The organism is Caldiplasma sukawensis (assembly GCF_052315375.1).
In the GTDB taxonomy this organism is placed as follows: Archaea; Thermoplasmatota; Thermoplasmata; order Thermoplasmatales; family Thermoplasmataceae; genus Cuniculiplasma.
In genome coordinates, this window is sequence record NZ_JBLSDG010000003.1 from 57,672 (window position 1) to 115,342 (window position 57,671).

The window sequence follows — 57,671 nt, forward strand, 5'->3', positions numbered from 1 at the left end:
ACTGGTTGGGATTTCCTCTACCCTTGGATATGAGGTAATAAACGATCAGAAGATAATCAAAAATTTAAGGATTTTTCAAACTTCGCCAGGGAACACAAACGCATCAAAAATCTATTATACAGGGTGTGTTCAGTTTGAGGGAAACTCTCATCACATTTACACATATTATCAAAACGTCTCAAGCATATTTGTTGATCTGAACTGTTCAATTATTGTTGATCCTTACTATTATCATAATAATTATTACGTTGATCTTACAAACATGAGTTCGGGTGGTGGCGGTCTTGCTGATGTTAATGGAACAACTGGCACTGTGAAATGGATTGATAGATTTTCAAATGAAGTTATGACTGAACCAATTGGTATATATGGTATCATATTTATTGGGCTTGGAAACAACACTTTTCAATGCGAGAATATTAGGGGAACCGGAATAAATTACATTGCAGCTGTTAACAGTACAAACGGTAAGATTTTGTGGAAATACTATACTCTTGGGGAGGATATGCCAACACCCGTATTCTATGATGGCTTACTTATTGAAGCAGACGGTTCTGGAAAAGTTTTTTCCCTTAACGCTTTCAACGGTTCCCTTGTCTGGAAAGATACAATATATTCCTTTGTGAGCATGTCCTCTCTCCTCCTTTATGACGGGAATGTTTATTTTGGAGGGGGAAACCCATACTGTTTCTATTCCGTGAATGCAGAAACCGGTAAAATTAACTGGACTTATCTAACAAACGGAACAGGAGGATTAACAGATGCATCCCCTGTATACTCAGATGGGAATATTGTTACAGGCTACACAATCACTTGTCCCAACGGGACCATGAAAAGCTTTACAATTGCATTGAATGCTGTAAATGGAAACCCTAGCTGGATAACATATGACGGAATAGGATGTCAGCCAGAATTTCCTCCAATTGAGGTGCCCCCTCTAACTTCCATAGGAAACATAATATTTACTGAGCCAACATCCATTTGCTGCCTTCTTGCCATAAACGCTTTCAATGGATCAATATTATGGAGACAATACACTGGCCTGGATGATTCAAACGTAAATGTTGTTGGAGGTTTCGTTATAACTGTGACGTATAATGGAACCATGATGATATTCAATATGAACGGAAATCTGGTTTGCAGCAAAAATTTTGGAGTCCCCATGGGTCCAGGAAACGTTATTGTATTCAACAACGCTTTTCTGCTTTTTGGAATGAATGGGGTGATGAAAACAGTAAAATACAATTTCTACAGAGCCATAAAAGTATGCTAAAATAACATTCAAAATATTTTTTTAATAATTTGCAATACAAATTTATGGTAACGCTGGACAGGCAGACTAGGATGAAACTTGAGGCTGAACTTGCATTTGTAAATGAAAGGCTTCTGCAAATCAGGCAAAACAGAGACATACATGGAATAGATGATGAGGAATACAGAACATGGATGAATAAAAGAAATGAAATAATGTCAAAACTTTACTGAAAGAGGGGGAGGGGTTCACTTCCTATGGAAATGAAAATAGTCATACCACCATCTTTGGTCTGCTTACCATGAATCTGTTTCTTTTCCCCCTAACATCTATGTAAACATATTTATTCTGGCCGGAAAACTCTCTCTGTATATATCCAAGACCTATACCCATTCCTAAAACTGGTGAAAGGCTACCGCTTGTGATGATGCCAATTTTATTCCCTTCTTGATCGAAAATTTCAGAACCAGTTCTTGGAATTGCTCCTTTTTCTTCTGCAATAAATCCTCTGAATATTTCAGTAAAGTCAGTTCTCTCAGCAAATTCCTTTCCCATGTAATTCTTTCTGTTTGTTAGTATGAAAGATATACCAGCTTCCCTTGGCGTTCTATCATTGTTAAAATCCTGGCCTGAAAGAAGAAATCCTTTCTCCATTCTCAGTGTGTCCCTTGCCCCAAGACCACACAAACTTCCATCATAATTTTTCAGCTTTTCAGAAAGTTTTTCCCACATTTCAACTATATTTTTGTTTTTACCTATTATCTCAACACCTTTCTCTCCAGTATATCCCGTTCCTGAAACTATTAAATGGTTAATCTCATAAAATCTAAAACTTTCAGGAAATTCAAACCCGAGATCTTCAATAAGTGGTTGGCTTTCAGGCCCCTGCACAGCTATGCATCCGTATTCATCAGATACGTTTTTAATTTCAACGCCTTTTTTGTCAAAGGATTTGACATGATTGTAAATGAGATCTGTAGTTGCTGCATTTGGTATTGAAAGATATTTTTCATCTGAAAATTTGTATATTATTGTATCATCAATCATTTTTCCATCAGAGTTCAAAAATGCTGTGTAAGTACAGCTGTTCTCCTTTGCATTTTCAATATCCGACGGTAAAATGCTGAGTAAAAAGTCTGTTGAGTTATCCCCCTCTATGAAAAGGTCACCCATGTGTGAAACGTCAAAAATTCCAACCTTTTTTCTTACAGACATGTGTTCTTTCAGTATGGATTCATAATAAAGTGGCATATTCCATGAATGAAAATCCACCATCTTCGCTCCATTCATTACATGGTTGTCATAAAGGACCGTTTTCATTTCATGCCACCCTTTCTTTTATCTTTCCTTGGGAAGTATACCCCTCCCTCTCTTTTATCATATTCAAAAAAAACACATGTATCCTTGTATCCTCAGTCAACTCAGGGTGAAATGTCATTCCTATGATATTTCCCTGTCTTACCATCACAGGCCTGTTCCCCTCATATGCAAGTATATCTACATTTTCCCCTGTTGATTTTATCACTGGGGCTCTTATGAATACAGCATTAAAATCACCAATACCATTTACTGAAATGTTTCTCTGAAAAGAATCACCCTGTCTTCCATATCCGTTTCTCTCTATTGAGACATTGAGAAGGCCCATCCCCTGTACTCTCGTATCATTTGTTTCCCTGCTCAGAAGTATTATGCCTGCACATGTTCCCATTACAGGAACCCCTGAACTGGCCAGTTGAATTATCATATCATACAGACCATACTCCTTTGTAAGTTTGTATATTGTTGTACTCTCACCGCCAGGAATCACAATACCATCTGCATTCTTCAGGGTTTCAGTACTCCTCGCCCTGTATGTATTTACATTAAATCCTTTACTTCCTATGGAACTTAACATCTCGAGATGCTCTTCAACATCTCCCTGATAACCTATTACGGCAATATTCACACTGAGGTATGCCATACCAATTTAAAATTGTTCCACTTATTATATTCTAATTTTAAAATGAATAAAAACATTAAGCTTAAACCATTTCATGATTATGGACAAAGTTTATGGATTCATAGGTACAGGTATGATGGGTGTACCAATTTGCCGAAATATTTTGAAAAATGGCCACAATCTTAAAATATACAACAGAACTGAAAACAAAATCCCAGAGGATTTGAAAAAATACAGTGTAAATTCCATAGAATCTTTGGTGGAAAAAAGCGATATAATTTTTATGATTGTTACCGATTCCAAAGCTTCAGGGGAAATAGTGGAAAAAATCTTATCCATTAAAGGAAAGGTTAAAGCAATAATTGATATGAGTACAATTTCCCAGGAACAGTCAATTAAAAACTTTGAGTTCTCTAGAGATAAATCAATAAAATACTGCGACTGTCCTGTAATAGGCAGTGTACCGGCTGCAGAGTCAGGAAAACTCACATGTGTATTCGGCGGTGACAGTGAGATTTTTGAAGAAATAAGAACGGTTCTTCAGTGTTTTTCAGCTCAGCAGATATACATGGGAGAAAACGGAAAAGGGATAGCCATGAAACTTCTTAACAATCTATTAATGGGAACCATTGTGTCAGCAGTAAGCGAAATTGTAAATGCAGGAATGGAATTAAAACTTGATTTTAACAATATGGTAAAGGCATTACAGGGAGGGGGTGCAAGGACAGCTTCACTGGAACTTAAGGGTGAAAACATGAAGAACATGGACTTTACCCCACAGTTTCTTCTTTCTCACCAGTTGAAGGATCTGAGATATGGAAACGAAATGCTTACAAAAAACGGACTAAGCCACGTTTTCTCATCAATATCAGAATCCTTTTACTCTAATATGGAGGCAAATTACGGAAACCTTGATATGAGTGCAATATTCAAATTTTTTAAAGTTATAAACAGCAGATGATGTTTACACATCATCTGAAAAGATCTATGTGCCCATAGGCTTCTCTCTTGCCATAGCAGTATTTTACTTCATTGAAGTTTGATTTAAATTCAGCAACTTCTTTTCTTATTTTTTCAATGTCTGAGTTTTCATTCATTGCTCTTACTATAATCTCTGCAACATGTTTTGCTTCTGATTTTCCCATACCTATTCTTGTTATTTCCTGTGAACCAATCCTTATTCCGCTTGGATCCTGAGAATTTCTATTGTGATCGGCAGGTATCAAATTCTTATTTAGAACAATTCCACATTTTTCAAGTTTTTCAGCAACAAATTTTCCACCACCAAACTTCCTGACGTCAGCAACCAGAGTGTGTGATTCCGTAAATCCCCTTTTTTCTCCAAGTACAGTTACTCCAAGTTCATGTAGTTGCTCAGCCATTGCCTTTGCATTCTCCACAATTGCAGAGGCATAAGACTTCCCGAAATCAATCATCTCAAATATTGTGATACCAAGTGCAGCCATTGTGTTAAGATGATGATTGCTTAAAACTCCAGGAAAAACCCCCCTCTGAACCTTTTTCCAAGTCTTTTCATCAGTATTTCCAACTATTATTCCATGCTGTGGTCCTGGAAAGGTCTTGTGTGTTGAGCCAGTCATTACATCTGCACCCTCTCTCATTGGGTCCTGGAACTTTCCACCGGCAATCAAACCAAGGACATGGGCTCCATCGTACCAGACCTTGCATCCAACCTCCTGAAACACATCTCTAAGCTCCTTAATTGGAGCGGGAAAGAGGAAAACAGACTGACCAAAAAGGCAGACCTTTGGTTTGCTTTCCCTTATTATTTTCTCAGCTCCGGAGGGGTCCACTGTCATTGTCTCCTCATCATAAGGATAGTTAACTATGTTAAGTCCCCTGAAACCAAGCGTACCAAATTTTGCTGCACTGATGTGTCCTCCCCCGGAAAGATCTGGAGCACAAATTGTGTCTCCGGGAGAGAGTAGACCAAATGCAACAGCCTGGTTTGCATTTGTACCTGATATTGGCCTTGGATCAGCCTGTGGAACATTGAAAAGCTCTTTTGCAGCCTCAGTTATTAAAGTTTCAGCCCTATCCACAAATATATTACCCTGATAATATCTCTGTCCTGGAAGCCCCTCTGCATACCTGTTTCCAAAATCTGACAGAAGCATTTCCATGGCCATTGGACTCATAAGATTTTCAGAGGCAATAAGTGGAATTGAATCCTTAAAAAAATCCTCATGATCTTTAACTATCTTTCTTAGTTCCTCCGCCCGGTGAAGGTTATTTTCCATATATTATGATGCATTACCATTATTTTAAGATGTATTTTCTTAAATCTACCTGTCTTTTCTTTTTCTCATCAGTAATATTATAAAGGCGATAACAAGAATCAATGCTGCTGGGAAAAGCACCAATATTATAATGTTTCCTCCTGAGCTGCTGTTAAGCCCAAAATCAAGCGTAAATGTTTCGTTGTGTCCATCAACCGTAATTTGAATCTGTGAATTTTCAACATTGTATATTTTTCCACCAGGATAACACAATACTGTACCTGTGACATGATAAAGAGTGGCATTATATGTACCGTTTTTAACCTTAAGGGAAATGGATTTTAGTTCCGTAATGTCATGGAAAGAGGAAATGTTCACTCCCCATTTCCCGTTTAAAGGTAGGTTTTCTATTTCAAAACTCAAAAGATAAAGACGTTGAAAATTCCATGTATATGATAGATTATTTTTCACATTAACCGTGAGGTTTCCACCACTGTACCATGGATTACTTGACATGATACAGAAAGTGAATGTTCCATTGAAGAACGGAAAGGTTGTATTATTTGCAGTTGTTAATATGACAGGTGTACCATTGGTCTTAACATACCATGGTGTGTTATCAGGGAGCCCCCTTTCCCTGATTGTAATGCAAAATACTTTTCCAACTGAAGCAAAAACTCCCTGATAATCAGCATTCCTGCTAAATGATAATGAATATCTGTTTCCCGATCCTGAATAAACTATTCCTGAGGCAGTCTCACCTGTCTGGACTATGGAATATTTCGATGAAATTGGGTGAAGAGAAAGGGCAACCCATTTATGGGAGGAGAAATAAAGTCCGTAAGAAGTGACGTTTCCAACAGTTCCGTTACCATATTTTCCTAAACCGTCTGTGGGTGGCCCCGTAAGTCCAAACTGGGGTGCCAGTCCTCCGGGCAGGGAGGTGCCAGGAGAAGGTCCGTTAATTTCGTTCTTTCCATTATAAATGTAATTGTAATTCTGGGAGCCTATGATGTAAGCTGCACCCGGCGTGTTGATTTTCTCTACATTGTTATTCACCACAAAATTAATGTACGATCCACATGGAGAGGTGGAATTTTCAAGAACCATGCTCATATTAAATTCATGTGGAAGACTAACCATTTTTCCTATGGGAAAAAGGTATCTGAATGAAGTGATACCAGGATACAGGCCAAAGAAGGGATATGATACCCAGGCAGTGTAGTTCACGAACCAGAAGCCAGATCTGTATTTCAGATATATGACATTTTGTATCCAGTAAAGTGGTGCTCCCAGCTCATTGGCAACCACGGCATTTTCCTGAATTGAGCCGTTGTAACAGTTGTCAACAGATGAAAATGAGCCAGTTCTATTATTGTAGAGATATCCTGTTACATTTATACCCTGGAGTGAAAGATTAAAATCCACACCCCTCAGTGCAGACGGGTTAAAGGAAAAATTCCTTTCAATGAGAAAAAGGGTTAAATTATAAGCGTTTATGGAGCCCCATCCTGTAACAAGGTTATATCCGGGCAACGCTTTAAAAAGGTGGTTGTGTCCACTGTCAACGTTGTAGAATGCAGAGGCAGGAATTCCATATTTATATCCACCAGAGGAGATGAAATGAGAACATTTTTCACTATTATTTGAATAAAATTGTCTGTTTGCCAGTTTATACAAAAAAGGATTGAGGTAACCAACATTACCTTCTCCGAAATCTTTCAGCACAGCATCAATCTCTGCAATTATTCCGGCCATAACAGGAGAGGCTATGCTTGTTCCGTAAAATATGTATGGTGCAGGATTAGACAGATTTACACTCAGGCATACAGCTGTATCATTTGCAATAGCACTTATATCAGGTGTTCCTCGTCCTTTTCCCCCAAGAATTTTATTTGCCTCTGTGGAAAGTTGAAATGCCGGCTCAGGAAAGACAGTTGATATGCCACCTTCGCTTCCAATAGGCCCTAGTTTGCAATCTGAACTGATATACCATGCAGTCTGATTTTCTATTGAAAGATCCTGATACAGCCTCAAGGTTGTTCCACCAACTGCCGTTATTCCAAAGGAATTGTAGGCCATTGCGGCTGGGAAAGAACTGATTGATCCTGAATATTTGGAACTGTTTACATTGTCACATCCGTCTCCAGAGCTAGCCAGGACAGTAATTCCTCTTGCCTGAGCCTCCTGTAAATAATCGTACCACAGAGTATTATTGTTGTCTGATGCACCCCAGGAATTGGTAATGACAGACACATTCTTGAGCTGTGGAACCTTATTGTTTGGATTCAGAATAAATGCAAAGGCACTGTCAATATTTTCACAGGAAGACGTTGGACCATATACATTGAATATGGATGCACCCGGTGCCAGGCTTCCAGCCATCTCTAAGTCAAGGGTATTTTCTTCAAAGGATCCTGTAACATCACATGTGGCACGAATACCAGGATATGGTGCACCGTTGATTGGCACCGCATGGACCTGAGGCATGGGTTCATTCTTTGGAAGCGTTTCATTAAAATAATCGTACACATCCGTGGGATCATAGGGTCCCACATTTGCACCAGTTTTGTTTTGTCCGGACCAGAGTATTGTTGCAATGACTTCATTTTTTGGATAGGTAAAATTGAAGAGAGAAACCTCATCATATGCTACTTGAAGATCACTTCCGTAAATTAGCTGGCCATTACTACAGTCAATAGGGGAGGGATAACCACTCTCCTGTTTTACATTTTTATAAGTTTTGCCTGAGACACCAAGGTTCAGGGAAGCATTAACACTTCTGTCTGTGAAACCCACTGAACCTGAAATGTGTGATGCAATGGATTCAGGCAGTTCCGGATAATTAGTGGAATAGTATTTTTCTGATGGCCCTACAACAAAACTTGTGTTGAATGCCTTACTCATTTCCAATGAAGACCCGCATATCTGAAGAGAGAACATTCCGGAGAACTTTTTAATATGCATATGGGGAAAGTTGGAAAAGTACTGGACAGCCTCACAATAAATATATGATGGGGGTGAAAAATTCTCATCAAATTCTTTCAGGTTTAAAAAATGCCTGTACTGAGCACTCTTTTGGTCAGACAGATTTTGCAGAAGCGAATTAAGTCTGCTCTGATTACTGTAAGAAAACTGGAGAAGAACAGAAACGTTTCCATAATATTGGGAATGATTTCCCGCTAAAATGGATCCCGGTGTAACGGGAAATTTAGAATAGATTCCCTTGGTTTTGAATATTCTCACATCATTTCCTTCAAATTTTTTATCCGTCTTAAGTTCTTCTGAACTTGTCATCAACAATGGAAATATTATTATCAAGAAAAGGAGTATTACAATGAATTTTATGATTGGTCTATTCACACTCAATAATAATAATTTCAATATATATATGTTGCATGAAGCAGAAAGATTTATTCAACACATTTTCCTTACTTTAATATGAAATGCCCTGTATGTGGTTCAGAAAATGTTGAAGAAATAAAAAACTGGGGATTCAACTCCTATCTTGTGAAGAGGATGAGCTGCAATGAATGTGGGGCAAGGTTCAACCATTACAGTGGTGAAAATAAAGAATATACAATACCGAAACCAAAAAAATTTTGAATTATTGAATTTTTAAAGATTTTTTGTTTTTCATTGCCCTATACATGACAAGAAACAGGAATGACAACAGAATCAAACCGAAAACTGTGATTATAAGGAAGGAATTCAGAAGAGGCCCATTGTTCATCAGTGAGTTTACATTCAAGGTATGATGGAAAGCATAGGGGTAAACAAGAGGATATGTTAAAAACACAGAAATTGAAAGTAATGGAATGAAAAATAATTTCTTAATCCTGAATTCTGTCAAAGATGAAAGGGCAACCAGAGAAATTAAGATGGCTGAAATTACTGGAAGAATTGAAAACCCTGCACCATCCATGGAATAGAGGGACACTGAACCGGTGAGGAGTCCTGCAAAAACAACAAGTGCGGTTTTCCATGATGCACCGACATCAAAAAACATGTAAGAAAGGCCCCATGATATGAGAGTTCCGGATACGAGAAACATCCAGGAATAAGGGTCAATTATCCACTGCCCAAAGTTAAAAGAAAGATTTTGTGTGTTAACTCCCCCAGCACCAATTATACCTGATATGACAAAAAGGGCAATAAGTGCAAGGGCAAAGGTGGAAAACCCATATGAATACATGAGAAATCTTTTTGACAAAAACCTGCCTGAATTCATGTATTCTCCATAAACAAAGGCAGCGTTTCTTGCCACAAAGAATATGAGAAATACCATTATTCCCCCGGAATATAGATATGCCACTGGTAGTATTGCCGATGGAAATATAAAATCAGAAGCAACAACCCAGAACGCTGCAAATGTACCTGTTATTTCCCAGATCGGTGTTATGTATTGAATAACGGTGTCAGAACTGTTTTTCCAGTTGAAAATAAGCTGGTATGAACCCATGAATTCTGTCAGAAACAGGGATATAAATACTGAAAATATTGCATAATCAATTAAAAAAACGTATTCAGTCATAAACACCCTCCTTCAAATTACTTTTTTTATTATGGGTTACAGTCTGTCTGTTCCTGTATATTCTCATCATTATGTAGAATGTCAGTGGAATTACAAGCAGGTAGAATGCAATTATGAAATATCCTGGCAATATGATGGCTGTGGATGTTGATTCGGCCTGGGACACTTTCATAACATTGTAAACAATCCATGGCTGTCTTCCAACCTCATCTGTAACCCATCCCAGTTCATAAATTGCATAGGCAATGAATGACAAAGGAATTTCCAGCAACACCAGTAGGCGATTTCTTGTAAAGTCCTTTCTCATTATGAAGTAAAGGAAGAGTATGAAGAAGAAAAGCCCCATGAGAAGGCCACCAACCACCATTATGTCAAAACTGGTATGGACAAAAAGGGGCGGCCATGTGCTTTTTGGAAATGAAGAAAGACCGGGAAGGGTTGTTATACCAGATTCTATCTTTGCAAGAAAAGCCTGAAGGCCAGGTATTTTCAAAGAACCATAAATTATGCCATTGTTCAGATATCCAAAAATATGCTCTGAGAATCCTGTTCCTGTTACAGGGTTCAATTCAATTGCAGCATATTTCTCCGGCTGGTACTTCAGCAGTGAAATGACCTCGTTTCCTCCAGTTATTCCCGCAAGGGCTATTGTTATCATTGATATCCAGGCGGATATCCTGAGAACCAGTGCAGAGGCCTTTTTCTCAATTTCCTCATTGGATCTCAGATATGTGTATGCAAACATTCCTGATGTAAGGACAACACCTGCAAAAATGGTTGTTGTCAGCACATGTTCAAGTTCATCAGCTGTTGATGCAGTGAAGAAAGGGGCAAAAGGTGCAACATTTATGACTTTGCCAGTGGTTTCAAAATAACTTAGGTTGAATCCATTGGGTGTGTTCATCCATGCATTGACCATTGTGATGAACACTGCAGACATTATCACTCCAAGATAGACACCAAGGGACAGGAGAAAATTGCTGTATTTCCATCTGAAAGCGTTTTCATAATAAGCATAAATCATCAAAGTTATGGTTTCCAGGAAAAAGGCTGAAACCTCAGCATAAAAGATATTTATTGCACCGGTTTCAGACACAAGCTTCATGAATCCTGGAAAAAGGTTTACAAGTTCTACTGCCATCACAATTCCGCTTGCAGTTCCAATACCAAATGCAACTATGAACATTTTTTTAACCCTTTTTATCAGATATTCATACACTTCCCTGTTTTTTCTTGCATGAAGAAACTCAAGAATCACAAGAAGCAGTCCAAGGGATACGCTTGTTCCCACAATAATTATGTGGGAACCAATTGTGAATGCAAACAGGAAACGATCAAAGAAACTAATACTCAACGGCATCACCCCTTCTTATTTTTACAAGGCTTGAAAAATTGAAGAACCCTGCCCATAGGAACAGGATTCCAAGGAATTCAGAATAGTAGAGAAGCTCAGGGAAGCTTGCAATGTAAAGTGACCCCGCAATGGAAACTAAAACTGTTCCAGCAATTATCCATACCATTTTCAGATTTCCTGTTTTTTTAAGTGAGTATACGGCAACACCTATCAGTATTGCTGCAGATGGGAACGTGGAAAATGAAGACGAAATGACAACAGGCAGGGGAAGGGCACCATAAACAACTCCGTTCACAAGTATATTTGAGGCGGGAGTGATTATTAATGTTGCAATTACTGCAAGGGACGATAACACTGTATATACTATAAATCCAAGCAACATTTTTTTATTATTCAAAAGTGAAAGTGAACCCAAAGCAAGCAATTCCACCAGAAGTGCCACAGAGAACAGGTAAACTGAAAAAAGTAAAGTTCCCGAAATATTCAGTGCAAACAGAACTTCAAGAAATGCCCCAAGTACAAACAGGAAAAGACCGGAACCCCAGAATTTATAGGAAATTCCTTTCTTGAAGAACACTGTGATGGCAAGAAGGAAACTGGCCATTGTTATGAATATTGTGGAATAAACAAGCAGTTTATTCATAACTGCATATTTCAAAAAGTTATATTAATTATTAAGAATAAAAATACACAAACATGGACAATAATGAGCAAAAATACACACAATAAAAGATATTATAATAGTAATGAATGATTTAGAGTTTTAAATGGGAAGAATCAATGTGAGCATGAAAAACGAAGCAATCCAGAAGCTGGAAGATTTCGCTGATAAAAAAGGGAGGCCGGTAAGCTCAATTGTTATGGAAGCAGTATCACTTTACATGGCACTGGATTCAATAGGTATCAGAAGTGAGGATATAGTACGTATTGGAACACTTATAAGTCTGCTTATTGAAACAGGTTCAGTTCCTGTACCTTCCATACTTCTGGATTTCCTGGTAAAGAATTCTATGAAATACAGTGAGAAGGAAACATTGAAAAAATGGTATGAAAGAGGCCAGATACTTGGTAATATAATTAAAAAATATGCAGAAACACTTGAAGAGCTTATAGATCAGATCCAACAGTACAAAAACATAATGGTGGGGAATTTCATAGACATTCAAAAGGAGGATCATAGGATAAGTGTGAAGATATCAGGAACAGGTTACAGCATTGAATCTGCAAAGGCAACTGTGAGTGGAGTTGAAGGATTTTTTTCCGCATACGGAATTAAAAAAGAGGATGCCCTGATATCCGAGGGTTTCATATGGTATAAGGGCTTGACAAATATTTAATTTTTCAGATTTTCCGATATCTTCCAGTCTGAATTGAATTTTTCCATGAGTATTTTTCTGTGCAAACCTTTTTTGAATATTATCCCAATCTCCCTGTTTCTCTCGAGGCTTGTTCCAGAAAAATTTTGTGAACCTATGAACGCTCTTTTCTTTATGTGAATCATCTTAGCATGAAGGTAAAGTGAATTAGCCGGCATTATCCTTATTTTCACGCCAGAATCCTTCAGGGATAATGCATTCTTTTTGTCCTCACTGCTTATGGTTGATGGCAGTATTAGTCTGACCTTTTTTCCCTTTGATCTCAGGAGTTCAAGTAGGGTGGGATCATCCCCCAGTTCCTCAGTCTCTATGAAAAGTTTTTTTCCTCCTCTCATGAATGAAAACAGTTCTCTCTCCGAATCAGGAGAGATCATGAGAACGTCCCTGTCTTTTGGCCTTATCCTCTCGTTTTCATAATCAGACTCAAACACATTCTCAAGGGCTTTTCTTATCTTTTTTTCATCTCCAATAACGAAATATTCCCTATTTTTTGTAAATGCTGATTCCGTCATGTTTAGAGTTCCTATAAAAAAACTGTGTTCATTCACCATGTACTTTGCATGGTCAAATACATCATGATTGTCAAATCTCATTGGTGCAATTATGACCTTTGCACCAGTGTTTTTTAAAACAGAGATGTCAGGGGTTTCAGAATTGAATGGGTGGCCGTCAATAATTATGCGTACCTTTACCTTTTTTTCAACCTGCTCCTTTATTGTCCTCATAACTTCCTCATCATCTAAGAGGTAAAAGTTCATGTTCAGAAATTCATAGCTTGATTTTATAAAATCAATAACTTTCGTCTTTCCAGCCTCTGGTAAAGAATAAACTTCCACAAATGATAAAATTTAACACTATATTAATCATTTCCATATGAGAGCCTTGGAATCATTGAAAGAAAAAACATGGATAGAGCAGGTTGAAGAACTGATAAACTCTCCATTTTCAGCAGAGGTGAATGACAAGGTTCGGGAATTCAGATCATTCAGGAACAGAAGTTCCGAGGAAATATTTTTTGAACTTGTTTTTTGCATAATAACAGCAAACACCTCGGCAAAGCTGGGTACAAAGATGCAGGAAAGACTTGGGATTGAACCGTTCCTCCATTTTGGAATGGAGGATCTGAGAAATGCACTGCACAAAGAAAGGTGCAGGTTCTACAACACACGTTCAAGATACATATATGAATCAAGAAAGTTACTGGATGAACTCCCTGTAATAATAAACCATCCGGATCCCTGGTATGCAAGGGAGTATCTGATTCAAAATGTAAAGGGGCTTGGTTATAAGGAAGCTTCACACTTTTTGAGAAACACAGGAACATTTTCCTTTGCAATACTTGACAAACACATACTCAGGCTTGTTCTTGGTGAAAAATCAAATTCCTTTTCCCTATCAAAGAAGGAATACATAAAAATAGAAAAAAAATTCAGATTAATTTCTGAAAGTTTTGGCATGGAGCCCGGCATTTTTGATCTCTATGTATGGAAAATTGCCTCCGGGCAGCTTATAAAATAATTTGCTTCACATTTTTCTCATTACGAAAGGCAGTATTCCATCATTGAGATAATATTTAACCTCAACCGGTGTATCCAGTCTTACTGTAAGTTCCTCTTCCTTTTGTTTCCCATCCCTGGATGTGTATGATATTGTTGCATTCTGTCTTGGTTCAAGCTTCTCAGGAAGTTTCAATGTTATTTCTTTTGTCACATCAATATCCATGGATTTGAAATTTTTCCCATCCTTGAACTGAAGAGGAAGAACACCCATACATACAAGGTTACTTCTGTGTATTCTCTCAAAGGATTCTGCAATTACAGCCTTTACACCCAGCAGATATGGACCCTTTGCAGCCCAGTCCCTGCTTGATCCAGAACCGTACTCCTTTCCCGCAATTACTATGCTGCCACCCTTCTCCTTCAATTTCATTGCCACATTGTATATCCAATCCTCTTTTCCAGATTCAGGATCAACTGTCCTTGGGCCCTCCTTGTCAACAAGTAGGTTTTTAATCCTGTTGTTTCCGAATGTTCCCCTCATCATTACTTCATGGTTGCCCCTTCTGGAACCAAAGGAGTTGAAATCCTCTGGATTTACGCCCTTTTCAATAAGATACTGTCCCGCAGGTGAATTTTTCCCTATTGAACCAGCTGGTGAAATATGATCTGTTGTTATTGAGTCTCCAAACACCGCCAGCACTTTAAGTCCTTTCAAAACATTTGAGTATTTTCCCTCATTTTTTGAAAAGTTATCAAAGAAAGGAGGGTTTCTTATGTAGGTACTCTTCTCATCCCATTTGTACAGTACCCCCTCCGGGGTATCTAGTTCGTTCCACAATTCACTGAATTTACCTATTTTTTCATAGTTGGATCTGAAGAGGTCCGAGGTTACATTCTTCCTTATCTCCTCACTTATCTCCTTCTCCTCCGGCCAAAGATCCTTGAGAAAAACTTCCTTTCCATCCTTTCCCTTTCCAATTGGTTCCTTATCCATATCTATGTTAATTGTTCCTGCAATTGCATAGGCAACAACAAGCATTGGTGACATGAGATAGTTTGCCCTGACATTTCTGTGAATCCTGGCCTCAAAATTTCTATTTCCTGAAAGGACAGAAACAGTGTACATATTATTATTGACGATTGCATCTTCTATTTCAGGCCTCAGGGGTCCACTATTTCCAATACATGTGGTACATCCAAATCCAACAACGTTGAATCCAAGAGTGTCCAAATATTTCTGAAGACCGCTTTTATTAAGGTATTCAGACACGACCCTGGAACCTGGTGCCAGACTTGTCTTAACCTTTGGATTCACCTTGAGACCAAGTTCAACTGCCCTTTTTGCAAGAAGACCTGCTCCTATCATTACCCTTGGATTTGATGTGTTTGTGCAGCTTGTAATTGCTGCTATGACCACATCCCCATCCCTTAAGGTCTCCTCCTTACCATCAATATTAATCTTTACTGACTTAAGTGACACCATCTTCTGATTACTCTTGTTTTTCTCAGAGGATCCATTGCTTTCCTCCATGAACTTGAGAAAACTCTTACCAGAATCTTTCAAAAGAACCTTCTGCTGTGGAAGTTTAGGGCCTGCAATGGTGGGTTCGATCATTCCAAGATCAAAATCAATAAGCTCTGAGTATGAGGATTTTACATTTCCAAAGAGACCCTGTTTTTTCATGTACTCCTGTATGAAATCTATTAGTTTACTATCCCTGCCGGTTGTTTCAAGATAAGTTATGGATTCCTCATCAACGGGAAACAGAGCACATGTTGCCCCGTATTCAGGGCACATATTTGACAGCGTTGCCCTGTCGGGTAAAGCCAGATGTTTAATTCCGTCACCAAAAAATTCAACGAATTTCCCAACAACATTGCTCTTTCTCAAAATTTCTGTTAGTGTAAGAACAATGTCTGTTGCAGTGACACCATCCTTCGGTTTTCCATGAACATTTACACCCACAACCTTTGGTGCAAGAAAAGTTACTGGTTGCCCCAGCATTGCAGCTTCTGCCTCAATTCCTCCAACACCCCAGCCAAGGACACCAAGGCCGTTGATCATTGTTGTGTGTGAATCAGTACCAACCAGTGTATCAAAATATGCCATTTTTTCCTCATCATTTATAAAAACTACCTTTGCAAGGTACTCCAGATTCACCTGATGGACTATTCCTGTTGAAGGTGGCACAATCTTCAGCTTCTTCATTGAGCCCTGAGCCCATTTCAAAAATCTGTATCTCTCAATGTTTCTTTGAAATTCTATTTCAGAGTTTTTCCTGAGTGCTTCATTGCTCCCATAAAAATCAACCTGAACCGAGTGATCTATAACAAGATCAACCGGAACCAGTGGTTCTATCTTTTCAGGATTTTCACCCATTTTTTTGAATGCATCTCTCATTGAAGCAATGTCAACAATTGCCGGCACTCCCGTGAAATCTTGCATTAAAACCCTTGAAACAGTAAACGGAATTTCATAGTCCGGATCAGAATCCGGTCTCCATGAAACAAGATTTTCTATATCCTTTTGAGTTACCTTTTCCCCATCAAAATTTCTTATAAGGCTTTCAAGTATAATTTTGAGTGATCTTGGAAAGTCCTTAACTTGTGGATATTTTTTCTCAACCTTTTTCAGAGACACATATTTGTATTTTTTTCCATCAAATGTTATTTCATCAATGAATTCTTCAGTGCTCATATTCAGTAATTCTAATTATACTAATAAGCTTTGAAATATTTTAAATAAAAGAAAAAAGTTTAAGAACGGTTCAAAAGGTAAAAAAATTTCGTATGCTTTTTTACATATATTAAACGAATAACAAAATCATAGCCCTTCCGGTTGGAACTCCAGCACCAGATTTTACTGGTATCATTGAAACAGGTAATAAAATAAGATTATCAGATTTCATAGGTAGAAATTACATAATACTCTATTTTTATCCAAAGGATGAATCCTTTGGTTGCAAGAGAGAGGCATGCGAGTTTAGGGATGAATTCGATGATTTCAAAACACTGGATGCAAAGGTTCTGGGGGTGAGCATAGACAGTGTTGAAAGTCACAGGGAATTTATAAAAAAGAGAAATCTAAATTTCAGTCTTATATCTGATCCGGACGGAAAAATATGGGCTGATTATGATGTTAAGGTAAGGCCAATACAGTATATGAATCAGAGAGTTACATATCTCATAGGTCTTGACGGAAGAATAAAATTCACATATACCTCGGCATTCAATTTCAGAATGCATCCAAAACTTGCCAAGGAGGCATTGTTTGCTCTGAATCAGCATGACGCAGTAGGCAGAGTAATGTCATTTCTTAACAGAGAATATCGTGTTTGAAAAATTTTAATATATATTATGATAACCAATAAAATATAAGATCATTTTCTAAGTTTTCTCGTTCTAATTATGGCAGGTGAGGTAAGTATATTTCCTGTGGATAAAAGTTCATCAATTGATTCTATCCTGATCTGCTCCATTGTGTTCCTCTCCCTTAATGTAAAGGAGCCATTTTCAAGGGTTTCATAATCAACTGTGAGGCAGTAGGGTGTGCCAATTTCATCCTGTCTTGCATATCTCCTTCCTATTGCCCCGCTCTCATCATATGTTGAGAATGGCTCTATGGCCCTGATTTTTTCCATGAATTCCCTTGCTTTTTCAGCAAGCCCATCCTTTTTCTGAAGAGGGAGAACGCATATTCTGTAAGGTGCAACTTCATCAGGGAGGTCAAGGTAATTGTAATCACTTTCTCTCTTTCTAAATGAAGATGTCAGTATGGCCATTATTATTCTTCCTATTCCAGAGGCTGGTTCGATCACCCTTGCAATTTTTCCATCCGCATATTCATAATTTTTACCCGTGTATTTCTGATGCATTTCCAGATCGTATGTTCCTCTATCTGAAATTCCTGTTATTTCAACCCAGTTCCCGTCCATATATGCCTCAAGATCCCAGCAGTCCCTTGAATAATGTGCCAGTTCGTCCTTCCTGTGCTGTCTGAATCTAAGCCTTTCCTTCTTTATTCCAACCCTTGTGGCAAAACCATAAGTAATTTCAAGAAAGAATGCATGATCTGGATTCAGCAATCCGCTTTCGGATGCTTTTAAAAGGTTTGTGTGATGTTCATTCCCGTTTCTGTCAAGAAGTGTAACATCAACGTCGCCCTTAGGCTTGAAGCTGTCATATTTATCATTCTCAAGAAAGACCTCCACCTCTGCCATGTAAAATTCTCTCTCCCTTATCAGGGCCTGCCTTGGAGAGATCTCATTTCTGAAACCTTTCCCCTTCTGGTATACTATCATTGGAAGTTTGTTTCTATTGTAATTGTAAAGATTTTTAAAATTCACAAAAATACCCTGTGCAGTTTCTGGCCTCATATAGAAAGTGCCATCCTGCCCATCTATCTTGAACATGAGGTTGAAATTATAAGCCTTTCCGAACTTTCCACCACATCTGGGGCATTTAATCCCCCTGCTCTCTATTATCAGATCAAATTCTTCAGGTAGTCCGTTTTTCGCCTGCAATCCAATCTCTGAAATCAGATTTTCTGCCTTCTGTTTGGTATGACAGTTTAGGCAAGTTACGGCAACATCTGAAAATCTTTCAACATGTCCTGAAGCCTTCAGCACATCTTCAGGTGTAATGTTGGGAGAATCAAGTTCAATTCCATTAAGGGAGGCATAAATTCCGCTCCATACTGAATACACACGATCCTTCAATAATGAACCAAGTGGAGCATAATCGTTAAGGCCCCCAAAACCACCATATGTTGAGAATGACTGCCAGAAGAATCCCCTTCTCTTTGCAAGTTCAATAACGGTTTCAAGTTCACCCATTAAATACCAATTTGCGTAATTCTTGCATATATAAATATCATTTGAATACGGAAAGAAGATCAATATCAAGGAGTATTCCCTCAAGTCCTTTAACTGTTGAAACAACAGGTACCTGATTGAAATTTCCGTCTCTCATTTTCCTTGCTGCTATTGACAATCTTTCGTTAATGTTCACAACAACAGGTCTGTATATTGCAATTGATCTCGCAGGTATATCCGGTATTTTTATATGATTCTTCTCAATAAAATAGGAAACCACGTTTTTAATCCCCTCCCAGGACCATGGGTCGTCGTCACTTATGGACTGTGCCTCACTCTGCTTTACAGTTCCAACATCAATCTTTTCAAAGAGATCTCTGTCAGTAAGCAAACCTTTGAAATTTCCCTCTCTGTCCAGTATAGGGTAAACAAATATGCCATTAACCCTCATTGATTTGTATATTACAGGGAGAGGGGTCTCTTCCCACACTGGTAGTGTTACTCCTCTTTTAATATCCTTTACAAGAATGTTGCTGTAGTTATTTTCAATGATTTTCAAAAAATCTTGAGGTGTAACTATTCCTGCAACCCTGCCATCTGAGTCCACCACCGCCATGTGTCTTCTGTGTTCCTTAAGCATTATTTTTGCTGCTTCATTGATTGGCATCTCGAGATCACCAACTGGCCCCTTTCTCATTATGAGGGAAGTCTGTGTTTCATTTGGATTTTCAAATATATCTCTTCTAGAGATAATGCCAACAAACCTCCCTGTTCCGTCGGTCACGGGCATTCCAGTTATGTTGTATTTGATCAATGTATCAACGGCAACTGCAACAGAGTTTGGGAGCTTAAATACAACAGGGTCCGAGGTCATTATATCCTTAAGTGATAGAGTCACAATAAATCATAACTGCAGATTACTTAAATCTTTTAATTCATCCTGAGCCATTCACCTTAAAGATTAAGTATTTCATTCAACTTTTATTTTTCATGGATTTTTACCAGTCACTGAAGAGATATCTTATTGAAAACGGTGACTTTATAAGGGACAGCCTTATGATATCTGAAAAGGACCCGATTTTTCTCAAGCTTAAAGAAATAGTTTCTCAAAGATACAGACCTCTGGAAAAAAACATAAGGCCAGAGGGAGAGGTATGGGCAACGGACGGTTCACTACATGTTCGTGAACTGTATAATGGAATGAAGTTTCTCGCCTCAAGGGCAATATCTACAAATGGGAAAAATAGTATTCAGAGGAGTTCATTTGACCTTTTCCATATAGAGAGGGAATATCTTCCAGAGTTCACCAAGCGTATTATGGAAATGAATGAGCACATGGCAGCCGCTGATGTGATAAAAAATGGGGACTTTAAAATCATGATGATGGATGGATCTCTCTCAGGCAGGCTATACTGGCCAAACATAAGAAACGAGAAAATGGATAGACTGAAACCTTTATATTATGAAGAGTTGAAAAATCTTTTAAACGCCGCCCGGGAGAACAGTACAACAATAATATATTTATCAAAAACTTCTGAAACAAGAAAATTTCTCAGGGACATTATCACAGGAGATATTGATTTTCAGAGAGCTATTGAAAAAAGATACATAACAGATCATATGCTTCTCAGATCAGTATGTGAAAGACCCGGTTATACAGTTCCGTTGGAAAGTGACATAATGGAAGGATTTCATGAAAAATATTACACATTTCATATAATACCAGAGATTGGAGATACACCAATGAAGGTAGATTTCATTTCTTTTTCTGAGGATGTTGATGAAAAGATTGTGTGTGGATGGATAATGGAGGGATATTCCTCGCTTTCCGTTCATAACGTATGGCTGGTTGCTGCAGACAGAATGGCAAAAATAACAAGGGATGAAGTTGAAAACATCATAAATCCTTATTTTGACCAGGAAAGTGGTCTCCTATTTTCAGAGACACGGGGTGAGAGGCGTGAAAGATTCAGATACTGAAATAGGCTTTGTTGTTACGGGAAACAGGAGCGATTTTTTTAGATTTATACTTAAGCCAAATCTTGAAATTAAAAAATGGGAGTATGTTTATGTGGAATCTCCGGGGGGACAAATAGTTGGAAGGGTTGAGGAGTTAAGTTCCGTAAGTGATCTAATATCCGAGGGGAGGGATTACAGGAGTGTTGAAGTTTTTGTAAATTCCGGAATATCTGAGCACAGAAGTATCTGTTCTGTAAGGGTGACAGGTACAATTCTAAAAGATGGTGAGACATCCAAGGGAAACAGAAGCTTAATAAGGATTGGAGAGGTAGTTCGAAGGGCCAGTTCCGAAATACTTTCAAAGCTATTTGGTATGGAGAGGGAGAATTCTGTGATTCTTGGAACACTTCCGGATTATGACTCTGTGGAAATCGGCATAAGGATCAACGGGCTCAGAAGACATGTTGCAATAATGGCCCAAACCGGGGCAGGAAAAAGCAACATTGCTGCCGTACTTATGGAGGAACTCCTGAAGAAGGGTGCAAACATGGTGGTTCTTGACCCCCATGCAGATTACGTACACATAAAGTCAGATCCTGAACTGGGGTTGTTTACAAAAATTTTCAGAACTGACAGGAGCACTGGCAGATACGGAAGAGAGACTTCAGCACTGGCTGAAAATTTCACTGTGAGATTTCAGGACCTTGATGAAGAGGATCTTTTTGATATAATGAGAATAGAGGAAGAATGGACAACATTAAGAGAGATTGTAAGAAAAATTATGAGAGGAATGCAGGGGAAGAGGGGCTTTGAAGATTTTATGGAATCCTATGAGAAGCTTAACTCACAGGATAAGGGAAAGATATCTGGCCGAATATCTCTGTTGAAGGCAGTGAGCAGAATATTCTCAAGCAACGGAACGGAGATATCAGAATTTCTAAACCCCGGGCAGTTGTCAATACTTGACCTGTCTGGACTTGATCAGGAAATAATGTCATACTTCTGCCTTAGAATAATTGATCAAATATATGAAAGAAAAGTTTCAAACCAGTATGAGTATCCGGTGATCATATTCATAGAGGAGGCTCACAATTTTGTTGGCAGCACCATGAAGTCAAGATTGTCAGATCTCATAAAGAAAATAGCCTCGGAGGGGAGAAAATTTGGGGTTTTTCTGGTTGTAATAACCCAGAGGCCAAACAAGATAGATCAGGATGTTCTTAGCCAGTGCAATTCACAGATAATACTTAGAATCACTAATCCAATGGATCAGAGGGCAATTGCAGAAAGTTGTGAATCGGTGAGTCAGTCCATTCTGGATGATCTCCCATCACTTAATACTGGTGAGGCTGTACTTGTAGGGGAGTTCACAAAATTCCCTGTGATAGTGAAGGTTAGAAAGAGAAAGACAAGAGAGGGCGGAGGAGACATTGATATGGATGAACTCATAAAAAGATCCAGGGAAGCAAGGGATATGATGTTTGACAGTGGAAAGGTAAAAAATCGTCTTAAGGGGTTGAGTTGAAATGGTTCGTTTTCTCCATCTTTCGGATACACATCTGGGTGCAATGGAATATGGGATACCGGAGAGGGAAAAAGACTATTTTGATACCTTTACGGAAGCCATTAATATAGGAATTGAGGAGGATGTGGACTTCATTATACACACCGGGGATCTTTTTGATACAAACAGACCATCAAACAACGCCTTAATATGTCTCAGGGACAACATGCTGAAAATAAACCAGAGGAGAAAGAAAATGTATGTGATTCCAGGAGATCACGACAGGCCCAGGCTGCGGGATGCCAACTCTGCCAGAATATTTGATTTTCTGGGAATAGAGGCTATGGCCATTGGCGATGAACCACAGACAGTAGATGAAAAAGAGTTTTTCATATATGCAATTGGAAATTACAGGAGATTCAGGAGCGATGAACTTAAGAATCTTTACAGGAGAGGGGCCGAGGAGGCAGAGAGAAAACACAATACAATTCTCATGTCCCATCAGGCCATTTCCCCATTTTTCCCTCCGGAAAACTGTGAAGCTGACAGTTCTGACCTCCCTGCCAATTTCTCATATTTGGCTTTCGGGCACGTTCACCAGTTTCAGCAGAGAAATCTTGCATCTGGCATATTTTCCTATGCAGGGTCAACGGAGATAAAGAGTAGAAATGAAATACCTGGTTTTCTAAGACAGGGAAAAGGTGTTAATATTGTTGACCTGGATGGGGATCAGGCAAGGATTAAAAGAAGGACACTTAAGGAAGTGAGATACCAGGAAGAGTTTTCTGGGCTTCTTGATGAAGTTATATTAAAGCTTGATGAAACGTTGAAAAAAAATTTTGAAAAAAAACCATTACTGCACATTACAGTAAATGAGACCATCAGCAGAAAGACTGTGGAAAATGCCATCTCTCCATACAGGGAGAGTGCAATTATAATGCCACCTATTATAAATTCAAAGGAGGAGGAACCACGCATTTTAAATATTAATGAAGGTGTTAACGCAAGGAATATTTTCAACGAGTTTTTCAAAAATGAAAGGAAGGGCGGAATTGCATATGACCTATACAACTACATCAAAAAAGAGGGTAACAAAAGTGACATAAATGAAATAAGAAAAATAATGGATGGATGGGAAGATGATAATTGAATATGTCTATCTTGAGAATTTTATCTCACACAGAAGGACTGAAATAAGGTTCAGCAACGGTCTTAACATAATAATAGGAAAAAATGGCTCAGGAAAATCATCCATATTTGAAGGTATAAAATTTGCATTTTTCGGTCTTGAGGGGAAGGATCGTGATAAATATATATCATACAATAAAAATCATGCAATTGTAAAAGTAAGGTTTTCTCATTCTTCTGCACTTTATGAAATTGAGAGGCATCTAGAGCTATCAGGAGAAAGTGAAAGGCAAAAGAAAGTGGAACTTCTGGTTAACGGAAAAAAAGTGGCAGAGGGGGCAAAGGAAGTAAATGATTACATTCTGAATGCCTTTTCAATTTCAAGGGATGCATTTTTGAACTCAGTGTTTGTTGAGCAGGGTGACATTGAGAATCTAATAAATCTTGCACCAAAAAACAGGAAGGAGACAATAGATGGCATAATAGGTATTGAAGGCTATTCAAAAGCCTCTGAAATATTGTGGAAACTTTCCAGAGAGGAGAAGGGCAAGACAGAAATAAAAAATAATGTAGTCAATGACCTTGTTAAAATTAAAAAAGATCTTGATGAAAAGGTAGAAAAATTAAACAACTCAAGGGAGAATGAAAAAATACTTTTTAAAAAAGCCATTGAAATTGAAAAAGACTTGAAAAATCTTAAGGAACTCAATCAGAAGAGAATTAAAAAGAAAGAGAGACTTGACAATCTAAACCAACAGAAAAATGAATTGGAGAGAAATCTAAATGATAAAAAAAATAAACTCAATGATATCAAAAAGCAGATTGAAAATCTGTATGATATAAAAACAGAATATGAGAGTCTTAGCAAAAACCCCCTTGTACAGAATTATTTGGATATATCAAATCTTTCATCCACAGTATCATCATTGAAGATGAAAAGCCAGGAAATGGAGAAATTACTCTTAAAAATAGAGAGAAAAAATGAGTTAAAATCCAAGCTTAATCAGATAAATTTCAATGAAAATGATATACAGTCGTGCGAAAACAAAATTTTGGAATTGAGTAAGAATATAAGTATGGCAGAGAACAGGATGAAAGAGTGTTTAGAGGTGAACAAAAACATTCACAAATTTAGAGAAGATCTGCATAATGAGAGAAAAAACAAAACAAAAATAATTGAGAAAATTTTTGAATTAATCCATAAAAAAATAGAAGATCCTGAGGAGATTTCCAATGAAATATCACTCATTGAATCAAACAGAAACAAACTGAGTGAAGAGATTGAAAAACTATCCCTGCAAACAAAAAACATTTCAAAACAAGAGAAGGAAACAATGGAAAAGTTAAGGATGCTTGGAGAGGATAACACATGTCCTCTCTGTGGACAGGAACTTAGTGAAACTCACAGGATTGAGTTGGAAGAGAGAATGAATAAAGATATAGCGGATTTCAAAAATATTATTAATGAAAACAATGAAAAATTGAAAAAAATGAATAGAGATATTGAAAATTTAAATGATTTAATCAAGAGCTTAAAAGGATCAAATTATACCAGGCTATTCGAAATAAATGAGAAAATAAGAAAATTAGAAGAAGATTTGAAAAAAAATGAGGAGAAGTTAGAATCACCTGAAAAAATTTCCAGTGAAATAGAAAATTATAAAATTCAGTTGAAGGAGGAGAACGAGAGAAAAAAAGAACTTAGAAAGATACAGACTCAGCGGGATGAGATAAAGGCAGAACTGATTGCGTTGGAGAGGGAGAATTTGGAGTCAAATTTAAATTCCTGTCAATCTGAAATAAAGGAAATGGAAGGGAAAATTAATAGTTTCAGGGATGAAACAGGAATAATGGTCACAGAGAAGGTTATTGAATCATCTTCTAAGTTAATAAAAGAATTAAAGAAACTTGAAAATGATATGAAAAACTATGAAAAGTACAGTGAGGAAGAAAAAAACACTGTGAATGAATTGAATGAAATTCAGGACAAATTATCAGGCATTCTGAATGAAATGAAAAATGTTGAGCAAGAACTTGAAAAATTCCAGGGTGTTGATACAAATCTTGAATTGAAGGAAAATGAATACAGGGATGTAAAGGGTAAAATTCAGAGTGCTAAAGACATGGCTGAGGAACTAGAAAAAGATATTGAAAAACTTAAAATAGACATAGAGGAGAAGGAGATAATTTTAAATGATATTGAAAGAATTGAAAAATTTGTTTCAGCCATGGAGGAGGTGCAAAGGGCAATTTCACCCGACGGAATACCTGCCAGCCTTAGGATTTACGCCCTCAATACAATAAATATGTACTGCAGAAAGATAATGCTTTCATTCAACATGGGTTTTGAGGACATTTCAATATCAAAGAATTTTGAAATTAAAGTTCTGCAGAACGGAATTCAAAAGGTTATAAAACAGCTGAGCGGAGGGGAGAGAACTGCTGTGGCCATCACAGTGAGGTTGGCAATCGCCAGATATCTCAATACGGAGATGAATTCAGTCCTTATGGATGAACCAACAGTTTATCTTGATGAAGAGAGGAGAAACGATCTTAAGGATATACTGGAAAACGGTATGTATGATATTGGCAACCTTGCATCCCTTTCCCAGATCATAATAATAACACATCACAGGGAACTCGAACTGAGAGCAGCAGTTGTATTTCATATTGATAAAAATGATCAGGGCATATCTATTGTTGAGACTGAATAATCATGCCGGGATTTCCTGGCCTCCTGGTGGTATGACTTTTATACCTCTTCTGAGCCTTGATATAATAATGCCAAGGAACATCAAGGAGATTCCGGCTATACCGTAAACTGTTGGTATTGATGAGGAAAGAACTGATTCAATGATTGTTGTACTTATTGGTACGGAAAATGCAAGCACCGTCACCTTGTTAACACTGCTCGTCTTTATTAAGAAATTCCAGGTGACAAACGCAATTGCACCAGCAAATATGGCCATGTAAAGCAGGTCTGCTGTGAACTGTACATTAAATGTGAGATGAAACCCAAATGGTGAGAGTATAAAGAGGAATATACTGCCTACAAGAAACTGGGTTGCATTAACTGCCAGAGGATCAGATTCCCTTACCTTTCTGTAATATACTGTAAAGCCAGCCCAGAAAAACGCATTGATAACTGTGAGTACAAAACCTAAAAGGGTGAATCCTGAGAAAAGAGGAATTCCATATACAAAAACACCTGCAAATCCAACAGCTATTCCCGCTAGTTCCTTTACATCCGGCTTTTCTTTAACTATCAGGAATGCCAATGGCAATGAAAAAAGTGGCATCGAATAACTGAGCACAGATGATTGTGCAGGAGATACGTAAAGTAATCCTTCAATCCAGAATATTGTTGCCATTGTTGTCATTATTGAAAGTACAAGTATATCTTTGTTAAGGATCAATTTTCTGGCAAAAGCCAGTATGATTAGTCCAGAAAGAAGATACCTTATTGCCATGAAAACCATTGGAGAACTGAAGAGCAAGCCGTCCTTAGCAACAAAGTAAGAAAAATCTGTAACAATGACGTATGGAAAAAGAAATTTAAGTTCTCTCATAAATCGGAGTGGGATGTTTATGTTGGATTAAAACATTTACATAAATTCATTCATAGATTGGGAATTTAAAAAGTACAAAAAAATTTTATCAATGAATATAAAGCAAGGGAAGTTTTTAAAAAAATTTATAGAGCATAATCATACCTGTTATGTAAAGAGAGTGAAATGATGGAGGGCAAGATTAATAAAATATCCTGTGACGTTTTGATCATTGGGGCAGGGGGGGCAGGTATGCGTGCTTCAATATCTGTTAAGGAAGCCGGGTTAAAACCTGTTCTTGTGACGAAGTCACTTCTTGGAAAGGCTCACACAGTTATGGCGGAGGGTGGAATTGCCGCCGCCCTTGGAAACGTTGATCCGGAGGACAACTGGAAAGTTCACTTTGGAGATATAATAGAAGAGGGTGTTTACATATCAAACTGGAGAATGGCAGAAATACTTGCGAAAGAGGCTCCGGAGAGGGTGCTTGAACTGGAAAGGTACGGAGCTCTTTTTGACAGGACTCCAGATGGAAGAATACTTCAGAGGGCATTTGGTGCACATACATACAGAAGACTAGCACACGTTGGAGACAGAACAGGTCTTGAGCTTATAAAAACTCTTGAAGAACAGGTGTTGCACAGAGATATTGAATTTTATGATGAAATGTACATGGTTGATCTCATAAAGAAGGAAAACAGAATTGTTGGAGCAGTTGGAATTAAAATGAATACAGGTGAATTTTACGTATTCACTGCCAAAGCTTTCATTCTTGCCACTGGAGGTTCAGGAAGGGTTTACAAGGTCACATCAAATTCATGGGAATCCACCGGTGACGGTATAGGTATGGCATACAGGGCAGGTGTGATTCTAAAGGACATGGAGATGATTCAGTTTCATCCAACGGGAATGGTCTATCCTCCTGGTGTGAGAGGTCTACTTGTAACTGAGGGTGTCAGGGGAGAAGGTGGCATATTGCTTAATTCCAAGGGAGAAAGGTATATGCTTAAGTACTCCCCACAGAAGAAGGAGCTTGATGCTAGGGATGTGGTTGCAAGAGCAAATTACCGTGAAATAATAGAGGGAAGGGGGACCGAGCACGGAGGAGTCTATCTTGATATAACACACAAGGGTGCCGATTTTATAAAAAAGAAGCTTCCTTCAATGTATCAGCAGTTTTTGGAATTTGCAGGAATAGACATTACAAAGGAAAAGATGGAGGTAGCTCCAACGGTTCATTATATGATGGGTGGAATTGAAGTAGATCCATACACGGAGAAAAGCAATCTTGACAATCTGTTTGCGGCTGGAGAGGTCGCATCCGGTTTGCATGGGGCAAACAGACTGGGAGGGAACTCACTTTCAGATATACTTGTATTTGGAAAGAGGGCTGGTGATGCAGCCTCGGAGTATGCCAAAACAAAACAGGAGGAAGTTCCAGATGATAAGGATATTCAGGCAATCATCGATTATGTTAAATCATTTTTCAGGGAAAATGGAAGAAATCCATACGATCTCATAGACAAACTCACAAGTTGCATGAGCGATAATGTTGGTATTGTAAGGGAGGAGTCAAGGCTCCTTAAGGCCAGAGAGATAATAGGAGAACTGAAGGAGGAATTTAAGGAAGTTGGTACAAAGGGCATGATAAGGTACAATCATGGACTTCTTGGATGCCTTGAATTAAGAAATATGCTTGTTTCATGCGAGGCAATAGTGGAATCTGCCCTGATGAGAAAGGAGAGCAGAGGTGCCCATACAAGATCTGACTACCCGAAGAAAGATCCAAACTGGAGAAAAAACATATTGACACAGATGGATGAGAATGGAAAAATGACTTTCACAACAAAGCCAGTGGAAGAAATGCCAGATGACTACAAGGCATATGTAAAACCGGAGGTATACGAATGATAAAAGAAATAGATCTAAAAATTTTCAGGTTTGACCCTCAGACTGAAAAAGAGGGGAAGTTTGTTGAGTACAAGATACCTTATGTGGATGGGATGGTGGTGCTTGACGCAGTGAGATATGTTCAGGAAAAGATTGATCCCACACTATCCATAAGATGGAATTGTAAGGCAGGAAAATGTGGATCCTGTTCAGCTGAGATAAACGGAAGGCCATCTCTCATGTGCAAAACAAGGGTCGATAAGATAGGTAATAGAATATCTGTGAGCCCAATGGGCGCATTCCCCCTGATAAAGGACCTCGTAACAGATGTGTCCAAAAACTGGGAAATAGCAAAAAAGATTCCAACCTTCACTCCAAAGGAAGGGCTCGAAAAACCATGGCGCATACATCCTGAGGATGTTGAAAGGGCAAAGGAATTCAAGAGATGCATTGAGTGCTTCCTTTGTATGGACGTTTGCCATGTGGTTAGGGAGCATTTTACGCCATATTTTGGCCCAAGGCATATTGTTAAGGCAGCACAGTGGGATATGCATCCTCTGGATGGCCTGGACAGATCTAAATTCCTAAATGATGAGGGTGGTTTGGGATATTGTAATATTACAAAATGTTGCACTGAAGTTTGTCCTGAACACATAAAGATAACTGACAATGCAATAATTCAAGAAAAGGAGAGAAATGTGGACAGAAAGTACGATCCCATTGCAATGGTAATTAAGGGGAGAAGAAAGAAAGAGAAGGTGGTTAATTAATGGCGTTCAGTTCAAAAAATACGGTAGTTAAGGAAAAGGGTGTATTTCCAAGGGAATTCCTGGAGTTAAGATTCTGGTCATTTGTATTACTGGCTTTGATTGCCATCTACCTTATGACAACATTTGCTGTAACAAAGCCTGTTGACGGTCTAACAGATCCATTCTATTCTCCAACAATACTTGTTTTGCCACTGGTGGCAGGTTTCAGGGCAACATGTTATGCATACAGAAAAGATTACCACAGGCACCTTTTCAGGCATCCAGTGGCATGTGGTGTGGTGAATTTTAACAGAGGAAAAAAAGACCTCCCCGGTGAAAAGCTTGGAAGAAAATACTTTGGGGAAACAGGAATATTCAGAATAGAAAATTTGCACAGATGGTTCTGGTACACAGCAGTTGCCATTTTACCCTTCTTCTACTATGATATATATGTGGCTCTCTCCTATCAGGGTACCCTTACCCTTGGAGGACTTCTGCTGATACTCAACACACTCTGGGTGACGCTCTACACATTTTCATGCCATTTCTTCAGGCATGTTACAGGTGGGAACGTGGATTGCTACAGCTGTCCTGTCAACAAGAGAAGTTTCAGAAGAGGCTTCTTCAGGGGAGTTTCAAGGCTGAACGAAGGGCATGAGCATCTTGCGTGGCTAAGCCTGGCATCATTCTTCCTTGTGGATCTTTACATAAGGGGTGTAGCTGCAGGTCTGCACATTAACATACTATTGTTGAGGTTGTGAGACAAATGGCTAAAATAATGAAATCGGCTTACAGATACCCATTCTTTTTTCTTGGGCTTTTGCTCATTGAGATAGGTGGGTTATATTACAAATTTGTATCAGCAGATGTAATGAATACAGCATATTTCGTAATAGTGGGTTTTGTAATCTTCCTGCTGTCACTTGCCATCCCATGAGGGGGGCAAATGTCATTTTTTTTTAAGGACAGACTTTCAATAGGAATCACAGGATCATCCCATGGTGAAGTTGTTGGAGTCATGATTGATGGTCTTCCAGCTGGTGTTAAAGTAGATCATGATGAAATATCTTTGTGGATGGCCAGAAGAGCACCAGGCACCAGTAAATTTGTAACCCAGAGAAAGGAAAAGGATGAGGTTAGAATAAAATCTGGTGTTCTAAATGGAAGAACTGATGGCGGTTCCATTTACATGGAGATAAGCAACGGTGATACAATACAATCACATTATGATGAGATAAAAAAACATCCAAGACCTGGGCATGGTGATTTGAGCCTTTACATAAAATATGGGGAATTTAGAAACTATTCAGGTGGTGGATTTCTCTCAGGGAGGATGACTGCCCCACTTGTGGCTGCAGGTTCACTCCTTTTTCAGTTTTTAAGACAGAATGGTATTGAAATCATGTCCTACATCAAAGAGATGGGAGGTGTGAAATCAAAACGTATCCCAGAGGATGAAAACATAATTTATGAAAGAGAGGCCAGGATGGGTGATGAAGAGTCTGAAACAATGGCAGAATCACTTCTCCTGGAATGTATAAAGAATGGTGATACTGTTGGGGCAATAATTGAAACAATAGTAAAGAATCCAGTTCCAGGAATTGGGGAACCATTCTTTGATTCAATTGAGTCTGTGCTTTCACATCTCCTATTTTCAGTCCCCGGTCTTAAGGGTATTGAATTTGGAAATGGATTCAATCTTGGAAGATCAAGGGGCAAGGATATATTCGATCCGTTCATTTTCAAAGATGGGGGGTTCAGGACAGAAAAAAATGTGAATGGTGGCATCCTTGGTGGAATAGCCTACGGAGATGATATAGTATTCAGGGTGGCAATGAAACCAACCTCATCAATTAGAGATAAGATGAGAACAATAGATGTTGAGACAGGAGAACCATACGATCTTACGGTAAAGGGAAGGCATGATCCTTGCATTGCAATAAGAGCTGTACCAGTTATAAAATCAGTCACTGCCATTGCAATTGCTGACCTTATGCTCGCAGGAAATCTCAGTAAATAAATGGTATTCTGAAGATAATACCAAGGAAGGATATTGCAATGGGTACGGCAAAAACAATTGGCAGTGTCATAAATGCAATCCTTCTTGCCTTTTTTATGGTGTCAAAAACAACATCCATCAAAAGATCGTAGGATTTCTCTGATCCCATCTTAACCCTAACTTTGATGTTTCCCTGGTATGCTGTGCATTCTTCCATGTTATTGATTGCGTTTTTAACTGATTCAACAGCAAGTTCAACAACTTTATCAGTATCCTTTTCTCCCAGAGGGCTCATTGAAAGTGTGCCTGAATTCACAATGTGATTGTCCGTTGTGTATATTGCAACTTTATCAACAATTCCATTTAGCCTATTATAAAGCCCTTTCATTGCATCCTCAGTTATGTTGTTTGAATCTGTGAGGATAACTGCATCCAACTTATCTTCTCTTCTGAATACCAGGGATTGAATACCCATTGGGCCAAGAGATGGAATCCCATCCTTTGTATTTCTTGAGTATCCTGCCACCAGTGGATACATTTTTCTTCTGCATCTCTCCACAAGTTTTTCATATCCATGCAGATACTGTGACATATTTGTTATCTCTCTGGAACCGTATGAAAAATTGTTCTGCCCATCTATCATGGAGAGGTGGCAACCACTCTTCTTTAAAATTTCATCCCGGGCAAAGAGACCCTCTTTTCTTATGACATCATCGAATTTTATTCTATCAGGATTAATTGCAGCAAAACCAAAATCTCCAAAAACAACTCCATCGATTCTCACCCCCCCGGTCTTCACTCCCATAACTCCGGAGCATTTTTCTGAGGATTTCATTCTCTCAACATTATTTAGCATTTCCTTAATCCCATCAGATATGGAGTTAATATCATCATCACCTGAGCAGTTATCACTGTTTGTGGTGGTTGTATGAAAAACCATTGGTTCAATACCAAGTTCCTTCACATTGTTATATAGTCTTTCAGGAAGATTACTGGACCCTGAAGTTCCAAACGGGCCAGGATGAATGTATGGAAATACAAGTGCTACTTTTATATTCCCTTTCCTGGTTTTCAAAAGAATCATATCGCTTTCAGTCTCAGTCTCCTCAGAATAGAATTTTTTGAAAAAATCAACTCCTGCCTGATTAATCTCTCCCGTTCTGTCCACACTTTCAAATAAAAAATAGTTGATGAGATCCCTTGGTTCCTGATCAAATGCAATCCTGAAATTCTCTGTTGTCTTGTCAACAAAGAGAGAAGATAAAAATGAGGCGATAATGCTGTAAATTATGGATTCAGGTATTATACCAATCTTTCCTGAATATATGAACACTGGGATCATCACAATTGAAAAAATTGATGAAAGAAAGATATTGGCACTCTTCCTCTTGGACATATATACATAGAAAACAAGATACCGAAAGAATGATGAGAATGAAATTGAAATGGCAACATTTTGAAAGTGAAAATATGGAAAAACAAGATTGAAAATATGGTATACTGAAAAGAATATAAAGATGTTAAGAACTATAAGAAAAGCCTCTCTTTTTGAGTTCATTTTAGATTTAATTACCCTTGAAGAAAGAAGATCAATAAAGAAGAGTATTGCCGACGGAATCAGTATTAGAAGAAAGGCAAGCTTATAGCTGCCAGATAGCACATATTCTGCCAGTGCAATAAGAAGAAGAAAAAGTATGCTTCTCCATAATGGCGGAGACTTTTTAATGTACTTTGTAAGGTCTGCAAATGTCCTCTCCATTCAATCCCCCATCATAAATCCAAACGATGCAATCTTTTTACAACACTCTTTCCGTATCCTGTTATCACCCTCATGTAATTTCCAAAGAAGTCCCTTTCAAGACCCTGAACATCAAACTTTAGTTCATCAATTGTGTTCATTTTTTCTGCTGTACCCACAATGATCACCCCGTCTCTTCCTGCATATCTCACAGCCTCGACACTAATTTGGCGATTTCCTCTTCCGAGGAAAAATCCGCTCCCAGCATATGGGGATACCACTATCTTTAGTTTTATTCCGCTATCCTTTACAATATTAAAATCTGACGGATAAAAGTCAGCCTTGACCAGTTTTTTATCCCTTATGAGATCCACGGAAAAAATTGAGGTTTCCAGGCCAAGAGAATCCATTATGGCCTTGCATGTTGATCCAGTTCCTATAAGATAAAATGAATCATCCATGTTATCTATAATGTACTGGGAAATGCTCTCATCATCATAGGTATCCATTTCCATTTTTGGATCTCTTCTGTAATTGAGAAAGGTCAAAGTTTTTAATGTGTATTTCTCATTTATTTTGAACACGTCTTCTTTTATAAGGCTCTCGTCTACATCCTCCACAATTCCTTCCCTTACAGCAATGTTCTCACCAAGAGCAAATGCTCTAACTATCTCTGCCCCATCCAGAGGTGAATCAGCATAAACGGAACTGTACATTTTCATACCCGCAGGAATACCAAGAACAGGTATGAGTGGGTTTGCCCTTGCAACACTTTTTGCAGTTCCATCTCCTCCCACAAAAACTATAAGATCAACAATATCCTTGGCCTTCGAGCAGAAGTTTGTAGTATCCTCACTGGTTGATTTTCCATTGTATGAATAAATTACCTCATAATTGTCAATTCCTGCGGACTTTAATGAATTTTCACCCATGGATTCAGAGCAGGTGAAAAATTGAAAATCATCTCCAAGTGATTCCAAAAAGCTTATGGATCGCCTTATGGAATAGCTCCAACTGGATGAGTATTGTATTGAATCTGAACCGTTGAATCTCATAAGGATTCCAGATCCTGCAACCGGATTTACAACAAATCCGATCCTAAGCCTCCTATTCAAGCCAGGTGAGTATGCCATTGTATGTCTGGTTGTATATTGCTATCTCCATATTGTTTTTACTCAAATCTGTATAAATTTTTACATAAGTGCTTGGATATTGGCTGTAATCCTTCATCAGATCAATTATGCCATTTCCAACCCAGGTACCGTTCTGAGTAATATTGATTGTGCTGTTTCTGTCATCAATTATGGTTATGTCAAAGTACTGTGATGATGCAGTTATTACTGCTATACTGAGATCAGTAATGTTCTTATTTCCAAGTGATACCACAGTTATACTGTAGCAATCACCAGTGGAAAGGAAGGTTGGAGTCAATGTGCAGATGCTTCCATCGTCTATGTAAAAGGAATGGCTTCTGTTCTCGTTCAGAAGTCTCAACTGTGCATCTTTGGATGCAGAACCAACTATAACATACAGATTTATGCTGTTGAATCCAACTGCCAGATTGGAGGAATTAAATTCCACAGTAAAGCATGAGAATTTGCCTGGTTGAATGTAATTTTGGGCTGATTTGACCGTAATGTTCTGTTCTCCCTGAATATAAAAGGCAGGTGCAATAGATACAGGCCCCGTATTCTCTATTGAAACATTGTAATATGCCATGTCCATGGGACTCCCAACCATTGAAGAATAGCAAGGCTGGGATAGAAACACATTGAACTGTGGTGATGAAACATGCACAGGATAGGGATTGAAACCAAGAACAATCAGTGCAAGTACTGTTCCAGCAACCAAACCGCTTTTGATTCCCATACCCTCCCGGCTGAAATACAATGTTGATGGTTTTTCAAGCCCCGTGATCACAATAAAGAGAAGCAGAATGTACCATGATGGGAAGGTGAAACAAATGAAGAAAAGTGCAGTTATAAAAACGTATGACAGTATTCTTCTCTGGCTGTCTTTCATCTTTGAAAGTACATAGGAGCCATCCATTGAACCTATTGGAAATGTATTGAATGATGTGAATATAAGCCCTATAATTCCAGACATTGCGATTGGATCTATTGACCCCGGCATTGTAAAAAGCCTGGAACTCAACAATCTTATCATAAGAGGATAACTGGAAACGGAAAGTTCTGCATTGACGTCAAAGACACTGTTTTTAGAGAATGAGAGTCCGGATACACCTATGAATAAAAGAACAATGGAAAATATAAAAGAACTCATAAGGGAAACAACGCCAGCCTTCATTTCCTCATCGCTATCAAGAAAATCTTCACTTTGAGAATTTATCAGACCAAGGGTTCCCATAAAAATAGGGTCTGGAATAAAAAGTGGCAGGTCATATCTCAACCCATTTTTTTTTCTTATTACATACTTTGGCAGTTCCCTTACAAACATTATTCCAAGAATTGGCAATTCAAAGTAGATCAAACTGCTTAAGATGTTTCCATAAAAGTTATGCGATTCATAATAACCTGAACTGTAAATATAGCCGGAGTACAATATTGATATTATTGTCGCTATTAGAAGAATGTACCTGAAAACGCCCGTTCTTCTCTCCTTTGAATTCAATACAACTATTTCATCAGAGGAGGTCATCATGGCTTTGTATTTTAACCCCCTAAGTTCAAAGTATATTTTCCGGAATACATCCTTTTTAATATCCGTAGATGACTTAATTACTGGTATGCCTCTTTCATCCTCTACATCCCTGATCTGGATATATTTTGAAATGATCTGAATTATCTTTGAACGTTCTTTAGGAGAGAGGTACATCTGTGTAACATAAAGCTCAACTGAATTTTCTTATTTTAATTTTTCAGTTTAGTGTAATAAAATTTATTGAATTTATGTTTCTTTATTGTCATATAATTCCCCACATGTTAACAATTATGTATGGGTGACAAATCATTGTAAAATGAGGAGAAACGCATGTGTTTCAGTGGTCCACAACGGCCCATTTACACTGTATATGAAAAGGAAGGAAAGACAGGGGGACCCCTGGTCATCAAATGTCAGTTTTCCAGGTGGTTTCATGAAGGAAGACGAAAGTCCACTTCAATGTGCCCTCAGAGAATTGAATGAAGAGACAGGTATTACTGAAGAATCTGTCCATTTGGAAATGCACTTGCCAATATTTCATCCAATGAGATTTCCTGAAGTTAACATATATCCATTCATTTTTAAATGCCAGTCTTTGTTGGAAATATCCGTTGACAGTGAGATGGAATATGGTGGCTGGATTGATCTGTCCACCATAAAAGTTGAACATGACAATGGAGTTGGAAATTTCTTCAGGTGGAGAGAAAATATTGTATGGGGGCTGACCTTCCGGATAACAGATTACTGTATAAAAAATGGCCTTATCACATAAATATAGGGCCTCCTGAATAGGGCCTCACTCTTGTGACGAAGGGTGAAACCTTCATCAGTTCATTCTGTACTTGCCATAATTTTTCTTCCTTACAAATAAGAAGAACGAATCCTTCCGATCCACCTCCCAGGAGACGGGCAGCCAGTGCTCCATTTTTCATGCCCTCATTTATTATTTTTTCAGAATTTTCCCCTGATATTGATCTGTTTAGACTTTTTTTCAAATTCCAACCTTCCGTTATAAGTTCAGTAAATTTTTTCTCTTCCCCTTCCCTGCATGATCTGTACATATTCTCTGCCACACTTCTTATATGGTTGAGTGTTTCTATTGTTTTACCATCACCCTCTTTTGATTTTGAAACCTGGTTTTTTAGAACCTCAGAACTCTCCCTTGTTGCTCCAGTATAACATATAAGCATAGTTCTTTCAATAAATTTTCTAAGAGCACAGTTTTCAAGAGGCAGATATGTTATACTGCCTTCTTCAAATCTCATGGCTTTAAAACCACCAATCGAAATTGCAAAAGGATCCTGTACACCAAGTGTAATTCCAAAATAATTTTTTTCTGCTTCATATGAATCCAAGCCAAGTCTGAACGGGTCAACACTTTTCCCCGTAATTCTGTATGCAAGTGTTAGTAATCCCACAATCATTGCACTTGAGGATGCCAGACCGGATCCAGGAGGAACCTCTCCGTTAATGAATATCCTCCCTTTTTTTACCCCGTTTTCGTATAAAAAATCCGCTATTTTTTCCTGAAAGCTTTCAGCTTTTTCTGTGTAAAAGGAGGTTTTAAGAAAATCCCTGGACGTGACCTCAAGAGGATAACCATCATCTCGATAATTTATTCTTACGCCACGGTCAATTGTTGTATTTACAACAAATCCACCGAATTTTTCATAAAAAGGACTTATGTCTGTTCCACCACCTGCAAAGCTTATTCTATATGGTGAGAAAAGCTCAAGTGAAGTCATTAAGATTGAATTCATGTTTCCATATTTAATTTATGCAGTCACACTGACAGATGAAAATTTATTTACAGTTTAGTCATATTAAATCATGCTTTGGAGTGCCTTGATAAAACCGGAGTCTATTGATGAGTTGTTTCTTATTTCAGAGAGCAAAGAGAGCATAAGGAAGTGGATAGAATCGTGGATAAGTGGAACTCCGTCAAAAAAAGCGCTCCTTCTTTACGGATCACAGGGTTTAGGCAAAACATCAACAGCATACGCAATAGCAAAAGAATATGATATGGAGGTATTTGAAGTAAATTCATCAGATGTCAGAAGCGAAAATTTTCTTGAAGACACCGCAGGACATGCTTCAATGTATGGTGGGCTTTTTCAGGATGAAAAAAAGAAACTCATACTGATAGATGAAGCAGACAATATTTTTGAGAGGGTAAGATCAGATGAGGCAGGATCAAATTCAGAGATAGGTGGCTATAAGGCAATTAATAACATCATACAAAAATCAAGGAGCCCAATAATCATAACAATGAACGATTATTATGGATTCAGAAGCAAAACTTCATATTCACAGTCCATCTTTAAAAATTCTTTGACAATAGAATACAAGATGTACAAAAGAAAGAATGATGCCGATTACAAGAGGGCAGTTCAGATTCTAAGTGATAAAATTAAGAAAATATCAAAGGAATATGGATTTGAATTTAGGGAAAATGCTGTTGAGATAATAAAGGCAGACCTTCCGGACGTGAGGGCTGCAATCAACGATTGTCAGCAGTATCTTACCACAGGTGTTACAAACAGCTATGGTGAATATCAGAGAGACAGAAGCGAGAAGATATTTGAGATAATGGATATGATATTCAAGGGAAACGATATGAGAAATTTTTCAAGCATAATGTCCTCTGATATTGGTATGAATGCACTCCTACTCTATGTGTCGCAGAATGTTCCACAGATAGCCAAGGAAACATCAGAACTGAGCCTGGTGATGGAAGTGTTGTCAGAGATAGATCTTATCAACAGAAAAGGTGAGAGGGCCAGACATTACGCCATGAACACATATGTGTATGAGATACTTTCACTACTAGGCACTTATTTTGAGAGGGTCCCATCATTCATCAGGTACGGAAGGATGGAATTTATAGGATCAATGTCAGAGAGGAAATCCAAGAGAGTGCGCGTAAGAAATATTGTTAAGGTTCTCTCAATCATGCTCCACACATCGGAGGAACAGATATACTCAATGAGGCCATACTTCATAGAGATGGGTAAAAAGGATGAAAATCTGAGAACAAAATTACTCAATGACACATCAACCTTTGTAAGGGAATTCAACAGATCTGTTTCAGGAACCTACCTGGATCTGAAACTTCCTGAGATCACTGAGATGGATCTGGATGCATTCCTTTCCTGAATAACTTTTTTGCATTTTTTTATGGTTCCGCTTGTGTAAATTGTTACAGGCCCATACTCTCTTCTTACAAAGGCAAGAACCCCTTCTTTTAAAAATTGATCTGTAAGATATATAACATATTTACCATCATCATACTTTTTTTTAGCTCCGAAGATTCTAAAAACATCTCTTCTCATTCTCTCCTCTTTTGGATGTTTATAAATAAGAATATATCTCTTTCGGAATGGTGATCCCTTCATTATCTTCATATGTTATGAAACTTGGGATTATAAAGTTAAAGTTAGAATCATTTAAAATTCGATCCATTTGGTAATAAAATATATTTAATCAGGAATAAATTCAATGGAGTAAGAAATTTATATACTAATTTGCATTTTTGGAGTAGTCGGGGACATGGGGTAGTCAGGTATCCTAACGGGCTCCAGTCAGGTTTTGATTAGAAGAGGGTCATCTGATTTTGTGATGATTGACTGGAACTATGAACCGGGAAGAGACCCGCAGATCTGGGTTCAAATCCCAGTGTCCCCACTCTTAAAATTTAAAAAATAGAAAAATTCCAATTTTTAAGTGATTAATTTTTCAACTCTTTCAATAATGAAATCATAGTATTCTCTTGAGATTTCAAAACCTGTAAAATTTCTTTTCATCGATTTACTTACAACTGCTACCTGACCTGAACCAAGGAAAGGATCCATAACAATATCATTCTCTTTACTTGAATATTGCAGCATCTTAACAATCAGATCTGATGGCAATTTTGTTGGTGTTTTGTATGTTCCACGCCAGTATTCCCTCTTTATTTCCCATACGTCTTCCAAATCCTGGTAACGGAGATCCCTTTTATTAACAACAATGCCTCTTTCATACCTTGCATATGGGTAAAATATACGCTTCTTTTCATTCTTACATACATAAAGGCAATGATAATGTGAAGTTACATACTTATTTTTTGTAACAACGCCAAACTGATACTTCCATATTATATGATTCACTATTTTAAATCCTACTTGATCCAATGCATTTAAAACATCCTTAAGGTTATTCCATCCTGAAAACACATACATGCTTCCAGTTTCCTTCAAACTTCTGTAAGCCTCTCTCATCCAGGAAACTGAAAATTCATAGTAATTTTCCCTTTTTACTTCATTGTAACCTTCCAAAACCGTGTTTCCTTTCCTGTGATAATTGTTTCTCTGAGCCATAAAATCAATTCCAAAAGGTGGGTCTGTAATTATAAGATCGATAGACTCATTTGGAATCAAGGATTTCATTCCATATATGCAATCCATGTTGAATATTCTATTCACAAATGAATTTTCCACTATTCCATCCATTATTTATCACTTTAAATTTTTTGTTAATCCAATAAAGATCTCAATGATTTAAATTATCAAAATTTTTATATCAAAAATAATTAATAATTCTCAATCCAAATGTTAAATGAATTAAAAAATATAATATTTTGATTACCTACTTTTTAGTTTTTTAATGCGTTAACCAGTTTGGGCACTATCTGGAATATATCCCCTACTATTCCGTAGTCTGATTCCTGAAAAATAGGTGCATCCTTATCTTTATTAACTGCGATCACAACCTTTGATCCTCTCATTCCTGCAATATGCTGTATCTGCCCTGATATTCCAAGTGCAATGTAAACCTTTGGTGAAACCTTCTTTCCAGACAATCCTACCTGCCTCTCTTCACTTAACCATCTGTAGTCAAGGCAAACAGGTCTGGAACCAGCAATCTCTCCATGGAGAATTTCAGCAAGTGGTTTTACCTTCTCTATGTTTTCTTTGTTTCCTATGCCTCTTCCCACAGATACAATTACCTGTGCACTCTCAATATTGCTTGATGATACCTGTTTTTCAACCACGTTTTTTACCTTCACTGGAGCCTCTGGTATTTCTATTTTCTTTATATCAGAGGCAGATTTTCTCTCTCCGCTACCCATTGTTCCTGGGGCAACAACAAGTATCCTGGCTTTGGACTTTTCCTCCATTATTGTCTTTCCTCCATAAAAGTACCTTTTTGTTTTTGTAAGGTCACCTTCAATGGAGAAATCAAAAATCTCAGAAATGGCCTGTTTACCTGTTTTTGCACTTATCATACCAGCAAATTCTCTTCCCGTGCTTGTGCTCTCTATGAGGTAAAGATCAAAATCATTTACATTTATATTTTCAAGTGCTGAAATGAGATTCGATGAGAGAATCTTTCCTGAAAGCATGTAAATTTCCTTTGCACCGTACTCTTTCGCATCCTCAACAGCCTTTTCCGGCCCCATGCCGTACACCTCACCCAACGATGAGGTCTTTGTGATATAGGAGGAGAGTTCTGCCCCTGTTTCTGCATAACATAAAATCTTCATTTTACCTCACCCTTTATTACCTTTACTACCTCTGAAATTCCCTTTTCTGGGTCTTCAAAAACTATTTTCTTCCTGTCACTTTTTGGAGCAACATTGCTTAGTATTTCTGGCATATCGGTCCTATTGCCTGTGTAATCTTCAATGTTAATGGGTTTTCTCCCGGCTGCCATTATCTGCAGTACAGCTGGAAGCCTCGGTTGATTGATTTCCTGCGTCACCGATATTACAGCAGGCATTTGAACACCTATTGTTTCATCATACTGTTCACCCGCCTTCTTTACTATCACTTCCTTTCCATCTATCTCTATTCCATTTGCGTTTCCAAGAAGTGGCAATGATAGTTTTGCAGCAATCATTCCTGGGAGCAATCCAGTGTATGAATCCGCTGACTGGTTTCCCAGTATTATAAGATCAAAATTTCCTACCTTTTTCATTTTCCAGCACAGTGCATCTGCCGTTTCTAATGGGTTGTTACCCCTGTATCCTTTTATGATGAAACCTTCATCAACACCCATGGCGTATGCCTCTTTCATGGCATTATTTGCCTTATCTGTACCGTAAATAAATCCTGTAACCTTTCCTCCATGTGTCTCTTTCAGCTTCACTGCTGCCTCCACTGCATTTTTGCTCAGATTCTCCATCCTCATTGGTAATGTATCAATCAGAGGTTTTCCTGTAGCAGGGTCAGTTTTCATCTGATCTATGTCAACTATCTGTTTTATTAAAACTGCAATGTTAAGCGACATAATATCACCCAATCCACATTATGGATTCTTACAAAAACCTTATTTTATCAAAGTTTAATAATATGTCGATTTCGTAAGTCGAAATCGAAAATGTATTTATGATAAATTGCATTTTCTCTCCATGGAAAACAGGGATGTGTATATAGTTGATTTCAAAAGAAGTCCTTTTTCAAGATCAAGGCCTTCCCAGCCTGAGAGGGATATTTTTAACTCAGTGAGGATGGATGAAGTTCTCGGAATGCTCATAAAAGAATCATTAAAATCAAAGGGAGTTGATCCTGAGGATATTGGTGACGTTATAACAGGGTGTGCAATACAGGCTGATGAGAATTGGATGTATGGTGGAAGGCACCCGGTTTTTCTTGCAGGTCTTCCATTTTCAGTTCCGAGTATGGCAATTGACAGGGCATGTTCTTCCTCACTGAATGCGGTTGCTCTTGGGGGAATGGAGATCATGACTGGCCAGATTGGAATGGCCATTGCGGGCGGAATGGAACACATGACACATGTTCCACTTTCCAATAATCCTCACGTTAAACCAAACATAAAACTCATGGTGAGGCCTGAATATATGAAATACAACATGAATGTATCATACAATATGATAGCTACAGCTGAAAAACTTGCCTCACTTAGAGGAATAACACGAGAGGAAATGGATCAGTATTCATATGAGAGTCACAGGAACGCCGTTAAAGGCATTGAAGAGGGGTATTTCAAGGATGAAATACTCCCAATTAATGTTGAATACGAAGGAAAGGAGATAACAGTTGATCAGGATCAGTCAGTTAGAAAGGATGCAAGCCTTGAACAGATGGCATCACTTAAACCTGTTAACGGAGAGGGGGTAATAACACCAGGTAATTCATCCCCACTTAATGCTGGAGCATCCATGGTGATGCTTTCAGACGAGAAGCATATGGATAAATATGGAATGAAGCCAATGGCCAGAATAGTCTCCTTTGGGTGGGCAGGAGTTGATCCAACGATAATGGGCCATGGGCCTGTGCCAGCAACAGAAAAGGCATTGGCAAAGGCAGGGTTATCAAAGGATGATATAGATCTATGGGAGATAAATGAGGCATTTGCAGTTGTAGTATTGAATGCCATGAAGGCATTTGACCTGAAACGTGAAAAAGTGAACATATACGGAGGCGGCATATCAATAGGGCATCCTCTTGGGGCAACGGGAGCAAGAATAGTTGGGACACTTGCAAGGGAGTTAAAGAAAAAGAATAAGAGATATGGAGCTGCAACACTCTGTGTTGGAGGAGGTCAGGGCTACACTGTAATAATTGAGAATGTTAATTGAGGTGATATGATGGATTTTGAACTTGACAAGGAAATTTTGGACTTCAGAGATAAGGTAAGAAAGTTCGCAGAGGAAAATCTAACCTCTGAACTTGCAAAAAGTGCAGATGAGGGAGAATCATACCCGGAGACCCTGAGAAAGAAGGCTCATGCCATGGGGCTTTTCGATTTTACAAATCCATGGAAGGTGATGACTGCCATTGAGGAATTATGCGCCGTTGATCCTGGTCTTGGAATTTCTGCAACGGTACCATATTTTGGAGCAGAGGTATTGCTTCTTCACGGAAGCGATCATCTGAAGGATAAATATCTTTCAAAGGTAATGTCAGGAGAAAAAGTTATGGGTCTTGGAGTTACGGAACCTGGTGGTGGAAGTGATGTTGCTGGATTAAAGACTGTGGCAGAGAAAAAAGGGAATAAATATATAATAAATGGGGGCAAAATGTTCATCACAAACGGCTCCATCGCAGACTTTTTTGTTACACTGGTAAGGACATCACCACCTGACAATCCTTCTAAGAGGCACCATGGGTTGTCCGTATTTGTGGTGGAAAGGGATTTCAAAGGCTTCAAATCTAACAAACTCAAGGGAAAACTTGGGGTCAGGGCAACAGATACTGCAGAACTAATATATGAAAACATGGAGGTTCCAGAGGAAAATCTGGTGGGGGAAGAGGGAAAAGGCTTCTATTACATAATGGAGTTTTTCAACATATCAAGGATCTATGTTGCAGCCCAGTCCATTGGAATAGCCAGAGGGGCAATGGAGAGAGCTGCTGAATATATACGCCAGAAGGAATCAAGTGGAAAAGCAGTATCTGAGGATAAGAAGTTCAAACTGGCGGATATTGCAACAAGAATTGAGGCCTCAAGATTACTCATGTATAAGGCAGCATCCTACCTTTTCAACTTTAAGCCAAATCCAACTCTCACAAGCATGGCAAAGGGCTATGCTTCAGAGACTGCAACAATGTCCACCGAATTCGCAATGGATATTATGGGTTCGGCAGGAAGATATTCTGATCTTGAGAGGTTTTTCAGGGATTCAAAAATTATGGAAATATGGGAAGGTACAAGTGAGGTAGAGAAGATAATAATTTCAAGAAACATAGTGAGAGGTGAATATTGATGAATGATGATATTAAACTGCTTCAGGAAAGTGCAGAGGAATTCGGAAAACAAAAACTTATGGATATCTCACTTCAAATAGAGAGACAAGGAATCCCAGACAACATCTACAAGGAACTTTATCTTCAGGGCTTCCTTGGATCCACAATATCAGAGAAGGAGGGAGGCCCTGGTCTTGACCACACCTTACATAGCGCAATACTTTACTCCCTTGCAAGATATTCACCATCAGTTGCAGTTTACACTTATCTTGTGAATACCTTTGGAATTATTGCACTGAAAGATTCAGATAGGCAAAAAATGCTTGAGGGCAGTGTAAGAATATCATTTGGAGCAGGGATGTTCTCTGAAGACGAGTCAAACAATGCTGCTGGCGCTGGAGGTTTTCTGCTAACCTCAAAAGATGGAAAGATCCTCTTATTCAGGGAAGATCAGTATGAAATGGAAAAATTCAAACCTCTTGGTCTGAGAGGCATGTCCGGTTTCAGATATAAACTGAAGGAAGAGGGAAAGCCAATTGACATGGATGTTAATAAAGTTCTCAGGGAGTCTTCAAGGGAGATAAATGCAATATTTCTAGGTATTAGTTCAGGTGCACTTGAGAAGGCTATGGAATATACAAAGGTAAGAAAGACATTCGGTCAGCCACTTAAAAATTACAGTCCCGTTGCATTCAGGCTCTCAGAACTTATGTCATCAGTGGAGGTTTACATAGAAGGGTTATTTAATTCAAGTGACAGTACAAATTTTAGAATCAAGGGAATAATTAGCGATTTTTCAAGGGTTGCAACAAAATTCTCAATTCAGTTCCACGGTGGCTATGGTTACCTTGAGGACTTTGGGGTCGAAAAGTTTTACAGGGATGCCATGTTTCTTTCAAGTTTTATATTCAGGGAAGAGAGAGACAGAAAACAGATTGCATCTGATTTTTACGGGGAAGAATCAGGCTTCCTCTAAAAGAAATTCTTTCATCAATTTTTCCCTTCCGGAAAACAGGTACATCAGTATGTAAATTATGAGAGAAGAGATAAAGGAAGCCAGCATGCCGAATGTAAATATCCCCTTTCCAGATGATGCCAGCAATTCAAGTATGCCTGAAATCCCACCTATGCCAAGAGTAAATGTGGACATTATTCCAAAAACAACAAAAACAATTGAAACCCTGTTAGATACCATAAGTATATAGAAGGACAGTGAAAAAATGAAAATACCCATAATGAAATGGGAAAGAAGCACGTAGTTATTGAAAAAAATATAATTTATAAAATTACTACCTGATAAATACGGTATTCCTTTTGAAAGGGTGATGGCAGTGAAAAGACCAAAAACCATTGTTATGAAAAGTAAAATTATCTGTATTTTTATAAGAAAGTTAAGTTTTCTTATACTGTTCTTAACTCTTTCAGGAAGGGAATCAATCACACAATATCATTATAATGACAAATTAAATATTTTGGAAAAAATTTTTGAATACAACTAGAATATGTTTTAAATCCCTATTTATAATATATGATGTAAATGAGGCGAAGAATAGTTCTTTTGAGTCTTATTTTCCTTGTAGCCGGCATTGTTATGATAGTTGCCGGACTTGGTATAACAAGCAATTACATAACAATCAGTCATTCATATGTTGAGAATAATGGACTTTATGAGTCAAAGGAGATAAACATATCTGCAAAGGGCCTCATCTCCATAAATGGTAATATACCAATGTATCTTGTTAGTTCAAATAACATAACATTGGTGAACAGCACAAACATAAAAAATTATTCCATAGATCCTGTTGGCGAGAAGATAGCAAATGCAGGTTTTGAATTTACAGTGAACAGGGGAAGCTACTACCTCGTTTCACTGGAGAATCCAAGCTCAGCAAACATCTACTCTTATGTTAACAATTATGTTTTCTACTCTGAAATCGGTACAGTTTTGCTTGCAGGCATAATAGTAATGGTCATTTCTTTGGTAACCTTAATTATCGGCTTCATATTGAGGGAAAAAAAGGACAAAAAGCATGATAACACTTGAAAAGGTCAGGAAGGTTTATGATAATGGCAAGATTGCTGTTGATTCAATAGATGCTGAATTTTCGAAGAAATTGACCACAATAATTGGGAGAAATGGTGCAGGAAAAACAACGCTCATAAGAATGATGTCAACACAGCTTAAGCCAACCTCGGGAAAAATAACATTGGATGGAATAGATGTTGTGAAAAATCCAAGGGAAGCAAGGAAAAAAATCTGCTCCATTCCACAGGAATCATCTCCCCTTGGAATTCTTACACCATATGAGCAGGTAAAGATGTATTTGATCGGAAGAGGTTTTTCACCCTCTGACGCACATCGTGAAACACTAGAGGCACTGGAAACTGTAGGTCTTTATGACGTTAGAAACAATCCCACTGACACAATGAGCGGCGGAATGAAGAGAAAAATGTATGTCGCAATATCTATCTCTTCCCATGCATCCACGGTTTTCCTTGATGAGCCCACCACAGGTCTTGATCCTCTTTCAAGGTTTGAAGTATGGTCAGCTATCAGAAAACTGGATTCGAATGTTGTTCTGACAACACATTACATGGAGGAGGCAGAAAACCTTTCTCAGGAAGTTTATCTTGTTGAATCTGGAAAAATAATAGAAAAGGGAACAATAAAGTCTTTGCTTTCAAGATTTTCAAACACAGTTAGGGTTGAATCACCAGAGCCCATAGACGGATCTTTTTACATTGGTGGAATGAACATAAAATATGTTCCTGTTGATGATGCCGAGGAATATGTGAAGAAAGGTTGCACAGTTAAAAAGGCAACCCTTGATGATCTTTTCATAATGAAGGGTGTGGCACTTGAATCCTAAATTCATATTATATTTTGCATATTATTATGGAATAAGAGTCATAAAAAGAGGGCCATCCTATCTAATTGCATCTCTCACAACACCACTTACCCTGTTGTTTGTTGTTTATGTTCTCACAAAGGGCGCACTTGTTGATTTTGCAATAGTTGGAGGTATGGTTTCTCTTATTGCATCCCTGGGGCTTCAGTCAGCTGGCGACGCAACTTTCATGAGGCTTCAGCTTAGATTTCAGGAAATGTATGTTGCTAGTCAGGTAGGCCCAATTGATTATATGCTTGGACTGACCCTAAGTTTCCTGGCCTTTGCAATTCCTGGTATAGTCTTATACGCAATCCTAGGGGCACTTTCAGGTCTTTACAATGTTGAGACTTCACTTTTTATGGCATTCATCATAATAATGCTCATACTATCAACATCTGCAATTTCATTCATAATAGCAGGTCTTATAAAGCATGTAAGAAACATATGGGGAATAACATCCATTCTGTCAATAATAATGACAGTAATCCCTCCCACATTTTATCCATACCAGTTCTTAACTGAGAGATCTTACGGAAATCTCATTATGTATCTTCTGTCAATTTCACCTGCAACCCCTGCTGCAATAAGCACTCAGATATTCTTCCATTTAAGCAATGGTTCCGCATTCACATTTTACACAATGATTGGCATACTGATTGCAGAAACACTTATATTCTTCACAGTGGCAAGATACATTACCAGATGGAGAGAGGATTGATCACTGAACCCTTTTTATCAGCAATCTAATCAGGTTTGAAAACCCATCTTTCCAGGTGTTAAGTTTTGGTTTCGTTATTCTAATTCCATACCTTATTGGTATCTCAATGAGAGTTCCCTTTCTGAGAGCCTCTATTTTAATCTCCTGTGAAAAGGACATTCCATCACTGAGTTCAGGCATCTTCTCATATATGGACTTTTTAAAAACCCACATACCACTCTGTGAATCATAGAGTCTGTAACCATAAAAAAGTGAAATTGTAAAGTTAAGAACTTTGTTGCCCACAAGATGTAAACTGGTATATGTGTTGTGGGTTCTAAGTGTCATTCTGTCACAGGAGATAAAATCTATATTGTCAACGAAGAGGAGATCAATGAGAGGTTCAACAGCATCAGAGGGGTAAGTACCATCCCCATCCATACAAACTATTACATCACCGGAAGCTTTGGAAAGGCCTGTTTTGTATGCCCTTCCATACCCTCTTCTTGCCTCATTTATTACAATTGCACCAAGCTTCTCTGCAATTTCCGGGGTACCATCCTTTGAATCAGTATCAACAACTATTATCTCATGTGGATTGAGGTATTTGAGACTCTTTATAACTGATCCTATGGTCTCTGCCTCATTCATTGTGGGTATTACAATGCTTATTTTATGATCTCCCTTCAAATTAAACCCTGAGGTGCATGAGAATCCATGTTAAATATTTTTTATAATTCTCTCAGGTAAACTATTAAATGAATGATTTGATTTAAGAGGGCTTTGGAAAAAACACTTATAATTTCTGAGAAGGCCGACGCAGGGAGAAGAATTGCCTATTTCCTGTCAGATGGAAAATCAAAACAGAAGAGATCAAAGACACTTAACTATATTGAATATGAGGGAGATGACGGTTTCATCCTGGTACCTCTTTCCGGTCACATTGTGGAGATAGATTTTCCAGATAAGTATAAGGATTGGAAATATGAAACCATCAGGGATATTGTGGAAAGCAATATAGTTGTAAAAATAAAAAATAAAACTGCATATGAGAGTCTAAGGGAGATGGGAAAAAAGGCAAAAAGAATAGTCGTTGCAACCGATTATGATAGGGAGGGGGAACTCATTGGCACTGAGGCCCTGGAGATAATAAAAAAAGAATCCGGTTTCAACGGGGAAATTCTCAGGGCAAAATTCTCTGCCTTAACGGCAAGGGAAATAAAGGAAGCATTCTCAAATTTCATAAATGTAGATTATAATCTCTCAGATTCTGCAGCTGCAAGGGAGGAAATAGACCTTTACTGGGGAGTTGCACTCACAAGGTATTTTTCAGTGATCACAGGAAGAATGGGAAAGGATTTCATATCCATAGGAAGGGTACAGACACCAACTCTTGCCATAATAGTAGAGAGGGAAAGGGAGATTGAAAATTTTGTGCCTGAAAAGTTCTGGGAGATTAAGGCTGTATTCTCAAAGGGTGGGAATTTTATTGGAACAAATGAAAAGGGGAGGTTTAAAAACAAGGAGGAGGCAGAGTCAATACTCTCAGGAATTAAGGGTAAAAATGGTGTTGTTGAACATTTTCTTAAAGAGATGAGAAAAATATACAAACCTGCCCCTTTCAATACAACAGAATTTTTAAGGGAAGTCGCTAGAATAGGGGTAAGTCCTGGAATAGCCATGAAGATTGCAGAATCACTTTATGTGAGGGGTCTCATAAGCTATCCAAGAACGGATAATACTGTTTATCAGAAGAGCATAAACCTGAAATCTGTTGTGGAAAAATTGAAAAATTCAGAATTTTCTGAAGAGGCATCCATGGTTCTCTCTCAGAAAGCCATATACCCATCAAGGGGAAAGGTTGAAGCAACTGATCACCCTCCAATATATCCTACGGATGTTCCTGGAAAGGAGAAACTTTCAAAGGTAGAGATGAAGGTATACGAACTAATTGTGAGAAGATTCCTTGCTACACTTTACAAGGAAGGGGAGAGGGAGCACAGGGAAGCAAAAATATCAATAAACGGTGAAATATTTATTACTGAGGGGAGCCATGTGACTGATCCAGGCTGGCTTTCCATATACAAATACAGAACATACCAGGACGTTTATCATCCTGATCTGAATGTGGGAGAAGTTGTTAAGGTAGTGGACTCTTTTCTTGAGGAGGGAGAAACAAAGCCTCCATCAAGGTATGATGCGGGCTCACTCATAAAGGAGATGGAGAACCTGAACCTGGGAACCAAGAGCACTAGGCATGAAATACTTGATAAATTACAGACAAGAGGTTTCATAGAGGGAAATCCCCTGAGACCAACTCAGCTGGGAAGAGCACTTATAGACGGAATTAAAACTGCAGATTCCAAAATTTATCTTCCGGATATGACCGCTGAACTAGAGGTGGAAATGGACAGGATTGCTGCAGGTGGAAAGAAAAAGAGTGAGGTGGTTGATGAATCCAGAATCATGCTAAAGAGAGTGCTTGAAGAGCTGGATTTAAAAAAGGGTGAGATTAAGTCATTCATTTCAAACGCATTGAACTCTGGAATAGCTGTGGGGATATGCAAAAAACATGAAAAAAAGGTTATTGCTGTAAAGATAAGGGACTATTTCAGGTTCAAATGTGAGGCTGATGGCTGCTATGATTTTTACCAGAAGATAAGAGGCCTTCCTAAGGAGACCGGAGAGTACTGTCCTGTATGCGGAGCACCTCTTGTAAATGTAATAAGGAGGGGCCAGTCACCAGAGAAAATATGCATTGACAAGTCATGCAGTTTCAATGAGAAACGATTGGATGTTGGTGTATGTCCGGATGACGGTGGCACCTTGGTCATAAGACAGTCAAAGTATGGAAAGAGGTTTCTGGGCTGCAAAAATTATCCAAAGTGCAAGAAGACATATTCTCTTCCACAAAAGGGGGAAATATCATTTACAGGAAAGTTCTGTCCACACTGCAATTCTCCAATACTTGAGGGGAAAATAGCTGAAAAGACCTGGGAATTCTGCCCAACACTTGGATGCAAATTTAATGGTTCATCTAATAAAATAAAGGAAAATAGCAAAGAGACATCAAAAAAGAAAACAACTAATAAATCTAAATCAAATAAGACTGTAAAGAGTAAGAAAGGGGTGAAGCAGGTTGGATAGGGGAACAGTTTCTGAGATTGGAACAGCTATTCTCTTCGCAGTTGCAACGGGACTTGCAGCCCTTACGGCAATAATCATGGTGATGGTAAACACTCCCACGTCTGCATCCAACCCATCTGGTGGCATAGGCTATGTGCTATACTTCATTGTGGGAATAATACTGATGTCTGCACTGATCATATTTTTATCAAGAAAGCGTGGCCTTGGAATACTTAGATACATATTTGCCATATCAATGGCATTCGTCATTTTTCTTGTTGTGAATTACCTTTACGCACTGCTTCCTGTAACCCAGCTTGAATACGAAATACTTGTTTTTGCAACACCGGTTGTATTCCTGTATTTCCTTTTATTCAGGCCCAACTGGATAGTTGTGAATATTGCAGGTGTCCTTGTCTCTGCAGGTCTTGCCTCAATATGGGGTCTTGAGCTTGGAATATATGCAGCAGTTGTTTTGATGATCGTGTTTGCAGTTTATGATTACATAGCTGTTTACAAAACAAAGCACATGCTCACCATTGCAAGGGCTTCCACGGATTCAAGAATGCCACTTTTCTTCATAATACCAGAAAGAAGAGGTGTAGATATCAACAAGATTAACATTGATGTTCCTGGCGATGAAAGGGGTGCAATTCTCATAGGATACGGAGATATAGCAATACCGAACATAATGGTAATCTCTTCATACCTTTATTCCGGACTTTCAATCGAATATCTTCTTTTCCCACTAATTGGAGGTATTATAGCACTTTTTGTCCTATTCAGAACAGTTAAAAAGCCTGCCCCAGGACTTCCATTTCTGAACACGGGGGTTCTAATAGGTTTTGGGATAGCCCTTCTTCTCACATATTTAAGGTTAATTTAAAGTGTCTTTGATATTATCTCCTCTATCTCTTTTCTGAACATTTTAAGAAAGTCTTTCTCAACCTCCTCTTTTACGTTCTCAGGTGCCGACATTAGACCGATTTTGGCTGTAACCTTTGCCATTTTTGCCATGGCATCGTATTCCTTCACCTTGCCTTCAATATACCCCTCAATGGCATCAGTTATGTCCTTCTTTAGTTCCTCAGAATTGCTGATTCTCCTCCTTATGTATTCCTTTATCATGTCCTTCACAATTTCCCTAACAGCCTCCATGTATAATTCTTCAGAGGGAAGCATATCAAGGATACCACGGAGATATTTTCCAATCCTTTCTTCCATGATTCAACAGTTTTAATATATAGATAAAGGTTGAGAAATTTGTAAAAATTTAAAATTAATCATTATTGAGTCATTTTGTACACTGTCAAATGCCATTGGATTTTCCCTAGTGCTTTAAAATATACTTATTTATATGAGTTTCTTATAACCTTATACTTTAAGACTCAATAATATCTATTTGAGGTGAAATATTGAAGAGAAGTTCAAGAGACTGGAAAAAAAGAGGAAAAATGCGCTGGAAGTGGAGAAAAAAGAGAATCAGAAGATTAAAGAGACAGAGAAGAGCAAATAAGAGGTAATGTAAATTCTTATTATTTTAAAAATTTAGGTATTAAGAAAATTATTTTAAAGGTATTAATAAAGCGGCTCTCCTATTGTCATGACAGACATGTGTGAGCATTTATTCTGAGAAATTGTTTTTAGTGTTCCATTCACTATCTCTTCATCAGGTTCACTTATATTCTGAAGAACGCTGCATTTTATATTCTCATCAACTCCATTTTCAATTAGCCATGAACATATGTTATCTGGCATGAAATCAAAGGGTCTTGGAATCACTATTGCATTGCCCATCTTTTTCACTGACTTCAGAAGCCTAGCTTTTCTATCTTCTATCTGTCCGGTTAAATGAAATGATATCACAGGTACAAGTTCAAGTCCCATTCTGGATATTGAAGATGCTGCCTGCACTGAACTTATTCCCGGAATTACGCATACATTTTCACATGTTGCTGTAAATCTTCTTATGAGTTCGGTTTCTGTGAAACAAGAATCACCGGTAAAAAGGTATACTATATTGTAGCCTTTTTTATACAGATCAATTATCATATCAACGTATTTCTGTTGCTCCTTCCATTTGAGTTGGTTCACCCACTTTCCACCAATATATGGAGAGGCGGTTTTCAGAGGTTTCTCATAACCACAAACCACGTCTGAATCCAGAATAGATCTTATGCCCTTTATTGTAAGAAATTGGGACGATCCAGGCCCTGCTCCAATGAATGTTATTTTTCCATAAAAAAGACGCTTTCTAGTGGCAACTGCAACAGTCACGTATCCCTCATACTTTCTCTTTTTCATCACAAGTTCAGAACCAGGACCCAGTGATGCCAGTGCCGCTGGCTCGGCAACACCAATTGCACCTATATGCTCTGCAGATGCAGAATAGGAAAGATTGTATTTCTCACCTATTTCATTTAATTTTTCCACCTTAATAACAGTATTACTTTTATTATATTTTTCAGTCATTTGAATCAAAGGTGGATCGGCCTTGACGCTTGCAAATACATCAACATCACTCATTTCCAGAGACAATAAGTTTAGTGTGTCAATGACAGCCTTCTCCATTATATGAAAATCTGTTGCTTTTCTGTAGCCAATACCAAGTGAAACATTGTCAGGAACCAGATAGGCAATATTTTTTGATCTTTCCGGTTTTTCCGTGATCACAATATCCGGTTCTTTTGGATCCTCAACTATAAATTCATATTTACTCAAAATGGATTTTAAAGATTTCACTCTCAGATTTGTTTCGTTTTTCACCCTCAATTCATTTCCATTCACAATCTTTGAATTTACTGGTATTATTGATTCCTCATTATGAATGGTACAAAAGAGCATTTTGCTTATTTCCTCAATGGAAATTCTACCTATGGATTCTGCCCCATCTGTTATTACAGCGGTCATTTCACACCATTGAGAAATTTCAGAGGCAAGTCTGTTTGCACCCGACCCATGGGTACCATAAAATGGTATTACAAATCTACCTGCATCGTCCACCACAATCACTGGCGGATCGTATCTTTTTCCAAATGAAACACCATCCAGAATGCTTCTAGCCCCTGATAAGGACATAACAAGCACAATGGGCCTTCCTTTGAAAAATTCATCTCTGACTTTTTTTATATTAAATGTATCTGCAGAATATGATACAAATTCAACTTCAAAACCATGGTTTTTTAGAGCTTCTGAAATTTTTTTACCAGTTATGATTCCAGCATTGGAAAGTACAAACAACATTACATCATTGTACATTATTTCCTCTCCTAAAAGAGTGGGTATAGCTTGGATCATATAGTTTGCTATAGTTAACTTTACTCGGGTTCACAACATCTCCCACTATTATCAATGCGGTTCGATAGATCCTCTCCTCTTTCACCTTTTTAACTATATCTTTTAGAGTTCCTATTATCCTCTTTTCATCTGGCCAGGTAGAATGGTAAACTATGCCAACCGGAGTGTTTTCACTGTACCCTCCATCCATAAGGTCCTTTACAACGCTGTCTATCATATGTATTGCTGCAAAAATGACCATTGTGGAACCGTTCTTAGCCAGACTTTTTATGGAATCCCTTTGATCTACCGGTATCCTTCTGGATCCACGGGCAATTATGATTGATTGGGATATGCCATCAATGGTCAGCTCAGTTCCAAGGGAAGCAGCCGCAGATGTCAGTACACTTACCCCCGGTATGACCTCCACATTCACACCCGCCTCCTGGTACATTTGTATCTGTTCTTTCAATGCTCCATAGATGTGAGGGTCTCCTGAATGCACCCTTACGAACAGTTTTCCCTCACTAAGTGCCTTCATTGATATATTAAATACCTGGTCTCTGTTCAATCCCGAACTGTCATGGATAATGGCATCTTTTTTGCATATTTTCAGTATTTCAGGATTAACCAGTGAACCTGCATACACCACAATGTCAGCGCTCTCAAGAAGTTCTTTTCCTTTTACTGTTAACAGTCCAGGATCACCAGGACCAGCACCCATTATATATACCTTGCTTCTATCAAACATATTTTCACCTCTTCATTATTACAAGTGAGAAGTAATCAAAGGGCAATTCATCTGAGGAATCTCCAATCATTTCCCTTTCTGTTGAGCACCTTCTCCCATATTTTACAATTTTGAAACCGGGAAATCGATCCTTCAAAATTTCCACGAATTTTGCATCTGGAACCTTCAAAATAACCAAAGTTTCCGCTGCCGATACATCCAAATTCCCTGTACAATTGTAAGTTGTGACAATTATTGTCTGGTCCCCCTCAGCAAGATTTAGACCCATGGAAGATGAGCAGCTATCCATTGAATTTATGCCGGGAATGATGTTAATTAAAAAACCCCTTTCCTTCAAAATATTCATCAGCCTGTTAAATGTGCTGAAAAAAACAGGGGAACCAAGTACCGCGTAGGACATTTTTTTAAATCTTTTTTCATCCTCCTCAATTATATCTGCATTTTTCTCCCAGAATGAATTGTTGTATTTGTTGTCCCTGGTCATTGGGAAAACAAGTTTTTTAAGTTCCACATTTTCATTAAATTTGTATCTGTTCATTAAGGTCTCAACAATTTTAAATGAAATGCTGGAATTCTGTCCACTCCAGGGAAAATAAATTACGTTGCTTTCACGAAGCACATTTAGCCCCATTATACTTATGAGTTCCGGGTTTCCAGGCCCAAGGCCAACAACCGTTAGTTCTTTCATTTCATTTCACCGGTCACTATGTAAACAGGATTTCTCGACAGCATTGCATATCCAGTTGAAGTCTTCCTTCCAGTTGATATGTTTACCTCAACGACCTCCACATTAAATGAGGCATCCTCAAGAGTTTTAATCATACTGACAGTGGATTGCAGTTGTATTGTATTTGAAACAACAATGAAGCCTGTCCTTATACTTTCATCCATTTTTTTAAGAAGCTCATGAGAGGCTTCGATTCCACCACCTATGAATAACCTGTCTATAATCATCTGTGGTCTGAAATCTGATATATCTGCATTTAGGACATGATAATTTTTGTAAGGAGAAAGCTTTTCAAAATTTTTAACTGTGAGTTCACATGCATCCTTGCTTCTGTCAATCCCTATTATCAAGCCATCATTGCCCACAACTCTAGACATTTCAACCGCAACTGACCCTGTTCCACATCCTGCATCTATACATTTGTTTCCACTGAAGAGCCTTAGTTTTGAAATGGAAAGTGCCCTTATCTCTTCCTTTGTCATGGGGGTTTTATCATCCCTGAAAAATTCTGAATCAGGAATCCCCGGAACATTCATAATTCTAAAAATTTCATTCATATTTTCACCAGCCCTCTGATCTCATCCTGTAGTTTTGATCCATAAATTTTCCCCTCCGAATTTACCAAAAACACTGATATGTTGGAACTTCCAAACCTTTCCTCAACCCTTTTATATATCATGCTGCATAATCTGTCAAAAAATTTTCCCCTCCTGCTCTCAGAAACCAATGAAATTGCAAATTCGGTGTTTTTGGATTCAAGTATCTTTTCTGCCAAATCTATATTTTCACCTGAAATAAGGGCAACCAGTGCGATTGTCTCCATTCTTCCATCTGCTATCCTGCTGTGTGTATTGAATATTCCAGAGGCAAGTTTCACTAGTTTTCCCGGAAGACCTAAAATTATGATGTGTGAATATGAGGATTCTTTTGCAAAATCTATTGCCTGACCTATGTGATCTCCCGTAAGGAAAATATTCCTATCTGGTACCCCTATCATTTTCTTTGCAATTCTCACTGCTGTATTCCCGGGGCAAAGAACTGCTATGCTGGAGACGCATCTACCTGTTTTCATGATGTATCGAAGGTGGTTCACATAGTCATCCCTGGAAACAGGCTCCTCAATGCCTGTTGTTCCCAGGATTGATATGCCCCCTGAAATCCCAACTCTCTCATTCATTGTTAATTTTGATTTTTCTTCACCCTCTGGAACAATTATTTCAATGAAAGCTGAGTGAAAGGGTTTCAAAACTTCTTTGGCAGCATTCACAATCATTTCCCTTGCCACAGGATTTATTGCCTGTTCCCCAGGTTTCACCGGAAGTCCGGTCA

Annotated in this window: 54 protein-coding genes and 1 tRNA gene (2 of these 55 cut by a window edge); 27 read left to right on the top strand and 28 right to left on the bottom strand. The window is 38.2% G+C overall.

Annotated elements, in window-relative coordinates:
* Together ACNF4Z_RS02755 and ACNF4Z_RS02760 are read left to right on the top strand one after the other, a co-directional pair.
* A protein-coding gene (locus tag ACNF4Z_RS02755; RefSeq protein WP_458327717.1) for an outer membrane protein assembly factor BamB family protein crosses the window boundary here: on the top strand, positions 1-1,273 show its 3' portion. Its footprint begins 41 nt before the window's first position; the window shows 1,273 of its 1,314 coding nt (coding positions 42-1,314); its start codon lies beyond the left edge, outside the window; its stop codon occupies positions 1,271-1,273.
* Between the two features lie 44 nt (positions 1,274-1,317).
* Positions 1,318-1,485 carry a hypothetical protein gene (locus ACNF4Z_RS02760; RefSeq protein ID WP_458327718.1) on the top strand — a complete coding sequence of 56 codons (168 nt, stop codon included), beginning with the start codon at positions 1,318-1,320 and terminating at the stop codon, positions 1,483-1,485.
* A 40-nt stretch (positions 1,486-1,525) separates the two neighbouring features.
* Here the strand turns inward: ACNF4Z_RS02760 and gcvT are convergent, their stop codons facing one another.
* Both gcvT and pdxT read right to left on the bottom strand, forming a co-directional pair.
* Positions 1,526-2,572, bottom strand: a complete 1,047-nt coding sequence (gene gcvT / locus ACNF4Z_RS02765; protein ID WP_458327719.1) for a glycine cleavage system aminomethyltransferase GcvT — start codon at positions 2,570-2,572, stop codon at positions 1,526-1,528.
* Between the two features lies 1 nt (position 2,573).
* The gene (gene pdxT / locus ACNF4Z_RS02770) at positions 2,574-3,197 is read right to left on the bottom strand and encodes a pyridoxal 5'-phosphate synthase glutaminase subunit PdxT (RefSeq protein WP_458327822.1); all 624 of its coding nucleotides are present in this window, start codon (positions 3,195-3,197) and stop codon (positions 2,574-2,576) included.
* An 88-nt stretch (positions 3,198-3,285) separates the two neighbouring features.
* Here pdxT and ACNF4Z_RS02775 point away from each other — a divergent pair, with 88 nt between their 5' ends.
* The gene (locus ACNF4Z_RS02775) at positions 3,286-4,152 is read left to right on the top strand and encodes an NAD(P)-dependent oxidoreductase (protein ID WP_458327720.1); all 867 of its coding nucleotides are present in this window, start codon (positions 3,286-3,288) and stop codon (positions 4,150-4,152) included.
* A gap of 10 nt (positions 4,153-4,162) precedes the next feature.
* Here ACNF4Z_RS02775 and glyA read toward each other — a convergent pair whose 3' ends face one another.
* Positions 4,163-5,452, bottom strand: a complete 1,290-nt coding sequence (glyA, locus tag ACNF4Z_RS02780) for a serine hydroxymethyltransferase (protein WP_458327721.1) — start codon at positions 5,450-5,452, stop codon at positions 4,163-4,165.
* Positions 5,453-5,497: 45 nt separating this feature from the next.
* Positions 5,498-8,794 carry a S53 family peptidase gene (locus ACNF4Z_RS02785; protein ID WP_458327722.1) on the bottom strand — a complete coding sequence of 1,099 codons (3,297 nt, stop codon included), beginning with the start codon at positions 8,792-8,794 and terminating at the stop codon, positions 5,498-5,500.
* Between the two features lie 78 nt (positions 8,795-8,872).
* Between ACNF4Z_RS02785 and ACNF4Z_RS02790 the strand changes: the two genes are divergently transcribed.
* Complete coding sequence (locus ACNF4Z_RS02790; protein WP_458327723.1) at positions 8,873-9,037, top strand: hypothetical protein; 165 nt, start codon at positions 8,873-8,875, stop codon at positions 9,035-9,037.
* Position 9,038: 1 nt separating this feature from the next.
* Here ACNF4Z_RS02790 and ACNF4Z_RS02795 read toward each other — a convergent pair whose 3' ends face one another.
* The 3 genes from ACNF4Z_RS02795 to ACNF4Z_RS02805 are packed head-to-tail and all read right to left on the bottom strand — an operon-like array spanning position 9,039 to position 11,962.
* Positions 9,039-9,965, bottom strand: coding sequence for a hypothetical protein (locus ACNF4Z_RS02795; RefSeq protein ID WP_458327724.1), 927 nt, complete (start codon positions 9,963-9,965; stop codon positions 9,039-9,041).
* The gene (locus ACNF4Z_RS02800) at positions 9,958-11,319 is read right to left on the bottom strand and encodes a cytochrome ubiquinol oxidase subunit I (protein WP_458327725.1); all 1,362 of its coding nucleotides are present in this window, start codon (positions 11,317-11,319) and stop codon (positions 9,958-9,960) included. Before ACNF4Z_RS02800 ends, ACNF4Z_RS02795 begins: the two co-directional genes overlap by 8 nt.
* Positions 11,309-11,962, bottom strand: coding sequence for a hypothetical protein (locus tag ACNF4Z_RS02805; protein ID WP_458327726.1), 654 nt, complete (start codon positions 11,960-11,962; stop codon positions 11,309-11,311). The genes ACNF4Z_RS02800 and ACNF4Z_RS02805 overlap by 11 nt, the downstream gene beginning before the upstream one ends.
* A gap of 124 nt (positions 11,963-12,086) precedes the next feature.
* Between ACNF4Z_RS02805 and ACNF4Z_RS02810 the strand changes: the two genes are divergently transcribed.
* Positions 12,087-12,656 carry a hypothetical protein gene (locus ACNF4Z_RS02810; RefSeq protein WP_458327727.1) on the top strand — a complete coding sequence of 190 codons (570 nt, stop codon included), beginning with the start codon at positions 12,087-12,089 and terminating at the stop codon, positions 12,654-12,656.
* Here the strand turns inward: ACNF4Z_RS02810 and ACNF4Z_RS02815 are convergent.
* Positions 12,653-13,531 (bottom strand): phospholipase D-like domain-containing protein, encoded by an 879-nt coding sequence (locus ACNF4Z_RS02815; protein ID WP_458327728.1) that lies wholly within the window; start codon positions 13,529-13,531, stop codon positions 12,653-12,655. The two genes, ACNF4Z_RS02810 and ACNF4Z_RS02815, sit on opposite strands and share 4 nt — an antisense overlap.
* A 37-nt stretch (positions 13,532-13,568) precedes the next feature.
* Between ACNF4Z_RS02815 and ACNF4Z_RS02820 the strand changes: the two genes are divergently transcribed.
* Positions 13,569-14,213: an N-glycosylase/DNA lyase gene (locus ACNF4Z_RS02820; RefSeq protein ID WP_458327729.1), complete on the top strand. Its 645-nt coding sequence runs from the start codon at positions 13,569-13,571 to the stop codon at positions 14,211-14,213.
* A gap of 6 nt (positions 14,214-14,219) precedes the next feature.
* Here ACNF4Z_RS02820 and acnA read toward each other — a convergent pair whose 3' ends face one another.
* Complete coding sequence (acnA, locus tag ACNF4Z_RS02825) at positions 14,220-16,892, bottom strand: aconitate hydratase AcnA (RefSeq protein ID WP_458327730.1); 2,673 nt, start codon at positions 16,890-16,892, stop codon at positions 14,220-14,222.
* A gap of 128 nt (positions 16,893-17,020) precedes the next feature.
* On the opposite strand from acnA, the gene ACNF4Z_RS02830 reads away from it, so the two are divergent.
* Positions 17,021-17,533: a peroxiredoxin gene (locus tag ACNF4Z_RS02830; RefSeq protein ID WP_458327823.1), complete on the top strand. Its 513-nt coding sequence runs from the start codon at positions 17,021-17,023 to the stop codon at positions 17,531-17,533.
* A gap of 41 nt (positions 17,534-17,574) precedes the next feature.
* Here ACNF4Z_RS02830 and ACNF4Z_RS02835 read toward each other — a convergent pair whose 3' ends face one another.
* Positions 17,575-19,029, bottom strand: a complete 1,455-nt coding sequence (locus tag ACNF4Z_RS02835) for a glycine--tRNA ligase (RefSeq protein WP_458327731.1) — start codon at positions 19,027-19,029, stop codon at positions 17,575-17,577.
* A 37-nt stretch (positions 19,030-19,066) separates the two neighbouring features.
* Positions 19,067-19,906 (bottom strand): CBS domain-containing protein, encoded by an 840-nt coding sequence (locus ACNF4Z_RS02840; RefSeq protein ID WP_458327732.1) that lies wholly within the window; start codon positions 19,904-19,906, stop codon positions 19,067-19,069.
* Between the two features lie 92 nt (positions 19,907-19,998).
* On the opposite strand from ACNF4Z_RS02840, the gene ACNF4Z_RS02845 reads away from it, so the two are divergent.
* Genes ACNF4Z_RS02845 through ACNF4Z_RS02860 form a run of 4 tightly spaced genes read left to right on the top strand, consistent with a single transcriptional unit; the run spans position 19,999 to position 26,313 of the window.
* Positions 19,999-20,988: a DNA double-strand break repair nuclease NurA gene (locus tag ACNF4Z_RS02845; protein WP_458327733.1), complete on the top strand. Its 990-nt coding sequence runs from the start codon at positions 19,999-20,001 to the stop codon at positions 20,986-20,988.
* The gene (locus ACNF4Z_RS02850) at positions 20,969-22,492 is read left to right on the top strand and encodes a helicase HerA-like domain-containing protein (protein ID WP_458327734.1); all 1,524 of its coding nucleotides are present in this window, start codon (positions 20,969-20,971) and stop codon (positions 22,490-22,492) included. Before ACNF4Z_RS02845 ends, ACNF4Z_RS02850 begins: the two co-directional genes overlap by 20 nt.
* 1 nt (position 22,493) lies before the next feature.
* Complete coding sequence (locus ACNF4Z_RS02855) at positions 22,494-23,621, top strand: metallophosphoesterase (protein WP_458327735.1); 1,128 nt, start codon at positions 22,494-22,496, stop codon at positions 23,619-23,621.
* The gene (locus ACNF4Z_RS02860) at positions 23,611-26,313 is read left to right on the top strand and encodes an AAA family ATPase (protein WP_458327736.1); all 2,703 of its coding nucleotides are present in this window, start codon (positions 23,611-23,613) and stop codon (positions 26,311-26,313) included. The genes ACNF4Z_RS02855 and ACNF4Z_RS02860 overlap by 11 nt, the downstream gene beginning before the upstream one ends.
* Here the strand turns inward: ACNF4Z_RS02860 and ACNF4Z_RS02865 are convergent, their stop codons facing one another.
* Positions 26,314-27,168: a DMT family transporter gene (locus ACNF4Z_RS02865; RefSeq protein ID WP_458327737.1), complete on the bottom strand. Its 855-nt coding sequence runs from the start codon at positions 27,166-27,168 to the stop codon at positions 26,314-26,316.
* A gap of 168 nt (positions 27,169-27,336) precedes the next feature.
* On the opposite strand from ACNF4Z_RS02865, the gene ACNF4Z_RS02870 reads away from it, so the two are divergent.
* From ACNF4Z_RS02870 to aroC, 5 genes are read left to right on the top strand one after another with little or no spacing between them, the layout of a single operon-like run.
* A complete protein-coding gene (locus tag ACNF4Z_RS02870) occupies positions 27,337-29,058 on the top strand; it encodes an FAD-binding protein (protein ID WP_458327738.1) in 1,722 nt (573 codons plus the stop codon).
* Positions 29,055-29,807 carry a succinate dehydrogenase/fumarate reductase iron-sulfur subunit gene (locus ACNF4Z_RS02875; protein ID WP_458327739.1) on the top strand — a complete coding sequence of 251 codons (753 nt, stop codon included), beginning with the start codon at positions 29,055-29,057 and terminating at the stop codon, positions 29,805-29,807. Before ACNF4Z_RS02870 ends, ACNF4Z_RS02875 begins: the two co-directional genes overlap by 4 nt.
* Positions 29,807-30,547 carry a succinate dehydrogenase gene (locus ACNF4Z_RS02880; protein WP_458327740.1) on the top strand — a complete coding sequence of 247 codons (741 nt, stop codon included), beginning with the start codon at positions 29,807-29,809 and terminating at the stop codon, positions 30,545-30,547. Before ACNF4Z_RS02875 ends, ACNF4Z_RS02880 begins: the two co-directional genes overlap by 1 nt.
* A 5-nt stretch (positions 30,548-30,552) precedes the next feature.
* Positions 30,553-30,723 (top strand): hypothetical protein, encoded by a 171-nt coding sequence (locus ACNF4Z_RS02885; protein ID WP_458327741.1) that lies wholly within the window; start codon positions 30,553-30,555, stop codon positions 30,721-30,723.
* A gap of 9 nt (positions 30,724-30,732) precedes the next feature.
* Positions 30,733-31,806: a chorismate synthase gene (aroC, locus tag ACNF4Z_RS02890; RefSeq protein ID WP_458327742.1), complete on the top strand. Its 1,074-nt coding sequence runs from the start codon at positions 30,733-30,735 to the stop codon at positions 31,804-31,806.
* Here the strand turns inward: aroC and ACNF4Z_RS02895 are convergent.
* Genes ACNF4Z_RS02895 through ACNF4Z_RS02905 form a run of 3 tightly spaced genes read right to left on the bottom strand, consistent with a single transcriptional unit; the run spans position 31,796 to position 36,358 of the window.
* Positions 31,796-33,544, bottom strand: coding sequence for a DUF2070 family protein (locus tag ACNF4Z_RS02895; RefSeq protein WP_458327743.1), 1,749 nt, complete (start codon positions 33,542-33,544; stop codon positions 31,796-31,798). The genes aroC and ACNF4Z_RS02895 overlap by 11 nt on opposite strands.
* Before the next feature lie 11 nt (positions 33,545-33,555).
* Entirely contained in the window at positions 33,556-34,656 is a 1,101-nt protein-coding gene (locus ACNF4Z_RS02900; RefSeq protein WP_458327744.1) for an ATP-NAD kinase family protein, read from the bottom strand.
* The gene (locus ACNF4Z_RS02905) at positions 34,631-36,358 is read right to left on the bottom strand and encodes a hypothetical protein (protein WP_458327745.1); all 1,728 of its coding nucleotides are present in this window, start codon (positions 36,356-36,358) and stop codon (positions 34,631-34,633) included. The genes ACNF4Z_RS02900 and ACNF4Z_RS02905 overlap by 26 nt, the downstream gene beginning before the upstream one ends.
* A 142-nt stretch (positions 36,359-36,500) precedes the next feature.
* Here ACNF4Z_RS02905 and ACNF4Z_RS02910 point away from each other — a divergent pair, with 142 nt between their 5' ends.
* The gene (locus ACNF4Z_RS02910) at positions 36,501-36,956 is read left to right on the top strand and encodes an NUDIX domain-containing protein (RefSeq protein ID WP_458327746.1); all 456 of its coding nucleotides are present in this window, start codon (positions 36,501-36,503) and stop codon (positions 36,954-36,956) included.
* Here the strand turns inward: ACNF4Z_RS02910 and ACNF4Z_RS02915 are convergent.
* The gene (locus ACNF4Z_RS02915) at positions 36,949-37,929 is read right to left on the bottom strand and encodes a GHMP family kinase ATP-binding protein (protein WP_458327747.1); all 981 of its coding nucleotides are present in this window, start codon (positions 37,927-37,929) and stop codon (positions 36,949-36,951) included. The two genes, ACNF4Z_RS02910 and ACNF4Z_RS02915, sit on opposite strands and share 8 nt — an antisense overlap.
* An 85-nt stretch (positions 37,930-38,014) precedes the next feature.
* On the opposite strand from ACNF4Z_RS02915, the gene ACNF4Z_RS02920 reads away from it, so the two are divergent.
* Positions 38,015-39,340: an AAA family ATPase gene (locus ACNF4Z_RS02920; RefSeq protein ID WP_458327748.1), complete on the top strand. Its 1,326-nt coding sequence runs from the start codon at positions 38,015-38,017 to the stop codon at positions 39,338-39,340.
* Here the strand turns inward: ACNF4Z_RS02920 and ACNF4Z_RS02925 are convergent.
* Positions 39,280-39,588, bottom strand: coding sequence for a hypothetical protein (locus ACNF4Z_RS02925; RefSeq protein ID WP_458327749.1), 309 nt, complete (start codon positions 39,586-39,588; stop codon positions 39,280-39,282). The two genes, ACNF4Z_RS02920 and ACNF4Z_RS02925, sit on opposite strands and share 61 nt — an antisense overlap.
* A gap of 139 nt (positions 39,589-39,727) precedes the next feature.
* On the opposite strand from ACNF4Z_RS02925, the gene ACNF4Z_RS02930 reads away from it, so the two are divergent.
* Positions 39,728-39,868: transfer RNA gene (locus tag ACNF4Z_RS02930), tRNA-Trp, on the top strand.
* 35 nt (positions 39,869-39,903) lie between these two features.
* Here ACNF4Z_RS02930 and ACNF4Z_RS02935 read toward each other — a convergent pair.
* The 3 genes from ACNF4Z_RS02935 to ACNF4Z_RS02945 form a co-directional block, all read right to left on the bottom strand.
* Complete coding sequence (locus ACNF4Z_RS02935; RefSeq protein WP_458327750.1) at positions 39,904-40,674, bottom strand: DNA-methyltransferase; 771 nt, start codon at positions 40,672-40,674, stop codon at positions 39,904-39,906.
* A gap of 143 nt (positions 40,675-40,817) precedes the next feature.
* Positions 40,818-41,708 (bottom strand): electron transfer flavoprotein subunit alpha/FixB family protein, encoded by an 891-nt coding sequence (locus tag ACNF4Z_RS02940; RefSeq protein ID WP_458327751.1) that lies wholly within the window; start codon positions 41,706-41,708, stop codon positions 40,818-40,820.
* Entirely contained in the window at positions 41,705-42,454 is a 750-nt protein-coding gene (locus tag ACNF4Z_RS02945; protein WP_458327752.1) for an electron transfer flavoprotein subunit beta/FixA family protein, read from the bottom strand. The genes ACNF4Z_RS02940 and ACNF4Z_RS02945 overlap by 4 nt, the downstream gene beginning before the upstream one ends.
* A 121-nt stretch (positions 42,455-42,575) precedes the next feature.
* Between ACNF4Z_RS02945 and ACNF4Z_RS02950 the strand changes: the two genes are divergently transcribed.
* Genes ACNF4Z_RS02950 through ACNF4Z_RS02960 form a run of 3 tightly spaced genes read left to right on the top strand, consistent with a single transcriptional unit; the run spans position 42,576 to position 45,850 of the window.
* Positions 42,576-43,766, top strand: a complete 1,191-nt coding sequence (locus tag ACNF4Z_RS02950) for an acetyl-CoA C-acetyltransferase (RefSeq protein ID WP_458327753.1) — start codon at positions 42,576-42,578, stop codon at positions 43,764-43,766.
* 6 nt (positions 43,767-43,772) lie between these two features.
* Positions 43,773-44,894 (top strand): acyl-CoA dehydrogenase family protein, encoded by a 1,122-nt coding sequence (locus ACNF4Z_RS02955; protein ID WP_458327754.1) that lies wholly within the window; start codon positions 43,773-43,775, stop codon positions 44,892-44,894.
* Positions 44,894-45,850 carry an acyl-CoA dehydrogenase family protein gene (locus ACNF4Z_RS02960; protein ID WP_458327755.1) on the top strand — a complete coding sequence of 319 codons (957 nt, stop codon included), beginning with the start codon at positions 44,894-44,896 and terminating at the stop codon, positions 45,848-45,850. Before ACNF4Z_RS02955 ends, ACNF4Z_RS02960 begins: the two co-directional genes overlap by 1 nt.
* Here ACNF4Z_RS02960 and ACNF4Z_RS02965 read toward each other — a convergent pair.
* Complete coding sequence (locus ACNF4Z_RS02965; protein WP_458327756.1) at positions 45,836-46,315, bottom strand: hypothetical protein; 480 nt, start codon at positions 46,313-46,315, stop codon at positions 45,836-45,838. The genes ACNF4Z_RS02960 and ACNF4Z_RS02965 overlap by 15 nt on opposite strands.
* Positions 46,316-46,411: 96 nt before the next feature.
* Here ACNF4Z_RS02965 and ACNF4Z_RS02970 point away from each other — a divergent pair, with 96 nt between their 5' ends.
* The 3 genes from ACNF4Z_RS02970 to ACNF4Z_RS02980 are packed head-to-tail and all read left to right on the top strand — an operon-like array spanning position 46,412 to position 48,483.
* Positions 46,412-46,918, top strand: a complete 507-nt coding sequence (locus tag ACNF4Z_RS02970) for a hypothetical protein (protein ID WP_458327757.1) — start codon at positions 46,412-46,414, stop codon at positions 46,916-46,918.
* On the top strand, positions 46,905-47,744 hold the full coding sequence (locus ACNF4Z_RS02975) for an ABC transporter ATP-binding protein (protein WP_458327758.1): 840 nt from the start codon (positions 46,905-46,907) through the stop codon (positions 47,742-47,744). Before ACNF4Z_RS02970 ends, ACNF4Z_RS02975 begins: the two co-directional genes overlap by 14 nt.
* Complete coding sequence (locus tag ACNF4Z_RS02980; RefSeq protein ID WP_458327759.1) at positions 47,725-48,483, top strand: ABC transporter permease; 759 nt, start codon at positions 47,725-47,727, stop codon at positions 48,481-48,483. The genes ACNF4Z_RS02975 and ACNF4Z_RS02980 overlap by 20 nt, the downstream gene beginning before the upstream one ends.
* Here the strand turns inward: ACNF4Z_RS02980 and ACNF4Z_RS02985 are convergent, their stop codons facing one another.
* Positions 48,484-49,152: a glycosyltransferase family 2 protein gene (locus ACNF4Z_RS02985; RefSeq protein WP_458327760.1), complete on the bottom strand. Its 669-nt coding sequence runs from the start codon at positions 49,150-49,152 to the stop codon at positions 48,484-48,486.
* A 93-nt stretch (positions 49,153-49,245) separates the two neighbouring features.
* Between ACNF4Z_RS02985 and ACNF4Z_RS02990 the strand changes: the two genes are divergently transcribed.
* Together ACNF4Z_RS02990 and ACNF4Z_RS02995 are read left to right on the top strand one after the other, a co-directional pair.
* Complete coding sequence (locus ACNF4Z_RS02990; protein WP_458327761.1) at positions 49,246-51,609, top strand: DNA topoisomerase I; 2,364 nt, start codon at positions 49,246-49,248, stop codon at positions 51,607-51,609.
* Entirely contained in the window at positions 51,602-52,474 is an 873-nt protein-coding gene (locus ACNF4Z_RS02995; protein ID WP_458327762.1) for a presenilin family intramembrane aspartyl protease PSH, read from the top strand. Before ACNF4Z_RS02990 ends, ACNF4Z_RS02995 begins: the two co-directional genes overlap by 8 nt.
* Here the strand turns inward: ACNF4Z_RS02995 and ACNF4Z_RS03000 are convergent.
* The 6 genes from ACNF4Z_RS03000 to cbiD all read right to left on the bottom strand — a co-directional run.
* The gene (locus ACNF4Z_RS03000) at positions 52,471-52,812 is read right to left on the bottom strand and encodes a nitrite reductase (protein ID WP_458327763.1); all 342 of its coding nucleotides are present in this window, start codon (positions 52,810-52,812) and stop codon (positions 52,471-52,473) included. The genes ACNF4Z_RS02995 and ACNF4Z_RS03000 overlap by 4 nt on opposite strands.
* A 354-nt stretch (positions 52,813-53,166) precedes the next feature.
* Positions 53,167-54,846: a precorrin-6y C5,15-methyltransferase (decarboxylating) subunit CbiE gene (gene cbiE, locus ACNF4Z_RS03005; RefSeq protein ID WP_458327764.1), complete on the bottom strand. Its 1,680-nt coding sequence runs from the start codon at positions 54,844-54,846 to the stop codon at positions 53,167-53,169.
* Positions 54,836-55,615 (bottom strand): precorrin-4 C(11)-methyltransferase, encoded by a 780-nt coding sequence (gene cobM / locus ACNF4Z_RS03010; RefSeq protein WP_458327765.1) that lies wholly within the window; start codon positions 55,613-55,615, stop codon positions 54,836-54,838. Before cobM ends, cbiE begins: the two co-directional genes overlap by 11 nt.
* Before the next feature lie 4 nt (positions 55,616-55,619).
* Entirely contained in the window at positions 55,620-56,303 is a 684-nt protein-coding gene (locus ACNF4Z_RS03015) for a precorrin-2 C(20)-methyltransferase (RefSeq protein WP_458327766.1), read from the bottom strand.
* Positions 56,300-56,899: a precorrin-6Y C5,15-methyltransferase (decarboxylating) subunit CbiT gene (gene cbiT, locus ACNF4Z_RS03020; protein ID WP_458327767.1), complete on the bottom strand. Its 600-nt coding sequence runs from the start codon at positions 56,897-56,899 to the stop codon at positions 56,300-56,302. Before cbiT ends, ACNF4Z_RS03015 begins: the two co-directional genes overlap by 4 nt.
* Positions 56,896-57,671 carry the 3' portion of a cobalt-precorrin-5B (C(1))-methyltransferase CbiD gene (gene cbiD / locus ACNF4Z_RS03025; RefSeq protein WP_458327768.1) on the bottom strand. 313 nt of this gene lie beyond the right edge of the window, so 776 of the gene's 1,089 nt are visible here — the last part of the coding sequence; the start codon falls outside the window, past its right edge; it ends in the stop codon at positions 56,896-56,898. The genes cbiT and cbiD overlap by 4 nt, the downstream gene beginning before the upstream one ends.

Bases quoted from the DNA above. Each gene is read 5' to 3' on its own strand.
- ACNF4Z_RS02920 (WP_458327748.1), top strand. From the start codon at position 38,015: ATGCTTTGGAGTGCCTTGATAAAACCGGAGTCTATTGATGAGTTGTTT.
- cbiT (WP_458327767.1), bottom strand. From the start codon at position 56,899: ATGAATGAAATTTTTAGAATTATGAATGTTCCGGGGATTCCTGATTCA.
- ACNF4Z_RS02880 (WP_458327740.1), top strand. From the start codon at position 29,807: ATGGCGTTCAGTTCAAAAAATACGGTAGTTAAGGAAAAGGGTGTATTT.
- ACNF4Z_RS02970 (WP_458327757.1), top strand. From the start codon at position 46,412: ATGAGGCGAAGAATAGTTCTTTTGAGTCTTATTTTCCTTGTAGCCGGC.
- ACNF4Z_RS02855 (WP_458327735.1), top strand. From the start codon at position 22,494: ATGGTTCGTTTTCTCCATCTTTCGGATACACATCTGGGTGCAATGGAA.
- aroC (WP_458327742.1), top strand. From the start codon at position 30,733: ATGTCATTTTTTTTTAAGGACAGACTTTCAATAGGAATCACAGGATCA.
- ACNF4Z_RS02925 (WP_458327749.1), bottom strand. From the start codon at position 39,588: ATGAAGATAATGAAGGGATCACCATTCCGAAAGAGATATATTCTTATT.
- ACNF4Z_RS02905 (WP_458327745.1), bottom strand. From the start codon at position 36,358: ATGTACCTCTCTCCTAAAGAACGTTCAAAGATAATTCAGATCATTTCA.
- ACNF4Z_RS02790 (WP_458327723.1), top strand. From the start codon at position 8,873: ATGAAATGCCCTGTATGTGGTTCAGAAAATGTTGAAGAAATAAAAAAC.
- ACNF4Z_RS02760 (WP_458327718.1), top strand. From the start codon at position 1,318: ATGGTAACGCTGGACAGGCAGACTAGGATGAAACTTGAGGCTGAACTT.
- ACNF4Z_RS02955 (WP_458327754.1), top strand. From the start codon at position 43,773: ATGATGGATTTTGAACTTGACAAGGAAATTTTGGACTTCAGAGATAAG.
- gcvT (WP_458327719.1), bottom strand. From the start codon at position 2,572: ATGAAAACGGTCCTTTATGACAACCATGTAATGAATGGAGCGAAGATG.
- ACNF4Z_RS02900 (WP_458327744.1), bottom strand. From the start codon at position 34,656: ATGGCATACTCACCTGGCTTGAATAGGAGGCTTAGGATCGGATTTGTT.
- ACNF4Z_RS02810 (WP_458327727.1), top strand. From the start codon at position 12,087: ATGGGAAGAATCAATGTGAGCATGAAAAACGAAGCAATCCAGAAGCTG.
- ACNF4Z_RS03015 (WP_458327766.1), bottom strand. From the start codon at position 56,303: ATGAAAGAACTAACGGTTGTTGGCCTTGGGCCTGGAAACCCGGAACTC.
- ACNF4Z_RS02940 (WP_458327751.1), bottom strand. From the start codon at position 41,708: ATGAAGATTTTATGTTATGCAGAAACAGGGGCAGAACTCTCCTCCTAT.
- ACNF4Z_RS02795 (WP_458327724.1), bottom strand. From the start codon at position 9,965: ATGACTGAATACGTTTTTTTAATTGATTATGCAATATTTTCAGTATTT.
- ACNF4Z_RS02950 (WP_458327753.1), top strand. From the start codon at position 42,576: ATGGAAAACAGGGATGTGTATATAGTTGATTTCAAAAGAAGTCCTTTT.
- ACNF4Z_RS02775 (WP_458327720.1), top strand. From the start codon at position 3,286: ATGATTATGGACAAAGTTTATGGATTCATAGGTACAGGTATGATGGGT.
- ACNF4Z_RS02835 (WP_458327731.1), bottom strand. From the start codon at position 19,029: ATGGGTGAACTTGAAACCGTTATTGAACTTGCAAAGAGAAGGGGATTC.
- ACNF4Z_RS02860 (WP_458327736.1), top strand. From the start codon at position 23,611: ATGATAATTGAATATGTCTATCTTGAGAATTTTATCTCACACAGAAGG.
- ACNF4Z_RS02935 (WP_458327750.1), bottom strand. From the start codon at position 40,674: ATGGATGGAATAGTGGAAAATTCATTTGTGAATAGAATATTCAACATG.
- ACNF4Z_RS02845 (WP_458327733.1), top strand. From the start codon at position 19,999: ATGGATTTTTACCAGTCACTGAAGAGATATCTTATTGAAAACGGTGAC.
- acnA (WP_458327730.1), bottom strand. From the start codon at position 16,892: ATGAGCACTGAAGAATTCATTGATGAAATAACATTTGATGGAAAAAAA.
- ACNF4Z_RS02805 (WP_458327726.1), bottom strand. From the start codon at position 11,962: ATGAATAAACTGCTTGTTTATTCCACAATATTCATAACAATGGCCAGT.
- ACNF4Z_RS02865 (WP_458327737.1), bottom strand. From the start codon at position 27,168: ATGAGAGAACTTAAATTTCTTTTTCCATACGTCATTGTTACAGATTTT.
- ACNF4Z_RS02915 (WP_458327747.1), bottom strand. From the start codon at position 37,929: ATGACTTCACTTGAGCTTTTCTCACCATATAGAATAAGCTTTGCAGGT.
- ACNF4Z_RS02975 (WP_458327758.1), top strand. From the start codon at position 46,905: ATGATAACACTTGAAAAGGTCAGGAAGGTTTATGATAATGGCAAGATT.
- ACNF4Z_RS02875 (WP_458327739.1), top strand. From the start codon at position 29,055: ATGATAAAAGAAATAGATCTAAAAATTTTCAGGTTTGACCCTCAGACT.
- cobM (WP_458327765.1), bottom strand. From the start codon at position 55,615: ATGTTTGATAGAAGCAAGGTATATATAATGGGTGCTGGTCCTGGTGAT.
- ACNF4Z_RS02870 (WP_458327738.1), top strand. From the start codon at position 27,337: ATGGAGGGCAAGATTAATAAAATATCCTGTGACGTTTTGATCATTGGG.
- ACNF4Z_RS03000 (WP_458327763.1), bottom strand. From the start codon at position 52,812: ATGGAAGAAAGGATTGGAAAATATCTCCGTGGTATCCTTGATATGCTT.
- ACNF4Z_RS02885 (WP_458327741.1), top strand. From the start codon at position 30,553: ATGGCTAAAATAATGAAATCGGCTTACAGATACCCATTCTTTTTTCTT.
- ACNF4Z_RS02945 (WP_458327752.1), bottom strand. From the start codon at position 42,454: ATGTCGCTTAACATTGCAGTTTTAATAAAACAGATAGTTGACATAGAT.
- ACNF4Z_RS02910 (WP_458327746.1), top strand. From the start codon at position 36,501: ATGAGGAGAAACGCATGTGTTTCAGTGGTCCACAACGGCCCATTTACA.
- glyA (WP_458327721.1), bottom strand. From the start codon at position 5,452: ATGGAAAATAACCTTCACCGGGCGGAGGAACTAAGAAAGATAGTTAAA.
- ACNF4Z_RS02820 (WP_458327729.1), top strand. From the start codon at position 13,569: ATGAGAGCCTTGGAATCATTGAAAGAAAAAACATGGATAGAGCAGGTT.
- ACNF4Z_RS02895 (WP_458327743.1), bottom strand. From the start codon at position 33,544: ATGGAGAGGACATTTGCAGACCTTACAAAGTACATTAAAAAGTCTCCG.
- cbiE (WP_458327764.1), bottom strand. From the start codon at position 54,846: ATGTACAATGATGTAATGTTGTTTGTACTTTCCAATGCTGGAATCATA.
- ACNF4Z_RS02960 (WP_458327755.1), top strand. From the start codon at position 44,894: ATGAATGATGATATTAAACTGCTTCAGGAAAGTGCAGAGGAATTCGGA.